The following is a 42,426-nucleotide window of genomic DNA, read 5'->3' as shown; positions in this document are numbered from 1 at the left end:
GAAGAAGAGAAGAATAGTATTGAATCTGGTCAAGTGATAGGTTTTTGCTGATTTCAACCCTTATTCCTTGCACCTGATTCACCTTTTTTACCTTCAAACTCTTGATATATCTCAGTTCTAGGTTTATTCAGCAGCCCCTAATTACTAATTCTTAATCAGAAATTATTTCTAGTTGTATATCCCTCACCAGAACTATTTTGTTAAATTATTATTTTCGTAGGCAACCACAGAGGTCAGGAAGAAATGGGTGTCGAGTCAACCGCTGATGAAATTGTGAAAATGCCGTCTAATGGGCATAAAGCTGAATTGAAACGCCAAAAACAGAAGCAACTACTAGTCCCTAGTCCAATTACGGGAGATTTACCTCTACCTTGGAAAATTGAGAATAGTGAAGACCTGTACCGGATTGAAGGTTGGGGAAAGCCTTATTTTTCGATTAATGCGGCTGGTCATGTGACTGTCTCCCCCAAGGGTGAACGTGGTGGGTCATTAGACTTGTTCGAGTTGGTAAATGCTTTAAAGCAGCGTAATTTGGGGCTACCCATGTTAATCCGGTTTTCCGATATTTTGGAAGACCGAATTGAGCGATTAAATGCTTGTTTTGCCAAAGCGATCGCTCGCTATAACTATCCTGGGGTATATCGGGGAGTATTTCCCGTTAAGTGCAATCAACAACGCCACCTGATCGAAGATTTAGTGAGATTTGGTAAACCCCATCAATTTGGTTTAGAAGCAGGTTCTAAGCCAGAATTAATGATTGCTCTAGCCTTGTTGGATACGCCAGGCGCATTGTTAATTTGCAACGGCTACAAAGACCAGGAATACATCGAAACAGCGATGTTAGCCCAGAAACTAGGACAAACACCAGTGATCGTCCTAGAGCAAATTGAAGAGGTGGATTTGGCCATTGCGGTCAGCCGTCAATTAGGCATTAAACCCATCTTGGGAGTAAGAGCGAAATTAAGTACCCAGGGAATGGGGCGTTGGGGAACTTCCACAGGCGATCGCGCTAAGTTTGGCTTGACAATTCCCGAAATTATGGAAGCTGTGGAAAAATTAGGTGCAGCCGACTTACTCGGTTCTTTGCAGTTATTACACTTTCACATTGGTTCTCAAATCTCTGCTATCAATGTCATTAAAGATGCCATCCAAGAAGCCAGCCGCATTTATGTGGAGTTGGCCATGCTGGGGGCAGATATGAAATATTTAGACGTTGGTGGTGGCTTGGGTGTAGATTACGACGGCTCTCAAACCAACTTCTACACCTCGAAAAACTACAATATGCAAAACTATGCTAACGACATCGTGGCAGAGTTAAAAGATACCTGTGATGAAAAGCATATTCCCGTACCAACATTAGTGAGTGAAAGTGGCCGGGCGATTTCTTCCCACCAATCGGTTTTAATCTTTGATGTTCTCAGCACCAGCGATGTCCCCCTTGATCCCCCTTCTCCTCACCAAGAGGGAGAATCCCCAATCATTAAATATCTCTGGGAAACCTACCAATCCATCAACAAAGAAAATTACCAAGAGTTCTATCACGATGCGGCTCAATTCAAAGAGGAAGCCATCAGTCGTTTTAACTTAGGAATTTTGCGCCTCAAGGAACGCGCTAAAGCCGAGCGTCTTTACTGGGCTTGTTGTCAAAAAGTTTTAACTCTCATCCGTCAGGAAGAATACGTACCTGATGAGTTGGAAGACCTAGAAAAAATCATGGCTTCCATTTACTATATCAATCTTTCCGTGTTTCAATCAGCACCGGACTGTTGGGCGATAGATCAACTATTTCCCATTATGCCTATACATCGTCTGGATGAAGAACCAACCCGGAGAGGAATTTTAGCGGATCTAACCTGTGATAGTGATGGGAAAATAGACCGCTTCATAGATTTGCGAGATGTCAAATCAGTGTTAGAACTGCACGAATTTGAGCCGGGGAAACCTTATTATCTGGGAATGTTCCTGAATGGAGCGTACCAGGAAATTATGGGGAATTTACATAATCTCTTTGGTGACACTAACGCTGTTCACATTAATTTAACACCCAAAGGTTATCAAATTGAACACGTTGTCAAGGGCGATACCATGAGTGAAGTTCTGAGCTACGTCCAGTATGATGCTGAGGACATGATAGAAAACATTCGCCAACGGTGTGAGCGAGCTTTAGAAGAACGGCACATTACTATAGCGGAATCTCAGCGACTACTACAAACTTACGAGCAAAGTTTACAACGGTATACTTACTTGAATAGTTAATAGTCAGTTGTCAGTTGTCAGTGGTCAGTGGTCAGTGGTAAAGAAAAACAACGGATAACGGACAACGGACAACTGACAACTGTACGGGCGAAGCATTTGGAGAACTATTTTTGGCAATGACCGATAATTTATCTTCCAAATGCTTCGCCCCTACTGACAACGAATAACTGACAACGAACAACTGACAACTAACTAATTAACATTTGCTCCCAATAATTCAGCGATCGCTTGGTGTTCTAAAGGTATTTCTGAAGGTCGAGTTTGGCGAGCATCAGTAATTAGCCAATCTAAAGCCGCAGCTTGCACATCAATAGATGCTCCCGTCTTATCTACACAGTAACGCCCAAACACCAGCTTATCTACTAAGCGGACTCCTGGAGCTAAACGCGACCATTCAAAAATTACACTGTTGTCTACAGTAGCCCCACTACAAATCCAGCAATTTGGACCAATCATTGCTGGTCCAATAATTTTTGCCCCATCTTCGATTTTGGTCATTCCCCCAATATAAACAGGTCCAGTGATATCAACTTTATCCCAATTTACAGATACATTTAAACCAGTAAAAATACCGGGAGCGACTTCATGTCCGGGGATTTGGACATTTTTAATTTCTCCTGATAAAACACCACGAATTGCTCGCCAATAATCGGGAACTTTACCAATATCTACCCATTCAAAATCCATGGGAATAGCATAAAAAGAGGCGTTATCTGCTACAAGTTGGGGGAATAACTGGCTACCAATGTCATATTCCACTCCAGAGGGTATATATTTAAACACTTCTGGCTCGAAAATATAAATACCTGTATTGATATTAGTGCTAAGGGCTTCTTCTGTTGAAGGTTTTTCTTGGAAAGCTTGAACGCGATTATTTTCGTCAGTAACCACCACACCGTAGCTAGAAACCTCTTCTTTGGGAACTGATTTGGTGATGATAGTAGCGATCGCCCCTTTGGATTTATGCCACTTTACCGCCGCAGTTAAATCTAAATCAATTAAGGCATCACCACATAACACTACAAATGTGTCATCAAAAAATGGTGAGAAGTCTTGAATCCGCCGCATACCTCCGGCCGAACCAATAGCTTCGCCGACGAGTTTACCATCATCATCAATTTTACCTTCAAAAGAATAGGCAATCTGCACTCCAAACCGCTGACCATCACGGAAATAACTTTCTATTTCTTCCGCCAAATGGCTGACATTGACCATAATTTCGTCAAATCCATGTTGGCGCAATAACTCCAGTAAAAATTCCATAACCGGCTTTTGCAGAATAGGAATCATGGGTTTGGGAATTGTATATGTGATGGGACGGATACGAGTACCCTTTCCCGCTGCAAGAATCATCGCTTTCATAAAATTTTATTCCTTAGTCAGTTGTTAGTTGTTAGTAGGGGCTAAGCATTTGGAAGATAAATTATCGGTCATTGCCAAAAATAGTTCTCCAAATGCTTCGCCCGTACAGTTGTCAGTGAACAGGTCAAGATAATTCATTAGGTTGTTGGTAACTGTTTTTATTCTCACTGCTAACTACTTAATTACTTCTCAAACAAAATCCTCCGGATTTCATAACAATAAATATGTAGAAAAATCTATAAGTAAGTCGGCACGATAAAATCAATATACATTTTTTTCGTAAAAACCCTTAAATAACCTATCTATAGGTATTTGTCGAATTTACATTTCGTTACATATGTTGATTGTTTAACGCCAACTTACTTAGTGTCGGATCTTTACTAACTTTGAGGTTAATTACTACCTGAAAATTAGCGAAGATACTGCACAATATTTTTCTGCCAAATTTGTGATGTTTTACCAGAAAATTTGATATTTTTACGATTACTTTTCAGAAAAATTTATCCACATTTAAATCTTACCAATTACCAATCACCAATTACCAATCACCAATTACCAATCACCAATTACCAATTACCAATTACCAATCACCAATTACCAATCACCAATTACCAATCATCAAGGAGTATAACTAAATATGAGTAATCTCAACCCATCTTACACTACTAAACAACTGTTGGCTGGTTATGCTGGAATTATTTTTGGTGGATTTGGGCTGCATAAATTTATTCTTGGTTACACATCAGAAGGTTTTATTATGTTAGCAATTTCTGTAATTGGTGGCTCTTTTACCTACGGATTTACATTGATAGTTATGCAAATCGTTGGTTTGATTGAAGCCATGATTTACTTCAATAAACCCCATGAAGAATTTGTTAATACTTATTTTGTGAATAAGCAAGGTTGGTTTTAGAAAGTTTATTAATTAATTGAAATTGATATGCAAATTATCAAACACAACCAAATTCACTTACTCATTTTACTAATAATGAGTATGGGATATTTCAGCATCGTATCAGATTGGGAAATTAATTATTTCTGCAAAAGCCTGATTTTGATGTTACCAATACAATTAACGGCTGTAATTTACACAGCTAAAAGCAAACTATGATTTTTGTGATTTAAATGATTTTTAGGATTTTGGTGAAAGTGGCAGATTTCGCTTAACCTCAAAAATAACATCTGAACTATGATTTTTGTGATTTTGAGGATTTTGAGGATTTTGGGGAGTTGGGGAAACTTAATATTGTTCACTTAGTCAAAGTGGCAGATTTGGCTTAAGAGACTTCCAATTTAAAAAATATCCCAAAATTTCTTGTAGTGCGGGCATCTTGCCCGCTAATAATACAAGGACGGGCAGGATGCCCATCCCACAAAATTGGATCATTTTTTTTGTGAAGTTCTCTAACCTCAAAGTAAAGACGCTAGTTATTAAGCGCTAAACTAACAAGAACGAACCTAAAAACTGGCCATGCAACTGATCCCCAAATCTGAAATAGTTATAGAATCTGCCCCTCCCACAAAAATACTTAACTCAGAGAAAATTATTTTAGATGTTGGAGGGATGAGGTGTGCTGGATGTGTTAATGCGGTAGAAAAACAGCTTATTCAGCATCCAGAAGTTAAAAGCGTTTATGTTAACCTCGCAACAGAAGTCGCAGTCGTAGAGGCGGAAATTGGTACTGTAGATGCAGAGGCGTTAGTTCAGGGATTAACGGCTACAGGATTTCCTAGCCAATTACGGACGGCTAAAGGTGCTGGTGATAAATCTGCAATCCCTAACCCAGAAGTAAGACAACGCCAAGAAATGCAGGGGATAGTTAGACAGTTAGGAATTGCTAGTTTACTACTGTTACTATCGGGAATTGGTCATTTTGGTAATATTGGATCTGTTATTTTTCCCTTTTTAAATGACATTTGGTTTCATTGTGGACTGGCTACTATCGCCATTATTATTCCTGGTAGACCAATTTTAGTGGAAGGTTGGCTAGGTTGGCGACGGGGTGCGCCGAATATGAATACCCTCATTGGTTTGGGAACTCTAACAGCCTATATTGCCAGTTTGGTGGCGTTATTGTTTCCCCAAATGGGTTGGGAATGCTTTTTTGATGAACCGGTGATGATGTTGGGTTTTATTCTTTTGGGGAGAACTTTAGAAAAACAGGCTAGAGTCCGTGCGGCTAAAGCGTTTCGCCAATTGTTAGCTTTAGTGCCGCAAACAGCCCGGTTAATTATTAATCCAGAATCGGAAAAATTGATTGCTGGGGCTAATATTATGGAAATTCCGGCGGAACAGGTGCGTGTGGGTGAATGGTTGCAGGTGTTACCGGGGGATAAAATTCCGGTAGATGGTGAAGTGCGCTTTGGACAAACTACCATAGATGAATCCATGCTGACAGGGGAATCTGTACCCGTGATGAAGCAAGCAGGAGATACTGTGACTGGAGGCACTTTAAATCAGTCAGGAGCGATCGCTATTCAAGCTACTCGCACTGGTGATGATACAATTCTAGCCCAAATTGTGGCTTTGGTAGAAGCTGCCCAAACTCGCAAAGCCCCAGTTCAAAAATTAGCAGATACGGTGGCTGGATATTTTACCTATGGTGTCTTAACAGCGGCTGGTTTAACCTTCCTATTTTGGTATTTGTTGGGAACTCACCTTTGGCCAGATGTGACGATGACTGGTGGCATGATCATGGCTCACAATATGGGACATAATCCCCAGCATTTAATCCCCCATACCCAATATTCTGCCCTGTTAATTAGTTTAAAATTAGCGATCGCTGTTATGGTAGTTGCTTGTCCCTGTGCTTTAGGATTAGCTACCCCTACAGCCATCTTAGTGGGAACAGGTATGGGTGCAGAACGGGGATTATTAATCAAAGGTGGCGACGTTTTAGAAAAAGTCCATAAACTAGACACGGTAGTTTTTGATAAAACCGGAACTCTCACCACAGGTAAACCCACCGTAACTGATTGTCTAGTTATTGCCGAATCAACTTTACCATTATCTCTCATTCAACTAGCCGCAGCCGTAGAAAGCGGTACTTATCATCCCCTCGCTACAGCCATTCAGCAAGAAGCCAAACGCCAAGATCTAGCTATTCCCCATGCTGTAGAATTCCATACTGAACCAGGTATGGGCGTATCCGCTGTCGTTGAGGGAAAAAAAGTTCTTTTAGGTAACTGGGAATGGTTTAATTACCACCAAGTCAATATTACTGAAACAGCAGAAAAACAGGGACAAAGACTAGCTACAGAGGGAAAAACTGTAATTGGTGTGGCTGTAGATGGAACATTAACCGGATTAATTGCTGTTAGTGATACCCTCAGACCAGATGCAAAAACCGCAGTAGACAAATTACGACAAATGGGTTTGCGAGTTATGCTCCTGAGTGGTGATAGATTAGAATCAGCCAATGCGATCGCTAAACAACTAGGAATTGCCAACACCGACATCATGGCAGGTATCCCCCCAGCCCAAAAAGCCGCCACCATTCAATCTCTTCAATGTGGGAAAATCAAAACTTATGTCGCTATGGTAGGAGATGGTATCAATGACGCTCCAGCCTTATCACAGGCAGATGTGGGCATCGCTTTACATTCAGGAACGGATGTCGCTATGGAAACTGCTGAAATTATTTTAATGCGAAATTCCCTAACCGATGTTGTCAAGGCGATTCAGTTAAGTCGAGCCACTTTTAATACCATTCGTCAGAATTTATTTTGGGCTTTTGCCTATAATACAATAGGTATTCCCCTCGCGGCTGGTGTATTATTACCTAGCTGGGGTTTTGTTCTCGGTCCTGCCAGTGCAGCGGCATTAATGGCCTTTAGCTCCGTTAGTGTTGTTACCAACTCAATTTTATTAAGGAGGTTTGCCCCATAGTTAATTATTTTACCAATTTTTCTGTAATCTCCAATAATTGCAAGAAAAGATTCCCCGGTAGTGCTGGCATATTGTCCGCTACATAAGTACCTCATAACACCGGAAAGTGCTGTAAATTAAGATTTGTCCTTTATTTAATTCCCATTCCTCAGTAGGTAATCAACAACCAGCAATATCAATGAAAATAGCAATTAGTGGTGCAACAGGATTTGTGGGTAGTCGGTTGGTAGAAAGACTACACACGGAAGGTCATAGAATTTTGGTATTAACCCGCAATCCTACCTTTGCTCAAAAAGTATTTCCCTCCCCAGCTTTTCCTAACTTAGAAATTATTGCCTATACCCCCAGTGTATCCGGCTCTTGGCAAGATGCTATATCTGGTTGTGACGGCGTAGTTAATTTAGCCGGAGAACCCATTGCTGAGGGACGTTGGACACCAGAACGCAAGCAGGAAATTCTCAACACTCGCAAACTAGGAACACAAAAAATTGTCGAAGCTATAGCTAAAGCTAATCCTCACCCCATTGTCCTAGTCAATACTTCGGCTATTGGTTATTACGGAACCAGTGAAACTGCCAGTTTTGATGAAGATAGCGCTTCTGGCAATGACTTTCTCGCTCAAGTCTGTCAAGAGTGGGAAGCGGAAGCGCGAAAGGTAAAAGATACCAATGTGCGGTTAGTAATTTTACGTTTTGGGATTGTTTTGGGTAATGGTGGCGCTTTAGGAAAAATGATTACCCCCTTTAAACTCTTTGCTGGTGGACCTATTGGCAGTGGTCAGCAGTGGTTTTCGTGGATTCACTTAGATGATATTGTCAGTTTAATTATCCAAGCTTTAACTAAACCAACAATGGAGGGAGTATATAATGCCACCGCTCCTCAACCAGTTCGCATGAATGATTTAAGTACCACAATGGGTAACGTCATGAATCGTCCCTCTTGGTTGCCTGTGCCGGGATTCGCTATAGAAGCTATATTAGGAGACGGGGCTAAGGTGGTTTTGGAAGGACAACAGGTTTTACCCAAACGCACTTTAGAGTCAGGTTTTGAATATCAATATCCGAATTTGCAATCAGCACTAACACAAATTCTTACCTAATTCTTAGTTAATAGATAGTTAAAAAATTCACAAATGCTATACAAACGTTTTGGCCGGACAGAAATACAAATGCCTGTGTTTTCCTGCGGAGGAATGCGATATCAATATAAATGGCAAGATGTTATCCCAGAAGAAATTCCTAGAGATAATCAAGAGAATTTAGAAGCTGTAATTCGTCGTTCTGTAGAATTGGGAATTAATCATATTGAAACTGCACGCGGTTATGGAACATCAGAAATGCAGTTGGGAAAAATCCTCCCCCAATTTCCTCGTGAAAAATTAATAGTCCAAACTAAAGTTTCTCCTGTTGCAGACCCTCAAGAATTTCGCCAAACCTTTGAAAAATCTTTGGCTTATCTTCAGTTAGATTATGTTGATTTGTTTAGTTTACATGGCATTAATAATGCAGAAACTTGGAATGATAGTATTCGTGAAGGTGGTTGTTTAGAAGTAGCAAAACAGTTACAATCTGAAGGTAAGATTAAATTTATTGGCTTTTCTACTCATGGTCACACAGATATAATTTTGCAAGCAATTAATAGTAATAAATTTGATTATGTGAATTTGCATTGGTACTATATTAATCGCCAGAACTGGGCTGCTGTTGAAGCTGCAACTAAATTAGATATGGGTGTATTTATTATTAGCCCTTCTAATAAAGGTGGGTTATTATATCAACCTCCCAAAAAGTTAGTTGATTTGTGTGCGCCTTTGAGTCCAATGGTGTTTAATGATTTATTTTGTTTGAGTCATCCTCAAGTGCATACTTTGAGTATAGGTGCAGCCAAATCAACTGATTTTGATGAGCATTTAAAGACTTTGGAATTATTAGATAATGCGGCAGAAATTCTACCACCAATTATTTCCAGATTAGAGTCAGAAGCAATCAAGATTTTAGGAGAAGATTGGGTAAAAACCTGGGAAACTAATTTACCAACTTGGGAAGAAACTCCAGGGGAAGTAAATATGCGGGTGATTTTGTGGCTGTTAAATTTGGCTTTGGCTTATGATATGATAGACTATGGCAAAATGCGTTATAATCTCTTAGGACAAGCTGATCATTGGTTTCCTGGTAATCGGGCTGATAGGTTAGATGAATTAGATTTACGAGAATGTCTTGTTAATAGTCCCCAAGCTGAAAAAATTCCCCAAATGTTGGCGAAAGCCCACGATATTTTAGGAAGTGCAGAGATAAAGCGTTTGTCTCAGAGTTGAAAATGGGATTATGGTACTGTGAAATAGGGGATTTGAGAAGTATCTCCTATCTTCCTAACAAAAGAATGTTTCTTTATCAATACTAACATCTTGAATCATTCCTGTTAAAGTACCTTGTTTGATATCTTTTCCCGAATGAATAGGAATAACAACCCTACGCCCATCATTATGCTTGTAAATGGCGTGACTGCCCTTTTGACGATCAAAATAAAAACCTAATTTTTCAACAACTTTAATAAACTCTTTAGCTATGACACTTGGAAAAATACTCATACTAAAACACTTAATGGCTTGACAATAAAATCTTCTTTAGGAATAGGTTGATTATCAGCCATGAGACTTTCAAGATATAATTCTACAGCTTCCGTGATATTGGCGATCGCTTCTTCAAAAGTATCTCCTTGAGAATGACAGCCCTTAAGAAGGGGACAAAAAGCATGATAGCCTCCATCTTCTTCCCTTTCGAGAATGACGGTGTAATTATAAACTTGTTTGCCCTGATTATTCATATACTTGTAAGTTACTCACTAATAACTATTTCATTATAAACTGTTTTGATAAATTTTAAAGTCAGATTTCAAGAATTATTGACCGCAGATAAACGCAGATAAACGCAGATAAAGACGGATGATTTTATGATTCTGTACAGTCTAACAAAAAATTGATATTAGAAATTTAAAATATCTAAAGATGCTTCTATTTCTAATTCTATTATTCTAGCTTGTGTATCTTTATATTCTGCTAATTTTCCTGCTTGCCAATATAAATCTGCTGCTTTATGGAAATCCTCAACTGCTCCCTGTTTATCTGCAATTTCTAATAGGGCATTTCCTCGGTTATAATAAGCATTAACATAGTGAAAATTCATTTTAATTACCTGAGTATAATCGGCAATTGCTGCTGCATATTTTCCCAAATCAAAATGAGCATTACCCCGACAATAATAAGCATCAATATCATCAGGATTAATTTGAATTACCTGATTATAATCAGTAATTGCTCCTTCATAATCTCCTAATTCAACCCGATCATGTCCACTATTTTTATAACCAATAGCGTCATTAGGAGCAATATTAATTATTTGCTTTAATTGCTGTTGTTCATCTAATAAATATCGAGATATTTGTCTATCTTTTTGCGTGGTAGCATAATCAGGATTGAGGTTAATTGCCTGATTATAATCTTCAATTGCTCCTTGAGTATCACCAATATGAGAACGAACATCAGCACGATTTTTATAATTAATCGCAATATGGGGATTAATTCTAATTGCTTGGGTGTAAGCTTCTATGGCTATGTGATAATTACCTATTTGATAATGTACTAAACCTATTTGATTGTAAGCTTGAGGATGATTTATATTAATATTTATTGCTTGACTATAATTAGTAATTGCTGTGTGATATTCACCTAATTGATAATTAACTAAACCGAGTTTATAATAAATATCAGCATCACTATTATTAAACTGTAAAGCTTGATTGTAACTATTAATTGCCGCTGCATATTCCCCTTTTTGGAAATATTCATCACCGAGATTTAAATAAAAAATAGTTAAATCAACAGGTGTAGATTGGGGTTTAATTATTTGACTTTGAAATAAATCAGATTTATGAGAATTTGCCGAAATTGAAAATTGTTCTAAATAGGAAAATAAACCACCACCATACAATAATTGATTAATTCCAAAGGAAATTTTCCCAGTTTTCAATTTAATCATTTGTGTGGGGAGAAATCCAGCTAAAAAAAGGTGATATGCAGATTGGGCTTCATTGACTTCTTCTTGAATCAAAATACAAACAATTACTGCATTTTTTTCCACTTCTTCTGCACTCACTGACCATCTAACTCTATCAATACTACCGTGACGAGATTTGACTTCAACGCCAATTACAGAATTAGCAGTGAGTGTAAAATCACTTTTACCATCACCACCAAAGCGTTTTTCATAATCTACTTCCGTAATAAAATCCGCTAATCTTTCTTTAACAACTTCCTCTCCTAATTTACCTTTAAGATTATTAATAAAAACGTCACGGACTGGAGAAGTGCGTTTATATTTTTCCGCCATTAACCAGCAAAATTCCCGTAATGCCTTTAATCTCTCACCAGAAATGATAGTTAATTCACTATGTTGACCTTCTATTTCACAATGAAGTAGACAACTAGATGTTAACCTTTTCAAAAAGTCAGATTGTAGCGATCGCAGGAGAGTAATCCAATCCATGTCTAATATTTCTGCGGTCTTTTTATGTAAAGCAAGAGATTCATTGGTGTCAACTTAACGCAAAACCCCATGCCGAACTCAAGTTCCTTGCTAATATCGAAAGTTCTCTTTTGATGACTAAACACTAGCAAAATTTATTAGTCCGTTTTAACGGACTTGAGCTATGAGACAGGGAATTTATTCCCTGGCGGTTCTTACGTTGACACCAATAAACACTGCTAAACCCTTACAAATATATAGAAATCCGGTTTGATTCTTCAAAAATACGTAAGGTGTGTTAACGATAACGTAACGCACCAGATCCTTGATCATGGTGCTAAGGATTTTTTCTTTCTTCCTTGATTTGGCGTAAAGTTTGGATAAGTTTTTGATTAGATTCAGTAGATACAGCCGGCGAATTACTACTGGATTTTTCAGAAGTGACAGAATTAGAAGTATTTACTGATGGAGTTTCGGGACGATTTTTAGTATTTTCAGGTTCGGGTAATTTTTGAGAATTTGGTGTGGCTGTTGGTTGGATTTGGAGTTCAGGTAATTTTTGAGAATTTGGTGTCGCTGTTGGTTGGATTTTAGATTCAAATACTTTTTCAGTATTTGAAGTGGCTGTTGGTTGAGTCTTAGAACTTACTCCCGCAGAATTGGGATTATTTTGGAACTTGAGTTGGAAAGGATAAGAGCTAATTAACTGCTTATCAGCTTGAGGTGGATTAGCACTGAAAAATTCCCTAGCCTTAGATTGTAACTTAGGCGATTCTGTTCCTGCTTGGAATTTAATATCTAAAACCTTACCATCTGGATCTACAACTAATCTACCCACAACTGTCCCTTCCATCTCCGGTGTATCTGTAGAGATGGTTTCACGAATTACCCCTTTCTCTTTAACATTGGGATATTCTTGACGAATATTTTGTCTAAGAGTATTGTAGGAGTTCAGTTTAGCCAGTAATTGTTCAGTTTTTTTACCTTTTGATTCAGATTCATTTGTGATGATTTCTGGCGATTGTCCCCTAGAATTATCTGTTAAAGCTAATTTTTCTCCATCTTGAGGAATCTTAACGGCATTATTTCCTGAGGCCACTGTTTGTGGTGGTGAAATACCTGCTGTTGTTGTACTGCCAATATCAATAGCTTCAGCAGACGGATTATTCAGTGGTTCTCCAGGTATTTCATTACTTTGTCGCACTTCTGGTAACCGATTAATACCGAGAGATCCGGTTTCTTTCATTCTCTGATCTAGATTATTGACAAAAGGAGAAGTCGAGGAAGTCGAGGGAGTATATGTACTTCTTGGTAATCTAGACATTGCTATCTGTAAATCATTGCGAGTCAATCTTTCAATAGATTGCTTGCTAGGCAGATAAGAAAGGTTCAAGTTAGTTGGCGAACTCGGAATAGCTGGTAATACCGACTGACTAGATAATTCCGGTTGTAAAGCGGGATAGTTAGTTAGTGGACTGCTTGAATTAGCACCTGGTAGTTGTTGCTGTAGCGGTAATTGTGGTTGCTGTAAAGCTACCGGGGATGTACTAGGGGGTTGTGGTAATCGGCTTTGATCAGCGGTACTCAGTTCCATCAATCCCACTGCTTTGGGTGAGTCAGTTTTAGAAGATTGACCAGAGTTAACTGGCATTAATGGCACAATTAAGGCAATAGCGCCGTGGATACCAAGGGAAGCTATAGCGGCTATTCCCGTTGGTTGGCTGAATATTTCTGGTATGTTTTTTAGGAGAGATACGTAAGACATACTGTTATGGTTGATTCTGATCAGTTAAACTTGAATAGAAATTTTATCAACAAAGAATTCAGGGGTTATCTTCTTGACACTCCCCGGTCTAAAGACGCGGGGATTCTTTAATCAAAGACATGACTTGCTCAGACAGGATCTCTCCAGCCTGAGTAGAGGACTCATCTCCTAAAGCGTTGCTCATGCTTGCACTGAGCTTAGTCGAAGTGTCTAGCATGAAAGTTCCCGTATGCCCTACGGTACTTCGACAGGCTCAGTAACCATACTCAATCCTCGACTAAGGATGTTTCTAGCTGCATTCTGGTAGAGTCGAGGGGGAATATTATTTCCCGCCCCTCTCTGTTAAATCTGGGCGTGCAGCTTTCACGCGGTGGCTTCCGATGTTCTTAGCTTTTGCTTTTGCTCATGTGAATATAATCGTGGCAGCTTTCGTGAATTGCTAGAAGGTTTTTAGGTTTCCAATTGTTATGGTTTTCATCAACATGATGTAAATGTACCTTCTCATCACTGAGCATTTTTAGCCCACAATGTCCACATTTATGGTTTTGCCGTTTGAGGGCTTTAGAGGTATGATTGTCATAGAGTTTGCTGTTACGCTCGCTCCAGTAACTCAAATCTCCGTCGTAGGGTGATTTCTCCCCTTTAACATTGATGTGTTTATTTTCGGAGTAAGGAACTGCGGGGAACGCTTTATCTAGTAATTGTTTGCTAGAATGGCGATTCTTTTTGGCTTCCTTATTGAATACCTTGAATGTTCTGTGTTGGATATGGTAAAGGGAATATCTAGACCCGTCCATCTTACAGAAGCGATGGTAATTCCTCCAACCTCTAACTACGGGAGCTAATTTCTCAGCCTTGGTAGTAGCACCATAATTCGAGCAGTTGACGATGGCTTTTACTTTCTTGCGAAAAGATTTAAAGTTGTCCACTGAAGGAACGCATCTAAACTTCCCGTTTTTCTGGACTTTGAAGTTCCAGCCGAGGAAATCGAACCCATCTGTCGCGGCGGTTAGCTTTGTCTTTTTCTCACTAACTTTCATTCCCCGCTCTGCTAGAAACTGGTTGATTTTGTCAAGTATTTCTTGGGCATCATCCTGTGGTCGTAATATTATTACCATGTCATCTGCGTAGCGGACTGATGGTTCAATAATATGTTTTGTTGAGGTATTGTCTGTGATTCTTCTATTAGACATCATGTGGTGTCTGTGAATACTTTCAATCCCATCTAAGGCGATGTTAGCTAAAAGTGGACTTACTACTCCACCTTGAGGTGTTCCTTGTACAGGAAACTCTGGATTGACCCCGGATTTTAAGCAGCGGAAGATTCCCTGCTTTATGCTCCTTGGAGCTATGAGTCTATCCATTATGGCGGTGTGGTTTATCCTGTCAAAGCATTTTTCGATATCGAGTTCTATAACTCGTTTATCTTTTCCGTTACTAGATGAGTTTAGATTATTAAACAAGATTTTCTGCGCGTCCTGCGCCGAGCGTCCCGTTCTAAAACCGTAGCTCTTAGCGTGGAAGGTTGCTTCATGTGCTGGTTCTAGAGCATATTTTGCCAGGCATTGCCAGGCTCGGTCTGCAATAGTGGGGATTTTTAGCATCCTGGTAGTACCGTCCTTTTTGGGGATGGGTATTTCTCTTAGCCCCTGGTGTTTCCAGTTGCTACCTGATGCTTTTAGCAGTTCATTAAGCTCGAAGCGTTCCTTAAAGTTAAGGGACTTTTTGCCGTCAATTCCTGCGGTCTTTTTCCCAGCGTTTAGCTGTGATACTTGACGGATAGCCAATAATCTTGCTGCGGTAGATTTCAGAATTAGCTTTTGAAGGAACTTTGCCTTACGCTTGTCTCCTGCAAGAATCGCTTTATACACTCGTTTTTGTAGGCGGAATAAGTCACGGCGGAATTTCTTCCACGGTAATGTCATCCAAGATTCACTAGCATTATTGCTGTGCCTAACCATGCTCTTCTCCAATTTGTGTATTCTGAACACCTCAAACCAATTACGGTCTGTCCTACCCGAATTGAAGGGGTTCCGCTGCTCGTCTAGCCTACTTAGGGTTCGACCTCCCTTAGACCTCCAATCCGTTTTTATTCGTTCCCTCGGTTGATTGATTGTTCCGTTAGATGTAGCCAATTCAACCACTGGATTCCCTGGACTCTTGCCGCTATTGAGACGGATATGCGGCGGGAATTAGCTCCAGTAAAGTCGGGTTTTTGAGTTGTGTCCCGCTTTGGATTAGGTCGCTTTTTTAGGCTCGGTTTCATCATAGGAACTCCCCGTTAGCGCCAAGTGTCACCTCACAACAGGTGTCTGATTGCGCCCTGTTCCCAGCTTTGACCTCCCGAAACCGAGTCGGGTCATCATGGGCAGATAGGGAGTCATACCTGAGTCTGGCAGATGGGGCTTTCACCCATATCAGACCGAGAGTTCAACCTTTTTCCATGATTGGATTGGGTTGGTTAGCTTATGTACGGACTGATTACCGTGATTCAGCTAACAACGAATCGCACCATCTCTATCCATCACACACCCACACTGACAAACGTGTGTTCTCGTAGATAGAGTTTTCTTAACAACTTCACCACAGCTAGAGCATTCAAGGCTTGTATATTGTGGATTTACTGCCACCGTGACTTTCTTGAACACTTTCCCAAAGTATTCAAGCCAGACACGAAACTGATACCAAGATGCGTCGTTTATTGACTTAGCTAAACAATGATTTTTCACCATGTTTTTAATTCTCAAATCTTCATAGGCTATCAAGTCGTTAGACTGAACTACGCACCGTGCTAATTTAATAGCATGGTCTTTACGTTTCCTACTTATTTTGAGGTGGCGTTTTCCTAAAACCTGTCTAGCTTTGCCCCGATTTTTTGAACCTTTGACTTTTCTGGAAACACGACGTTGTGAACGTTTAAGAACCTTTTCCCCTGCACGGAGAAATTTCGGATTCTCCACCATCACCCCATGAGAATCAGTGTAGTATTCTTTCAAACCTACATCTAAACCAATTGTATTTCCCGATGGTTCTATATTTTCTTGACGGTTGACATCAATACAAAATTGACAATAATAACCATCAGCCCGTTTTACCAATCTTACCCGTTTAATTTGGTTAATTTGGTAGAAATGGAGGTCACGAGTCCCTTTAAGTTTTAACCGCCCAATGCCTTTTTTATCAGTGAACGTGATAAACTTTCGGTCCGAAGCCAGTTTCCAACCACTTGTTTTGTATTCGACAGAACGACAATCTTTTTGGAATTGAGGATATCCCTTTAAACCAGGAATGCCTTTCTTGCAATTATTATAAAACCGAGTGATAGAAGCCCATGCTCGTTCAGCAGAAGATTGTCTAGCCATTGAATTGAGTTCATTAGCAAAAGGGAAATTGGCCGCCAGTACAGCACAATATTTCTGCAAGTCGTTTTTACCTGTACCTTGAACATCCATCCATAGCCGAATGCAGCTATTACGAATGAACTGAGCAGTCCGAATCGCGTCATCTATTGCTGTTAACTGAACTGATTTTCCGTAAGCTTTAAACTCAAAAACTAGCATCTCTTTACCTCCTGTCTTATACTACTATAGTTGGTTGAAGATGGCTAAATGTATTGCGCCTTGCAACATCTTGACGGTGGTTTTAACCACCTGAGTCGCTTTTCATCCCCTGTCTAAAAGCACATAAGGCATTGCTACGCAATGCTTACTCAGGGGCTTTCAAACTTCCCAGTCTTTCTTGTAAAATTGATTAACTCCTGAAATTTGTGTCTTCTCAATTATTTTTGATCTTTTAGGCTATTTTGTCATTGCCAAGAAGCACCTTACTCCCATACATAATAACTTCCCAAGGGGATAAGTTCAACAGGGGAATTAATGATATCTTCAGTTTTTATGTTCTCGTGATCTGAATATGACACATAACCTTAGCAACAGACTAAGCCTGAATGATATCTAAGACAAGCTACGCTGAAGCATCCTGGGAATAATGGGGTGCAATCAACATCAAAATTCTCCGAATGCTATACTTTTCCCTGTTCCCTGACTCCATGAATGAATTTAATTTTATTCAACTACTTATATGATAATAAATCAAGCAATTTGATACTTAGGAGTATTAAAATGGGACTGAATGAAGAATTAATGAATTCTGGTCATAAGGACTTAATTGTCCAAGACTGCTGCACTATGATAGACGCACAACTGGCATCTAAATCAGGCATAAGCGGTATGGCCATGAAAGCCGCCTTTGCTGCACTCAAGGGAATTCAACCGGGTTATATCACCAATGTGGTTGAGTCCCTCCTACCAGTTTGCTTAACTGCAATTGATCCCATTTGGAGTGAAGGAGTGCAACAGGGTGAACCGGTGGAATACCTCACAGCCCATAGTAATCAGACCGCAAATGCGCTGCTAGGTGTAACTGATGCCAGGGTTAAAAATACCAAACGCCAACTGGTGCGAGGAACTTACGAAAAATTCCGTAATTCCGCAGAAAAACACGTGCAAGAGGCAGTACCAGATTTTGCTCAGGTGATTGGTAAGTATGTTAATAACTAGCTGAAAAATAGAAGTTAGTTTTTAAGTCTTCAGATGCGCTTCCACATAAATAATGGGAGCGCATATCACCAAAAGCCGATTTGCTGATATATTCCTTCGTGATATAATCGGCTACTGAGGATATTGAGTTAAAAAGTCCCTAATTGAGCCGGAAACATGAGTTTTTCAAGACTCTAAAAGTTTCAATCTAACCGATGTGCCTGCGCTCAAAAATAAATCCAACTATGATATAAAGTTAAAGGAGAATTAGATTAATGACACTTACCTATGGAACAGAGGGATGTCTCCGGATTGGTCAGCAGGCTCCCGATTTTACAGCAACAACCGTAGTAGATCAGGAGTTTAAGTCAATTAAATTGTCTGACTATCGTGGTAGATATGTTGTTCTGATGTTCTACCCCTTAAATTTTACCTTTGTTTGTCCCACTGAAGTTACAGCATTTAGCGATCGCTACGCAGAATTTAGCCAACTAAATACAGAAATTTTGGGTATTTCCGTTGATAGTGAATTTTCTCACCTCGCTTGGATTCAAACAGATCGTAAATCTGGTGGAGTCGGTGACATAAATTATCCCCTAGTTTCTGACATCAAAAAAGAAATTAGTGCCGCTTATAACGTTCTCGATCCCACCGCTGGTATTGCTTTACGCGGTTTATTTATCATAGATAAAGATGGCATTCTACAACACTCCACTATTAATAATTTAGCCTTTGGTCGGAATGTAGATGAAACCCTGCGAACATTACAAGCAATTCAGCACGTTCAGTCCCATAGCGATGAAGTTTGTCCTGTTAATTGGCAACCTGGGGACAAAACCATGAATCCTGATCCCGTGAAGTCTAAAATTTACTTTGCTGATATTTAGAGAATTGGGAATTTGGTAATTAAACTTTTAATTTTGAATATCTTATGTTGACTTCAACTGATTTTACTGGCTTATTTAACGAGCGATTTTTCCATAATTTTCTCCCTATACCCGCGTTAGATAATTTCAGATTGGGTATAGGCACACCAGATTTTAAATTATCAGATATTACTAACAATACTGTTGTTAAGCTATCTGATTTTCGAGGTAAACAACCTGTAATAATTGCCTTTACCAGAATTTTTACCGAAAAGCAATATTGTCCATTTTGTTATCCCCATATTCAAGCCTTAAATGAAAATTATGAACAGTTTAAAAATCGGGGAATTGAAATTTTATTAATTACTAGCACCGACAAAAAGCAAAGTCAAATAATAGTTCAAGACTTGGGCTTAAAAATGCCATTATTGAGTGATTCCAGTTGCCATACATTTCGTACTTATAGAACTGGACAGGCATTAGGAGCGCCATTACCAGCACAATTTATCTTAGATAAAGATGGCAAAATGCTCTACAGACATTTATTTTCCTTCTTAGATCATAATGCCAGTGTAGAGACACTTCTAGAATCAGAATTTTATTTTAGATAATTACAAACCACCAGACTTATTTCTAATAGCAGGTTTTTTTCTGATTTGCCGAGGTACGCGATTATTCTTATTCTTTCTGGGTAGTAAATCGCTCAATGTTACCTGTACACGACCTTTTGTTTCCCGAATTACGCCAGCACTAGAACCCTCACGACTGATTTGCATCATTTGGGTAAGAATTTCCTCTGGCTTTTTGGCGTTGTCCGGGTTTAAAGTAAATAGAGTATTATTACCATCACAACCAGTGTCATTGACAGAAACCACGCAAATGACAGTTTTATTGCGGACTCTACCGCTCATCAACACGACATCTTTGAGGCTACCGCCACTTTCAGCTACAGCCGCATTTAATTTCGGTGTGACGATTTGGCAACGGCTTTGAGGAGTAAATTTCTCACCAAAGTATTTTAAAGATGCTGAAGTCCAAATAATTACAGGGATTGGTTCTCCACCAGGTCGCTGACCAACTGTAGCTACGTTACCATCACCTTGGGATACACAGGTAAATTGAGTTCCAGTGTTGGCTTCCTCCGATGGGTCTACATCCGGCATGGCAGTACTGTTACTATTATCATCTGTATTATCCACAGGTGGTAAGGCTTGAACCGTAGATCCCCAGGACAAAATACTGGATAGGGCTAAGGTGGCAATTGTGATAGCGAAGCCCGACCTCGGAATCGTTGTTTTCCATTGATGTTTCATAAAACCTCGTAAATGTTTAAAGTAAGAGGAGATTAGACTTTTCCGTTTTCTGACTAAAAAGGTGGAAATAATTGATAAAGAACAAAAACACAGATCCTATAAACCCTCTTTTTTCGGACGGGAAGCTCTGTTGGGGGAATTGACTAAAGCTTTGAGGTTGCCATTACTCTGATTATATTCGTAACTATTGGCTGTTAAGTCAGGATGGGGCATAACACAGTATTGTTTACCACCCATCATGATGGTAATTACTTGGCTGCCAGAGGCACAGGAAATGGGTGTTAATTCCCATTTTTGTAGCAATGCGATGTTGGGATCATTGGCTGATAAATCATCGCTTTGGGAGGAATACGGTGTTGATCTTTGGCTGTTACCTATTTCGACTGAACCAGCAATGCGTGAGGAATCAACATTGTTACCAACAGCAGAAATGGAGTTTTTGGTAGCATTGTAGAGGTTGTAACGACCATTATTGCTGATACTATTGCTACCAGGATTATTGTTAGTCCCCAGATCCGGTGAAGCATTTAGAATGAGGACAATACCATCCCGTTGATTATTCTGAATTACATTTTTACGCAGTAAAGGTTTGGCTGATTCAGAGATGACCATACCATCTTTATTTTGGACTATTTGGTTTTCTGTGATTAAGGGTGTGGAAGTATCACCAATAGCTAAACCAAAGCCATTATTCTGAAATAGATTATTGCGAATTTCGCCCCGGCTTGATTTTGTGATAGCAATGCCATTGGCACTGTTTTGCACAAATTGGTTATTTTCAACTCGAGGATTTCCCGTGCCTGTGACAAATACACCTTCCCTGAAGTTGTTAGTAAATGTATTGTTTATGATTATGGGGTTGCTTGATTCTACCCATAGACCCGTACCCCTTTCATTGGTATTGGTGACTGTGATACCAGCAATTGTGGTATCTTGATCTGCTAGGATGGTAATGTTCTGTTTAGCGAAGGTGCGACTGATATAAATACCACCACCGGAAATAACTACTCTTCTACCTTTGCTTGATTCGTCACCCCGTAATGTTATTCCTGGTTTGAGTAATATAGGGAATGTTTCGCTGCTATAGTTGCCGGGAGCTAACTGAATCACTGAACCCGGTTTAGTCTGACTCAGTGCGAAGGTAATGGTTTTGTAAGGAGTTGTTGCCGATGTGCCAGCCTCAGCAGTATTTACACCAGTAACTGGATCAACATAAATTACCTGTGCAACGGTCGGCAATTGCGCCTGGACTGGAAAAGTGAAGATTAAGGAACTAGATATAGCTAAGTTCGCCAATAAAACAGGGGTTTTTGATCTAAACTGGCTGCTCATAAGTACATCCTTGATTTGATGAGTGTATCCTTCCATGACTTAATACGAATTAAACCATAAATTCTCTGATAAGACAAGTAAAACTTATAACGAAATTGGGTGAAAACTCCGATAGTTTAGGATGACTTTAGCCATAGAGAACCCATCAAAAGCCAAAAAGTTTTGATGGGTAAGTGGAGAACCCCGTTAAAAAGCGAGATTAAAGCGTCAAGTCAGTTCAATTTGAGAATCATCACCAATTAAAAAGCGTAATGCTTTAGGACGACGGGGGGCAATACTTAACTGGGCGCGTTGTCCAATTAAACTATCAATAATTCGTTGCTGAATTCCAGTAATTTTAGCACCTTCTAAAACCACGCTGTGTTCTAAATCTGTTTCTATGAGTGTTGAATTATCGGCAATACTACTATATGGACCGATAAAACAGTTTTCTAAATAGCAATTATTACCAATTACCACGGGTCCGCGAATTGTACAGTTGATGATTTTAGATTCAGTCCCAATTTGCACTCTGCCAGTAATTTGAGTTTTCGGATCAATATCGCCTAAAATTGATTTTTTCAAATAGGTATCAAGAATGAGACGATTAGCTTCTAATAAATCATCTTTTTTACCTGTGTCTAACCACCAACCGTCAAGATTACAAGCTAAAACTTCTTTTTCTTGATCTATTAAACATTGAATTGCATCAGTAATTTCTAATTCTCCTCTAGCTGAAGGTTTAATCAGAGAAATCGCATCATGGATAACTGGTGAAAAAAAATAAACCCCTACCAATGCTAAATTTGACGGAGGAACTTTTGGCTTTTCAATTAACTGTAATACTTTGCCTTTTTCGTCTACCTTTGCCACACCAAAAGCACTAGGATTTGTGACTTCACGTAACAGAATCAAAGCATCTGGTTGTTGTTGAGTAAATTTATCTAAAAATGAACTTAAATCTCCTTGTTGAATCAGGTTATCTCCCAAATACATGGCAAATGGGGAATCTCCTAAAAAAGTCTGGGCAACTTGGACAGCTTGAGCTAATCCTGCTGGCTTTTCTTGTAAAATATAGGTGATATTAACACCGAATTTTTCGCCATTTCCAGTTTTATTCTTGACTTCTGCCCCTGTTTCTGGGCTGATAATAATACCAATGTCAGTAATCCCCGCAGCAGCCATTTCTTCAATGCCGTACCATAAAATTGGTTTGTTGGCAACTGGAACAAGTTGTTTTGCTCCTGTATAAGTTAAGGGGCGTAATCTTGTCCCTTTTCCACCGGATAAAATCAGTGCTTTCATAGAGATTTTCCTTGTAATTCTTTTAACATTAATCTTAGTTCTTGTCGCCAATGAGGAGGATAAGTTCCTAAGATTTGAGATATTTTCTCACAAGCTAAGACAGAATAAGCAGGACGTTTTGCGGGTGTGGGATATTCGGGGGTAGTAATGGGAATAATATTGGCAATTTTCAGGGGGAAACCAAGTTTTTCTGCTTCTTCAAAAATTGCTATGGCAAAGTCATACCAACTGGCTACACCACTATTTGTATAGTGATAAATTCCCGCATTTTCTGAGGTTAATTGGGGGATAATTTGGGTAATTGTTGAAGCTATATCTTGCGCCCAAGTAGGACTACCAATTTGATCGGCAACTACTCTAACTTCTGATCTTTCTTGACCAACTCGTAACATGGTTTTTACGAAGTTACTTTTTCCATAAGTTCCATAAACCCAAGCTGTCCGCAAAATTATATGGTGGGGACAATTTTGTTGAATTGCTATCTCTCCCGCTAATTTTGTTTGTCCATATACACTCAATGGATTGGTACTATCTGTTTCTCGATAGGGATAATGACTATTACCATTAAATACGTAATCGGTGGAAAGATGAATTAAGAAACTTCCTAATTTTTGACTTTCTTCAGCGATAATTTGCGGGGCTATAGTATTGATCAGGTGAGCATTTTCTGGTTCACTTTCGGCTTTATCTACTGCGGTATAAGCAGCGGCATTGATAATTATTTCGGGTTGGGTTTCTCTGATAATTTGGCGTAATTTTTCAGGGTGAGTTAAGTCTATTTCTGGACGGGCAAGGGCAATAACTTTGTAGTTGGATGCTAGGGTATGTTGTAGTTCTGTACCAACTTGTCCGTTACTACCTATTAGTAATATTGATTTACTCATAAACTTCGGCGTTTTTAAAGGTTGAAGCGTTACCATCTTTAGCTGATAAAATTGGGGGTGTTTCTAGAGGCCAATCTATAGCTAAATCTGGATCATTCCAAAGGATAGCGCGATCGCCTCCTGGTGTATAATAATCTGTAGCTTTATAGATAACTTCGGCAATTTCTGAAAGCACGAGAAAGCCATGGGCAAAACCTGCTGGTATCCACAATTGGCGTTTGTTTTCGGCACTGAGTTCGTAACCTACCCATTGTCCAAAGGTAGAGGAATTTTTTCTAATGTCTACTGCAACATCAAAAATTGTCCCGACAATGGCGCGGACTAATTTACCTTGAGGTTGGATGCTTTGATAATGCAATCCTCGTAGCACATTGTATTCAGATTTGGAGTGATTATCTTGGACGAAGTTGGCTGTGATTCCCAGTTTTTCTGTGAATGTTTTTTGATTGTAGGATTCCAAAAAAAAGCCCCGCGAGTCTTGGAATACTTTGGGTTCTAGGAGGAGGATATCAGGAATAGAGGTGGGGATAATATTCATTGAATGGTTGAATATTTTAAAGAACACTTAAAACAATATCACGATTTCAATTTGACTATATAATTTGTTTATGAATAAATGTAGTTGCTTTAATGCGAGGATTAAAACTAGCTCCAGTTCGATTAGTCACAATCCACAAAAAAGATCGCCCACAATCTCGCATGACTCGCAGCAGAGATTCTGATTTGTACACCGAAGAAGGTACAGCAATAGGTGTAACCACAATCCCTTGACTACCAAGGACAATAGTAGCGATAGCCCTTGATCTTCGGATATGATAATCCGATGTAATTAAATAAAGATGCTGTAACTTACTGTCAGCAAATTTGTTTACCAGTGTTGTGAAATTAGTTACTGTATCCGTCGCCCTGCCATCAAACCGTAATTGCCGATTAGGAACACCAAACTTTTCAAAAATCAGGCGATTATAATTTAAGTTTGATTCAAAATCAGAAACCCAAATATCTAAATTTCTGTGAGATTGCCAGAACTGGGCAGCAAATTCCATCCGACTACCATTACCACCCAATACAAGAATTGCTTGGGGTACAGGAACTTGGTGAAAGGCTATCGCTATCTTCACAGGAATTATGCTCACTAACACCAATATGATCCCGAAAACAAACCAAGCTAATTTAACCTTCCATTTCATAGGCTATCAAGTTCTACATAATTCTTCTTCCTCTTTCTTCCTCCTGACTCCTAGTATTCAAGCTAATTATTCATTCCGTCCTGCGGTACTAGTACACAACGGCGTAAATCAACCAACTATTAAAAATTACTAAAAAGCTTGTGTAATCTGCTTTTTTAATTTTTAATTGTTAATTTTTAATTCCGCCCTGCGGTACTAGCTTCCAAAACTGTTCCCCGCAAACACACCCGATCTAAATTTGCGCCATTTAACTTCACTGCATCTAATTCAGCACAGAGTAAATTAGCTCCGGTCAAATCAGCCCCTGCTAAATTTGCTGCTCTTAAATCTGCTTCTTCAAGACTCGCTTCAATTAGTACAGCACCTTGCAAATCTGCACCGCTTAAATCTGCACCTTTGAGATTAGCTCCAGTTAAATTTGCACCTCGTAAATCTGCACCTCGCAAGTCAACACCCTGCAAATTTACACCATGCAAATTAGCACCACTTAAAAAAGCACCCGCTAAAGACGCATCGTTGAGGATTGCTCCCATCAAGTTACTACCCCGTAAGTTGCTACCACGTAAATCCGCACTTGTCAAGTTAGCCTGCATCAAGTTTGCACCCATCAGGTTAGCCCGCAAGTCGGTTTCTTGCAGATTAGCCCCCATTAAATTTGCACCTTCAAAATGACCACCCTCTAATTTAGAACCAGTGAAGTCAGTCCCCACCAGTTTAGCCCCTGTTAAATTTATCTTCCTTAAATCTAGGTGAGATAGATCCTCATCTTCTAAATTTGCACCGGGGAGTTGTTTGTTTTGCCCTAATCTAATGGTTTCTATATTCATTTGCTGTACACTGAAATCTGCTCACTACTTTTGCTGTCGGCATCCCAACGGGAGTCAAGTAACCATAAACCGCTGCTGACCTTGGATGTCATTATCGGTAAATCAAGCCCCTGTTGTAAACCCATCACTAATAAACCTAATGTATCTACAAGTTTAGGATCAAAGCGGGTAGATTGTTGTTTTCGGCACTGATCTAAGGCTTGAGAAAATATCTCTGCTCCCCCTTTGCTAGAGTATTTATACTGGTTAACTTGTAGCTGAAATTCTGCAACCAATGATAAAATTCTTGATTCTAAAGGAATATCATCACCAGCTAAACCGGCGGGTTCGCCTGCACCATTCCACCATTCGCTTTGGTGGGTGATAATTTGAGCTATAGCCCGTAGTCTTGGCATGATTCGTAATGCTTGCGCTGCTGGGACGAGGGGACAAGCCAGAGGACAACTAGGAGATTGTTCTTGATAAGCTGTTGTTATATGACTGGGACTAATCAGGCTTTCGGCTTTTTGCAGTGGGTCTAAGCGATGCAACAAAGCAGCTAGGCGTAATCTTTTAATTTGCCATGCGGGTAAATCTAATAATTGCCCCATTGTTTCAACAATAGATGCTACTTCTGATGCGGCTACAGGATTGCGGCTATCTGCTAGATCAATCAACTGTGCCATCCGCAAAAATGCCTGAATTTCGTTAGATACCAAGTTACGATCTAGAAATTTTTGGTGAGATGCTGTGAGAATAGGTAAGTTACCTTGTCCGGTTTTGAGGTAATCAACAACACGAGAGACAACGGTAGCTACTTCTTCTCCTGGACAGATAGCTGGGTGAATTGCTTGTTTATATTGACTTAGTTTGAGTGCTAGTTCAGGATGATAGTCTTTGATATGAGCGATCGCTAACTCTGCGGTTTCTTCCACTAATTCCGGTTCAAATGTCCATAAACCGTAGAATTTACGCTCTAAATCGCAAGTTGGCAAACCATCCTTCCCATAGTCAGCTTCAGATAACTCTTGACAAATTACCATAGCTGTGTAGTCAGGAGCTAAAATCATCAAATGCCACTCCTGCGCCACAGGATCATCAGCAGCTAATCCCACTAAATCAATGTTAGGTAATTGACCAGTAGGATGTTCGGCAAAACCAGCATCAGCCGCCGCCATAATCACAATTGCCCGGCTGTGTTGCGCGATATCTGCGTATCTTTGAGCCTCTTCCAGATACCATTTACCCTGCTGGAAAGCCGTAATCACCAAAGGATCATTATCTTTCGTTAAAATATGATCTTCCAAGGCATGGCAGAGAGACACTAAGGTATTTTTATAGTACACGCCAAAATGAATAGGTCTAGCACTATGGCGGTGAGATGCTTCTAACTGTTGAAGAATTGAACCTTGTAACATGGAATTAATTGGGGATTTCGGATAATAGGGCGGTTAGAAACCGCGTCTACACAGGCAAAACCCACACTTCGGCAAGCTCAGTGACCGCCTTCGTGGGTTCAATATCTTAAGTTTTAATTAGTCCGCACAGGCGGACTTCGTTTGTGTAGCCGCGTATCCCTAACGGAAGCGAGAGGCATCTTTCTGATCACCTGGGCTTATGTTTTCTATAATACGCCAGCCAATTGTTTTTCTGGTTTTTCTATGGGTGCAGAAAGTGCATCTTCCAAATCAGCGCAACCCAATTTGACTTCCAAAATATTCATCACTTCCCGTCCGAAGTCATTGGGATTTTGTCGCCAAGCTTGTAAGCAAACTTCACCAAAGAAAGAACCTAATGGTTCAGGATTCCAAAGGAGTTTTTTTGCTGTCCAAGGCATTAAACTCATGGGATCATAACCAGGTTTGAGAATCCCCTCTTTAAAGGCATATTCTTCTAAATGGGTATGGGGTTGGAGTCCAATAAAGAAAATAGCAGGTTCAACTTTATCAGCCCCAAAAATCCGTTCGAGTTCGCGGTGATAAGCAATAGTTTGGCGAATAGTTTCAGGACGTTCATCTATTACATTAAAGGAGTAGTTAACAGAAACTACATCATTGAAACCGGCGGATTTTAAATCACGACAATTTTGTAAAACAGTTCGTAAGTTATAACCCATTCGCATTTTGCGAACCAGTTCTTGAGAACCGCTTGTAATGCCGATTTCAAAATAATTCATGCCTGTTTTTACCATCAACTCACACAATTCGGGTGTTAAGTTGTCGGCTCTAATGTATGCTGCCCAATGAATATCTGACATTCCCGAATCAACGATTTTCTGGAGAAGTTCTACAGCATCATCAATAAATTTACGGGCGGGAATAAATTGAGCATCTGTAAACCAAAAGTTACGAATTCCTCGATTGTATAATTCTCGAATTTCCGCAACAACTTCGTCACTAGGGTTAATGCGGACTTGTTTACCCTCGACTACTGTATAAACACAATAACAGCAATTATGAGGACAACCACGTTTGGTTTGGACACCAATATAAAAATCCTGTTCTTGCAGGTAATAATTAAATTCTGGCCAAATGGTTTCGATGTAATCGTAATTACAAACTGTTTTTTCTAGGGGTGTGGGTTGTTCGTGAATTAGGCGTTGACGCGGTTGATTTTCTCCCACTACATAACAGCGTTCATCCTGAAAATCTTCACCCTTGAGTAGTTTTGTGAGTAGGGTTTCTCCTTCACCGACGGAAATAATTGTTCCGGGCGGTAAGCTTTTACCCAACTGTTCATAAAAGACGCTAACTGCACCGCCACCTAAGACTACACGGGCTTGAGATTGATATTTTTGGGCGCGTTTTAAACCCCGTTTAACTAATCCTAAATTGCGCCATAATTCTACATAATAAGCAATAAAAATTCGTAATCCGCCAAAAGCACCACGCAATTTAATCAAGGGATTTTTTGCGTAGTAAAATTCAAAGGCGTTTTGGAGAGGATTACCGCCCCGTCCACCTACTGGCGCATAAATTTGAATATCCCGCCAAGAAAAGACGAGCAATGTGGGTTGAAACTCGTCAATACATCTGTCTAAGGCAGAAGTATAATCTAGTGGGGGGATTGTGCCTAAGTCAAAAATCCGCTGTTCTGCATGGGGAAATAGCTTGTGAACATGATCTGCAAGATAGACAACACCAATGGGAAAGATGGGGTTACAGGGAAGGCGAACGTAGAGGATTTTATTTGCGTTCATACGTATTTAAACTGTAATGCTTGCCGTAGTTGAGGAAAAGACTAAAGGAATTGTGAATTTGCTTCTGACTTGACTAGCATTATCTTTGACATTTCAGTTGTTTTGTGGTGTGCAAAAATTTTTGCCGTTAGCAATCAGATTGAAAGCGAAAACTGCACTGCATAAAATTTGCTTTTTATATTATGTGGATGGTGTTTATACCACGGGGATTAAAATCCCTCCTGTCGCGGCTGGTGAGCCATGTCGAACCATCCCTTTCAGGGAGCCAAGCCCCCGAGTTTCCCACTTACCGCGAGATATTATGAACAAAATTTTCATATACATTTACCATAACATCGAGTTTATAAATTTAGCGATGATTTTTAGTTGTAATTCTAGAGATAGAGTCAGAGATAATTCAACTTACCAGCGAGAATAAAGTTTGGGGATAAGAGGCTGAAATTCTTATCTACAAACTATTTACAGAGATTCTATCGAAAATAAACAGCCAGATTTTCGTTTATTAGCTATTTTGTAAAGTAAATATAAATTTATTTACAAAATTTTTAGAGAAACACTTGGTAAGTGAAAAACCCAGTGACTTCAGCCCTGAAAGTGTTAATCAACTTCGCTATTATTAGTTTCTGTGCTTTGCATAACCGTATCAAAACCCATTCTTTGTTCTGCATTTCGCAAAAAATAACCACTAATCATCGCAGATGCCAATAAGCGACCTAAATTTTCCCGATTAGTAGAAATAGTAATCCCGAACTGTTCAGAAGGTAAATTTCCTAAAAGTCCGATGATATTCCGTTCCATTACCTGCAAAACTTCCGTAGAAGTAGGTTTAGATAATTGGTTAACTGTTTCTGGACTTAATGATTTAACGTATTGCCATAATAAATTACTTGTTTCCGACTCACTATTAAAAAATTCTGATACTCGATTAGATTTGTTACTCACCTTTGACCTCCTGTACTGCCACTACTAACGACGGTGTTTGTGACTGGAATAACTGGTAGTTATTGCTGATTCTATTTAGTTAACTATTATATAATTCATGTCAACCAATCTAACAGTTTATTCCTTTTGAGGGAGTCGGTTTAACCGTACTAAAATGGGAGTGTTTTTCACCTATTTAGTGAGTATGGGTGGGGAAACTCCACCCACAAAGCAAAAAATAACTGACCATTGAGTAATAACAACCGACTAACTGGCAAGGTACTCATTCATAGTGGCTTTAGATTTGCGAAGTTTGTTTAAAGCTTCGCGTTCAATTTGGCGGACTCTTTCCCGGCTAATATTCAAGACTTCACCAATTTTAGCCAGAGTTAAAGATTGTCCATCTACTAACCCAAAACGCAGGGTAATGACTTCCTTTTGTTGGGGAGTGAGTTCTGACATGATCCGTTCTAAGTCATAGGAGAGGGAAGTTTGCATGACAAAATCTTCCGGTGTTGCCCCTGTGTCTTCTAACATTTCTCCCAGTTCAGTATCATAGTTATCTCCTAACCGCAAGTCTAGAGATAATGGCAGACGGGCTTTTTCCAAGTATTCTCGCACCTGTTTGGGTGTTAAATCTAACTCTTGGGATAATTCCGCTACTGTGGGCGCACGTCCTAGACCTTGGGATAGTTGCCGCTGGGCTTTTTTAATTTTGTTGAGTTTTTCCGTAATATGAATGGGCAAGCGAATAGTCCGGGCTTTTTCGGCGATCGCCCGAGTAATAGCTTGACGTATCCACCAATAGGCATAGGTAGAAAATCTGTACCCTTTGGTGGGGTCAAATTTTTCTACACCTCGTTGCATTCCGATGCTGCCTTCTTGAATGAGGTCAAGTAAATCAACATTGCGTTTAATGTACTTTTTGGCAACGGACACGACTAAACGGAGATTGGCTTCTACCATTTTCCGTTTGGCTATTTCACCAACAGCGATCGCCTGATTTAATTCTGATACTTCTATATCAGAGGCTGCTGCCCACTCTTCTACACTGGGTTCATGACCTAACCGGGTAGCAAGACCTTCCCGGATCTCATGCAAAGCAGTAGATCGTTGCACCTGTTTACCATAAAAAATTTCTTCTTCGTGGGTGAGGAGTGGCACACGGCCAATCTCACGCAGGTAAGTCCGCACGAGGTCGGTGGCTGATTGAGCGGTCTTCATGGCGCTACTCTTGGGTAATGGTGGGTTTGCTGATAGGGTCGTTAACGGAATAATGTTTTGAGTTGGTCACACCCGATCAACTCAGGTTACTCTTATTTGGGAAATTAGGTACTTTACTGCTAAAGGTTACACCTGTCTGCTTGTTTCCACAAGTATCTATAGTTAGATACACAGTAGCAAGTCAAACATTTTTTGTGTTTTCGGGAATATTAATAATTGTAACATTTATGAGAATAATTTGACTATAGGGAAACCCGCACTTTGGCCGTAATTTGAGATCACCTCAGACGCTGAAATTACTGAATAGCATACATTTACTGGGATAACGATCAATTCTCTAGAGCGGAAATAGCTTCCTCATATTTGTTAAAATATCTCAATGATAACCATAATTATTCTTTTGTAACAATTGCTTAATAATGTCGGACTATGATTTTTAGGATTATTTTGATGAAGATGAGGAAAACGTCTGAACTATGATTTTTCTGATTATTTTGATTAATATGAGGGATTTTCCCGATAAATCCGCAGGATTCATCATAAAAATCATCAAAGGTCTGAACTATGATTCTTGTGATTCTTTTAATTAAGATGATATATCTGTCGTAAAAATCATAGATTTCTGCGAAAAACTAGCCAAATAATCATAAAAATCATCAAAATCACAAAAATCATAGTTTAGACAATTAACTCATGGGACAGTATTCTTGGATTACCTTGACATCCAAAGTTGTGTTTTGCAGGGAATAGATAGCAGCGGCTGTGGCTCTAGCACCTGCAATAGTGGTAATAATGGGGATTTTGTAGCCTAAAGCCGTGCGACGAATTAGCTTAGAATCGGCATGAGCTTCTTCTCCAGAGGGTGTATTGATGATGAGTTGAATTTTTTGATTTTTAATCGCATCCAGGACGTGGGGACGACCTTCATGGAGTTTGAGGACAGATTGAATTTCTAACCCTTGTTCCTGAAGAACTTGACGCGTTCCTTGGGTAGCCATGATTGTAAAGCCTAACTTAATAAACTCCTTGACTACATCTGCTGCGAGAGGTTTGTCTCTGTCACTCATAGACACAAATACAGTCCCCTCAAGCGGTAATTTTTCTCCAGCACCTAATTCTGCTTTAGCAAAGGCGCGACCGAAATCGCTGTCAATACCCATTACTTCGCCAGTTGAGCGCATTTCTGGACCCAAAATGGTATCTGTACCAGGGAACTTACTAAATGGTAAAACCGCTTCTTTGACGGCAATATGAGAGGGAATGACTTCTTTTGTAAATTTCACTTCCTCTAAGGTTTTCCCCGACATAATTAAGGATGCGAGTTTGGCTAATTGTACGCCCGTAGCTTTAGATACAAAGGGAACTGTCCGTGATGCTCTGGGGTTAGCTTCCAAAATATACACTTGGGGAGAATAACCATTTGCACCAACTACAGCAAATTGAATATTCATTAATCCCACGACAGATAGAGCTTGTGCTAGTTGAACTGTCCATAACCGGATTTGGTTGAGGACTGCGGGAGAAAGGGAAATGGAAGGTAAGGAACAAGCTGAGTCACCGGAGTGAATTCCCGCCTGTTCAATGTGTTCCATGATGCCACCAATGACAACATTACCAGTATGATCGGCGATCGCATCTACATCCACTTCAATGGCGTTTTCTAAGAACTTATCAATTAAAATCGGGTGATCTGGTTCTACTTGCACAGCAAAGGTCATGTAGCGTTCTAATTCAGTATCAGAATAAACGATTTCCATTGCTCGTCCGCCTAATACATAACTAGGACGGACTACTACTGGATAACCAATCCGCTTGGCAACAATCAAAGCATCTTCATAACTTCTCGCCATACCATTAGGCGGTTGGGCGATATTTAATTCTTGCAGAATCTTTTCAAAGCGTTCCCGGTTTTCCGCCATATCTATAGAATCGGGTGATGTTCCCCAAATCTTGGTGATACTATTGGAGTTTTGTAAATATTCTTGCAGGGGAATGGCTAATTTTAATGGTGTTTGTCCACCGAATTGGACAATTATCCCCACGGGGTTTTCGGCTTCAATGATGTTAAGAACGTCTTCTTTCGTCAATGGTTCAAAATACAGGCGATCGCTGGTATCGTAATCTGTAGAAACTGTTTCTGGGTTAGAATTGACCATAATTGTTTCATACCCGGCATCATGTAGAGAATATGCAGCATGACAACAACAATAATCAAACTCAATTCCTTGACCAATGCGGTTTGGTCCACCACCCAAAATCATCACCTTGGGTTTATCTGTTGGTAATACTTCCGTTTCTTCTTCGTAGGTAGAATAGTAATATGGGGTCAGAGCCTCAAATTCAGCAGCACAGGTATCAACAGTTTTGTAAACGGGGATAACTTCTAACTGTTTGCGATAGGTGCGAACTTCATCTTCTTTGGTTTTTGTAGCATAGGCTATTTGGCGATCGCTAAAACCATTTCTTTTGACATCATACATTTGTGCTTTTGTCAACTGCTTCAGAGGAGTGCGCTTGAGAAATTTTTCTATTTCTAGCAGTTCTTGTAATTTATCTAAAAACCAAGGGTCAATTGCCGTTAGTTCATAAATTTCCTCATTTGTCATTCCCAACTGCATAGCATGACGCACAGAAAAGATTCTTTCTGGGTTAGGAGTCCGTAATTGAGCGCGAATTTGTTCCCCACTGGGCAATTTTTCGGCCTTATCACAACCCCAACCAGCGCGTCCGGTTTCTAGGGAACGCAAAGCTTTTTGGAAGGATTCATTAAATGTCCGGCCAATAGCCATGGCTTCGCCCACTGACTTCATTTGGGTAGTTAAAACCGCTTCTGAACCAGGGAATTTTTCAAACGCAAACCGGGGAATTTTCGTAACTACATAATCAATTGTCGGTTCAAAACAAGCGGGGGTTTTTTTGGTGATATCGTTTTGCAATTCATCCAAAGTGTAACCTACAGCTAACTTAGCCGCGATTTTCGCAATGGGGAAACCTGTAGCCTTGGAAGACAAAGCCGAACTGCGGGAGACGCGGGGGTTCATTTCAATTACCACCACATCACCATTCACGGGATTTACGGCAAACTGAATATTAGAACCGCCGGTTTCTACACCAATTTCGCGGATAATTTTAATGGCCATATCCCGTAACCGTTGATATTCTTTATCGGTCAGGGTTTGGGCAGGGGCAACGGTGATAGAATCTCCGGTATGAATCCCCATAGGGTCGAGATTTTCGATAGAACAGATAATCACGACGTTATCGGCTAAATCCCGCATGACTTCTAGTTCATACTCTTTCCAACCCAGTAAAGATTGGTCAATGAGAATTTGGGAAACGGGACTAGCGTCAATCCCTACTTGCGCCATTTCTTCAAACTCTTCTTGATTATAGGCGATACCCCCACCAGTCCCCCCCATTGTAAAGGCTGGACGGATAATTAAAGGATATGTGCCAATTTGCAGAGCGATCGCTTTTGATTCATCTAAAGTGGAAGCTGTACCACTGGGACATACTGCAACCCCAATTTTAGCCATAGCCTCATTAAACAGTTTCCTGTCTTCGGCTTTTTCAATTGCGGGTAATTTTGCACCAATTAACTCGACGTTGTATTTCTCCAAAACGCCATTTTTCGCTAACGCTACAGCCAAGTTAAGGGCAGTCTGTCCTCCCATTGTTGGCAACAAAGCATCTGGACGTTCTTTAGCAATAACTTTTTCGACTATTTCCGGTGTTAGCGGTTCAATATAGGTGCGGTCGGCTGTTTCCGGGTCGGTCATGATTGTCGCTGGGTTGGAGTTTACCAGCACGACTTCATAGCCTTCTTCTCGCAAGGCTTTACAGGCTTGAGTTCCAGAGTAGTCAAATTCACAGGCTTGGCCAATCACTATTGGTCCTGAACCTAACAGGAGTATTTTTTTGAGGTCTTGACGACGGGGCATAGTTTTTACCTTAGATGACAAAAATACAAATCTTGACTATTTTAAGGGTCTTTATGTCCTCATTATCAACTTTTCCGGGTAGCGGTTGCGTTAAGGGGAAGAATTTATGGGAATGGGGGATTTTTGGTAATGGTTTTTACGTTTTTTTTCTCACGCAGAGGCGCAGAAGCACAAAGAGAATTTAATTGTTTATTTATTCGTTATGGATTATGACAATAAAGCTGCACAGATAATTAATTTATCTTTCTTTATCTGCGTTTATCTGCGTTGATCTGCGTTCAATTATTTATTGTTAGATATATAAAATAGGCAATGAAAATAATTGGTTTTAAATGCCTGATATAGAAAATGGCAGAAATGGTAATTTACTCTTTTCTGCCAAAAGGATTAATTTTGTAAAATTCTCAATTACTAAAATTTTCTCTGTCTTGATTTTGTTAAATTGAGATTATGAGAAGTTTAATTTTGAGCAAGTTGCACAAAACCCAAGGTTAAGCTATCTTTCGCTAGGAAATGAGCTAAGTGATAAGCTCTTTCTTCAGTTTTTAAGAGGATTTTTTCGTATAAGTAGCGTGTGCCTCTATCACCTAAACTCTCTGCCTGTGCTGCTTGACGGCGAATTACTCCAATTAATGCTTGTTCGGCAATTAGGTTATTTTCTACCATCTTTCGAGCAGAAAATACGCCATCTGCTTCTGGTTCAAAACAGCATAATTCAGCTAATTTACTAAAACTTGCTGCGGGTATTCCGCCCAAACCATTCAAGCGCTCGCCAATTTCGTGGATGTGATCTTGTACTTCTTTATAACTGGCGTTAAAGAATTCATGCAGTGAATTGAATTCTGCACCTTCAACTACAAAATGATGTTTTTGGTATTGTAAGTACAATGCCTGAAAACTAGCTAATACGACATTAAATCCTTCAACAACTGGGGCGGTAACACTGTGATCTAGTAATACAGGATTGTCGTAAACCTGACCAAAATTGTGTAATATAGTTTGCGTATCAGACATGGTTTTTCTCTCTTTTTAACAGTTATGATTTTTAACTGCTTACCTCTCACATATTAGCATTTTCAAAATAAAATCAAGGCTACTAAATCTAAAAAATTTTGGCATTATTACCAATCATAAGTATTAATTTCTTGCCTATATCTGTGCTTAAAGATATATATTTGGTATTTATCTTGACTTCATTCTCAAAGTGTGCATATATCTCTATAAATAAAATATGAGATTTTTTCTCAAAATTAATGACAATATTTTGCAGTTAGTGTATTCTAAAGAAAGAAGCTAAACTCCGACTAACTCGCAAATTTAGGCTGTGGGTTTCTAGTTTTACTGCAATTTTATGGCATTTTGAGGGCTACTCGCTTGAAATCTTCTAGCTCGGACACAGATAAAAAGCACGTTATTGATATAGGTTGGGCAGATCGTTGGCAGGTTTATCAACGCTTACAAGAGTTAGATATAATTTGTGTTTGTGAGACTAACCAGCCTTTAACTGTAGAAATAAATAACCCCACCGCAGCTATACAACTTTGGAGTGTAATTCAACAATTCACTGCTTCTCGTCAAGACTTGATTGGAAATATTGAAAATTGTTGGTGGAAAACGTCGGAACTGTGATTTTTTTGATTCTTGTGATTTTTGTGATGATGATTTTTTACTTCTGACTCTTAACCATTATTTATAGTGAATGAGAAAACGTCGGAACTGTGATTTTTGTGATGATGATTTTTTTACTTCTGACTCTTAACCATTATTTATAGTGAGCGAAGTTGAACCATGAGTATATCTACTAATGCAGCAGTAACGGAATTTTGTTTTGAAGGCAGATTTTTGGATTTTGTGATTAAGGATGGATATAAGCTGAAGGGTTTGTTATTAGGAACTTCTGAGGGTGAATGTTATATAAAATTAGCCAAGCATTTACGGAGTGCTTTTGATTTACGTTTACCTCAAGGGACTTGGCTGCAAGTTGTGGGGACAAAACAATATAATGCGAAAAAAGATCAGGTAACTCTGGTAGCAGAACGAGTTATGGCTGCAAGTTCTAATATGGGAACAGTTGCAGCGCAAATTCCAGTTAAGACGAAACCAGCTAAAACACAAACAATTCTAGTTTGTCAAAAATCTGATTGTATGAAGCGTGGTGGGAAGGCTTTGTGTCAAGCTTTGGAGTCGGAGTTAATAAATAACGGTTTAGAAGATTCAGTCACTATTAAAGGGACTGGCTGTATGAAGAACTGTAAAGCCGGTCCTAATTTAGTGATGCCCGATAAAACTCGTTATAGTAAAATTCAAGCTACTCAAGTTCCAGCTTTGATAGATAAGCATTTTTCTGGGGAAATTCGGGAGAATGCAGAGGATATGGTGGTAAATATTCCCAGCTTTGTGGAAGTTTAGTTGCTGTTTATTGTTGGGTTTTCTTGCGTCAACCCAACCTACAAATATATGGTTAGTTAATTGCGACAAAAGACGGAGTAAGTGATGATAAAAATTCCATTATTTCTTGTATTAACGGATGTTCTTGTAATATCTTAATTTGTTCATCATTTATATTGCTAAATATTCTCTCACTAATTGATTGTTCTTTACCTAAGACTGTCTCTAAAAATTCTTTAGGTTTACTTTGAGCAAATTTCCATTCTAAATCATTAAATTGACGTTGTGCTATTTTTTCAATTAATGATTTATCTTGTATTAAAATAATTTCTATTTCTGGAACAGCTAGAGAAGCTTGAAAAGGGATACCGGCAGATGCTCGACGCAATAAATAATTAATTAAATCTTGCTTTTCAAATATTTGAGATTCATTATCTGTATCTGCATCTAGGATTAAGATAACAGGAGTATTTCTGGTAGCGAGTAGTGAACTTGCTAATGATCTTACTTCATACTGTCCGTTTCCTACAACGAATTTAACATCTTGCAAAAGATGTTTAGGAAGTAATTTCTGCAAGATTTCTTGATCTCGATTACCTTCTAACACTATATAAGCTAATGTCATAATACAGCCTCAGTTTTAATGTTGTAATTAGCTAGTCCTTGTTCAACACAAATACGATATTTTTTGATTAATGCTCTACGTATACACTCATTTTCTAAAGAATATTTAATTTCTTCTCCTTCCCACAATAGAATAGTTTGAGGTGCAACAAATCCCGCTAAGGTTTCCGATGCTTCTGTAAATCCACTACGACTAAATATACTCCCAATGGTTGCTGCTGGTCTGCGTAATAGTTGATTTCTTAGCTTGGCTATAGGTTCAATTTTAACAGGTTTTGCTGTGTCTTTACATTCTATTATACAAGATAAGCCATCTGCATGGGTATTATCGAGACTGGCAAAGGAAAGGGTAGTACTATTACTACTGGCTACAAAACCAAAGGTTTGGGACAACCATCCCATATTCGCGAAAGTTTTCCCCGTAACATCAAAGTTAAAATCCTGGGAACTTCCCCCAGCCGACACCTTTAATGTTTTAACTGTTGGATTACCACCCAGATTACCAGCCAAATCGAAGCTAACTGAATACTGATTTCCTGGCTGAGTCACAAAAGTTTGTGCGATACTCCCAGCTTGCAAATGATTTAAATCTAAACTAAAACTACCATTGGAATTCTGCCAAAATGTGTTGATATAATCAATAGCTCCACTGGTAACTGTCCAATCATTAATGGCAGTTGAATTAGTAGGTACGGCTACAAAAGGAAAACCACTACCTAATGATGAATTTTCAAAGCTACCATTTTTGATCAAATTGATGGCTGAGGCAGGATTGGTCGCTAATAAAAAAGAAGCAGAGAAACCAGCTAGAGTAACAATCTGAAACAGTTTAATGGGAAATGTTTTCATTGTAATTATGAAGATACAGCAAGTTCAGCTTGAGTGAGGTACACCTTATTCGTATGATAACTCATACTACGTATTTGTAGCAACTGCTGATGCTACACCAATTTGAGTGTTGAAGCGGTTTTTAACTAACCACTCCAGACACAGACAACACAGAAACCAGAATAGTCATCTATAACTAATTCTCAATTAGTCTTGTTTTATTTGATAGGATTTAAAATTGCTTATGCAGTAAAGATAGTTCTTCCTCGTCAAAACTATGATAACACGGTTTTCAGTTCGTGTCAATAGATTTCCTTCTTTTAAACGCGAAAAAATAATGTTTTTGAAATCTGATCATGTAGCGAAGCCATATTATCCTATTTATTTACTGCTAATAACTGGGAGTTTTCTAATCTTGACAGCCACTTTTCTAAATAAACTTGAATGGCTTTTTTTTCAGATGAATCTTGAGTATCCAATGGATAAGGTAAAAGTCCTAAAATCGCGGCTGTGGTTACACAAAACATCGACTTTTGGAAACTCATACAAATTTGTATTCGCAAATCATCTTCACTTCTGAGACTGCGACGATAAATATTATGTAAATATTCTGGCAAATAATGACGCATATCTTGCATTAATAATGTGGGAGGAATTCCTGCACCACCAATAGGTAAAGGATCTGCGTATAATGCACCATATTGGAATCGAGATTGATCTGGAGGAACTTGATATGCTTGAGCGTTTAAAGACACTGTTCCTAAAAATGGTGTACCTCTAAAAAATACGGCTTCTACATAGGGAACTGCGGTATCTGCAAGGAAGGTTAAACCAACTGATTTGGGAATCAGATCATAGACTTTATCGCCTATTTTGACACTGTATGTAATAGGTGTCATTGCATCTGCAACTAAAGCCAGTTTAATATGTTCTACAACTTGGGGAATTGATTTAATTTGTCCGTTGTCATAGCGATCTGATAGACTCAGAAACATATCCGCCATGACTCGCCAAAATTGACCTAATCCAGTGTAATAAGCGGAGACTCGTAACTGTTCTATTAAGAATTCGGGAAACAGTTCATTAAGTCCCAAAATCAGGGGATTATATTTAAATTTAGCAGTAATAACAGCTTTTGCTCTATCTTGAAATTCTTTAGTATCTAAATATGCGTCTAAACCACCACCACCATGCCACATCATGGTTTTCATGCAATATTCGGCATATTCAAAATTAATCCGATCATGCCATAAATGACGGATTAATTTAGCAAAAGAAACATCACCATCAAAATATTTAAAGAAGGGAAAAAATATTAAAAATTGATGTTCAGCAATGTAGATAAGATTTTTAGAATAAGCATCTAAAACCACTCCATAACTTTTAAGAATGCCAACAACTTCTAAAACGTTTTCGGGACTATCTTTGAGTAATGCTTCTCCAGTTTGTAAGCGGTGAATATATTCAGCTAGGGGGTTGTAAGGGGGATTTTTTTGAGTTTTCATGATGTCAATTCTCCTGGAATTCAACTGTCTTAACTATGATGTTTGGGATTTTTTTGATTTGTTTGATGATCTGGTTGTGGTGATTATCGGCCTCCACTGTCTTAACTATGATTTTTGGGATTTTTGGGATTTTTTTGATTTGTTTGATGATCTGGTTGTGGTGATTATCGGACTCCACTGTCTTAACTATGATGTTTGGGATTTTTTTGATTTGTTTGATGATCTGGTTGTGGTGATTATTTTTCTCGGAAAGTTAAGAATCCAATAGTTCCCGATTTGCTACTAGATGATGATTATTCGTTTTTACCATTGTGGTAATTGTGGCTTGGGTATAATGGACTAACCAATTAGGTTGAATGCCGAAAATAACGATCGCTACTGCTAGAATGATGGCAGGGATGCGATCGCTCCAATACACACGAGGTAAGTTCATCACTGCTGCTGATAACCGCCCAAAAAAGGCACGATTCAGGAGAATTAGGAAGTAAACCGCAGTTAAACCATTTCCGAGCATTGCTAACAATGTTTGTACCGGAAAAACTGCAAAACTGCCCCGAAAAATAATAAATTCGGAAATAAATCCCACCATTCCCGGTATACCTGCACTGGCCATAACGGCAAAAATCATTAAACTACCAATAACTGGTAAACCTCGTTCTGGGTTTAATAGTCCCCGAATGACATTTAAATCTCGACTACCAGCTTTTTTATAGACAACTCCCACCAACAGGAATAACATAGCGGATATTAATCCGTGACTAATCATTTGCATAACTGCCCCCAAGACGCTGAGGGGTGTGGATGCGGCTGCTGCTAACAAGACATAGCCCATGTGGCCGATAGAACTATAAGCCACCATTTTTTTCATGTCTGTTTGCGCGATCGCACAAGATGCCCCAAACAAAACGCTAACTACTGCCCATGTAGCTAACCAAGGTGCTGCATAAGCCCAAGCATCTGGTAATAAATTCATCCCAAATCGCAGTAAGCCATAAGTCCCTAATTTTAATAATATCCCAGCCAACAGCACAGATATGGGTGTGGAGGCTTCCACGTGGGCATCTGGTAGCCAAGTATGGAAGGGAACGAGGGGGATTTTAATACCAAATCCTACTAAAATGCCGACAAGGAGTAAAATTTGCGTTGCTAAGGGTAGAGATTGAGCGTTTAAGGTTGCTATGCCAAAACTAGGAGAACCACTCAACCAAACCATTCCTAAGAAACTGGCTAAAATAACGATTCCTGAAAAAGCTGTATAAATCAGAAATTTTGTGGCTGCATAACCTCGTTTTTCACCTCCCCAAATCGCAATTAGCAGATATAGAGGTATTAATTCCAATTCATAAAACAGGAAGAATAATAATAAATCCTGTGCTAAAAATGCTCCAGTTACTCCAGCACTTAATAGCAGAATTAGAGAGTAGTAAAATCTCGGACGTTGTTGGGATTCATCGCTGCTATAAATAGCAATACAAGTTAATAATCCATTGAGGATTAATAAAGGTAGTGATAAACCATCTATCCCCAGATTGTAGTTTAAGCCAATAGCATCTACCCAAGGTAAGGATTCAGCAAATTGTTGAGCAATTTCTCCAGGGTTAAACTGAGTTGCTAGGAAAATAGTCCATGCAAAAATAATCACGCTAAAGAAGAAAGCAATGATTCGGGATAGTTTACCAGAGATGGTAAAAGGATAGAAACCAATAAAAGCCGCACCAATTAACGGCAGTAAAATCAATGTACTCAGCATAGAGGTTGGAGAGGTTGGGGAGGTTGGGGAGGTTGGGGAGG

35 protein-coding genes and 1 pseudogene are annotated in these 42,426 nt (G+C 39.3%); 11 read left to right on the top strand and 25 right to left on the bottom strand.

Annotated elements, in window-relative coordinates:
* Nucleotides 1-243: 243 nt before the first annotated feature.
* Complete coding sequence (gene speA, locus PN450_RS18095) at nt 244-2,256, top strand: biosynthetic arginine decarboxylase (protein ID WP_271821265.1); 2,013 nt, start codon at nt 244-246, stop codon at nt 2,254-2,256.
* A 31-nt stretch (nt 2,257-2,287) separates the two neighbouring features.
* Here speA and PN450_RS18090 read toward each other — a convergent pair whose 3' ends face one another.
* Together PN450_RS18090 and PN450_RS18085 are read right to left on the bottom strand one after the other, a co-directional pair.
* The gene (locus tag PN450_RS18090; protein WP_271837120.1) at nt 2,288-2,416 is read right to left on the bottom strand and encodes a hypothetical protein; all 129 of its coding nucleotides are present in this window, start codon (nt 2,414-2,416) and stop codon (nt 2,288-2,290) included.
* A gap of 32 nt (nt 2,417-2,448) precedes the next feature.
* On the bottom strand, nt 2,449-3,618 hold the full coding sequence (locus PN450_RS18085; protein WP_015080121.1) for a sugar phosphate nucleotidyltransferase: 1,170 nt from the start codon (nt 3,616-3,618) through the stop codon (nt 2,449-2,451).
* Between the two features lie 637 nt (nt 3,619-4,255).
* Between PN450_RS18085 and PN450_RS18080 the strand changes: the two genes are divergently transcribed.
* From PN450_RS18080 to PN450_RS18065, 4 genes are all read left to right on the top strand, one after another.
* Entirely contained in the window at nt 4,256-4,531 is a 276-nt protein-coding gene (locus PN450_RS18080; RefSeq protein ID WP_015080393.1) for a TM2 domain-containing protein, read from the top strand.
* Between the two features lie 558 nt (nt 4,532-5,089).
* On the top strand, nt 5,090-7,507 hold the full coding sequence (locus PN450_RS18075; RefSeq protein ID WP_271837119.1) for a heavy metal translocating P-type ATPase: 2,418 nt from the start codon (nt 5,090-5,092) through the stop codon (nt 7,505-7,507).
* A gap of 178 nt (nt 7,508-7,685) precedes the next feature.
* The gene (thyD, locus tag PN450_RS18070) at nt 7,686-8,606 is read left to right on the top strand and encodes a thylakoid membrane protein ThyD (RefSeq protein ID WP_015080396.1); all 921 of its coding nucleotides are present in this window, start codon (nt 7,686-7,688) and stop codon (nt 8,604-8,606) included.
* Between the two features lie 33 nt (nt 8,607-8,639).
* Nucleotides 8,640-9,821, top strand: a complete 1,182-nt coding sequence (locus tag PN450_RS18065; RefSeq protein ID WP_271837118.1) for an aldo/keto reductase — start codon at nt 8,640-8,642, stop codon at nt 9,819-9,821.
* Between the two features lie 54 nt (nt 9,822-9,875).
* Here the strand turns inward: PN450_RS18065 and PN450_RS18060 are convergent, their stop codons facing one another.
* From PN450_RS18060 to PN450_RS18030, 6 genes are all read right to left on the bottom strand, one after another.
* The gene (locus PN450_RS18060; RefSeq protein WP_271837117.1) at nt 9,876-10,094 is read right to left on the bottom strand and encodes a type II toxin-antitoxin system HicA family toxin; all 219 of its coding nucleotides are present in this window, start codon (nt 10,092-10,094) and stop codon (nt 9,876-9,878) included.
* Entirely contained in the window at nt 10,091-10,330 is a 240-nt protein-coding gene (locus PN450_RS18055) for a type II toxin-antitoxin system HicB family antitoxin (RefSeq protein ID WP_213718379.1), read from the bottom strand. The genes PN450_RS18060 and PN450_RS18055 overlap by 4 nt, the downstream gene beginning before the upstream one ends.
* Before the next feature lie 158 nt (nt 10,331-10,488).
* The gene (locus tag PN450_RS18050; protein ID WP_271837116.1) at nt 10,489-12,048 is read right to left on the bottom strand and encodes a tetratricopeptide repeat protein; all 1,560 of its coding nucleotides are present in this window, start codon (nt 12,046-12,048) and stop codon (nt 10,489-10,491) included.
* Nucleotides 12,049-12,364: 316 nt separating this feature from the next.
* Nucleotides 12,365-13,792, bottom strand: a complete 1,428-nt coding sequence (locus tag PN450_RS18045; protein ID WP_271837115.1) for a hypothetical protein — start codon at nt 13,790-13,792, stop codon at nt 12,365-12,367.
* Between the two features lie 386 nt (nt 13,793-14,178).
* Nucleotides 14,179-15,753 carry a group II intron reverse transcriptase/maturase gene (locus PN450_RS18035; RefSeq protein ID WP_271837114.1) on the bottom strand — a complete coding sequence of 525 codons (1,575 nt, stop codon included), beginning with the start codon at nt 15,751-15,753 and terminating at the stop codon, nt 14,179-14,181.
* A 534-nt stretch (nt 15,754-16,287) separates the two neighbouring features.
* Entirely contained in the window at nt 16,288-17,352 is a 1,065-nt protein-coding gene (locus tag PN450_RS18030) for an RNA-guided endonuclease InsQ/TnpB family protein (RefSeq protein ID WP_271837113.1), read from the bottom strand.
* Between the two features lie 561 nt (nt 17,353-17,913).
* Between PN450_RS18030 and PN450_RS18025 the strand changes: the two genes are divergently transcribed.
* The 3 genes from PN450_RS18025 to PN450_RS18015 all read left to right on the top strand — a co-directional run bounded on the left by PN450_RS18025 (nt 17,914) and on the right by PN450_RS18015 (nt 19,807).
* Nucleotides 17,914-18,351 (top strand): DUF6918 family protein, encoded by a 438-nt coding sequence (locus PN450_RS18025; protein ID WP_271824028.1) that lies wholly within the window; start codon nt 17,914-17,916, stop codon nt 18,349-18,351.
* A 254-nt stretch (nt 18,352-18,605) separates the two neighbouring features.
* Nucleotides 18,606-19,217, top strand: coding sequence for a peroxiredoxin (locus PN450_RS18020; RefSeq protein WP_015080406.1), 612 nt, complete (start codon nt 18,606-18,608; stop codon nt 19,215-19,217).
* A 44-nt stretch (nt 19,218-19,261) separates the two neighbouring features.
* Nucleotides 19,262-19,807 carry a peroxiredoxin family protein gene (locus PN450_RS18015; RefSeq protein WP_148764279.1) on the top strand — a complete coding sequence of 182 codons (546 nt, stop codon included), beginning with the start codon at nt 19,262-19,264 and terminating at the stop codon, nt 19,805-19,807.
* Here the strand turns inward: PN450_RS18015 and PN450_RS18010 are convergent, their stop codons facing one another.
* From PN450_RS18010 to dpsA, 13 genes and pseudogenes are all read right to left on the bottom strand, one after another.
* The gene (locus PN450_RS18010; RefSeq protein ID WP_148764277.1) at nt 19,808-20,509 is read right to left on the bottom strand and encodes a COP23 domain-containing protein; all 702 of its coding nucleotides are present in this window, start codon (nt 20,507-20,509) and stop codon (nt 19,808-19,810) included.
* 378 nt (nt 20,510-20,887) lie between these two features.
* A pseudogene (locus PN450_RS18005) lies at nt 20,888-21,754 on the bottom strand (DUF1565 domain-containing protein); the annotation flags it as partial.
* 294 nt (nt 21,755-22,048) lie between these two features.
* Complete coding sequence (locus PN450_RS18000; RefSeq protein WP_168695447.1) at nt 22,049-23,125, bottom strand: glucose-1-phosphate thymidylyltransferase; 1,077 nt, start codon at nt 23,123-23,125, stop codon at nt 22,049-22,051.
* The gene (gene rfbD / locus PN450_RS17995; protein ID WP_271837111.1) at nt 23,122-24,009 is read right to left on the bottom strand and encodes a dTDP-4-dehydrorhamnose reductase; all 888 of its coding nucleotides are present in this window, start codon (nt 24,007-24,009) and stop codon (nt 23,122-23,124) included. The genes PN450_RS18000 and rfbD overlap by 4 nt, the downstream gene beginning before the upstream one ends.
* Nucleotides 24,002-24,547 (bottom strand): dTDP-4-dehydrorhamnose 3,5-epimerase, encoded by a 546-nt coding sequence (rfbC, locus tag PN450_RS17990; protein WP_271837110.1) that lies wholly within the window; start codon nt 24,545-24,547, stop codon nt 24,002-24,004. The genes rfbD and rfbC overlap by 8 nt, the downstream gene beginning before the upstream one ends.
* A 55-nt stretch (nt 24,548-24,602) precedes the next feature.
* A complete protein-coding gene (locus PN450_RS17985; protein ID WP_271837109.1) occupies nt 24,603-25,199 on the bottom strand; it encodes a YdcF family protein in 597 nt (198 codons plus the stop codon).
* A 176-nt stretch (nt 25,200-25,375) separates the two neighbouring features.
* Complete coding sequence (locus tag PN450_RS17980; protein WP_271837108.1) at nt 25,376-26,026, bottom strand: pentapeptide repeat-containing protein; 651 nt, start codon at nt 26,024-26,026, stop codon at nt 25,376-25,378.
* The gene (locus PN450_RS17975; protein WP_271837107.1) at nt 26,023-27,423 is read right to left on the bottom strand and encodes a DICT sensory domain-containing protein; all 1,401 of its coding nucleotides are present in this window, start codon (nt 27,421-27,423) and stop codon (nt 26,023-26,025) included. Before PN450_RS17975 ends, PN450_RS17980 begins: the two co-directional genes overlap by 4 nt.
* Before the next feature lie 206 nt (nt 27,424-27,629).
* Nucleotides 27,630-29,204: a photosystem II high light acclimation radical SAM protein gene (locus tag PN450_RS17970; protein ID WP_271837106.1), complete on the bottom strand. Its 1,575-nt coding sequence runs from the start codon at nt 29,202-29,204 to the stop codon at nt 27,630-27,632.
* A 597-nt stretch (nt 29,205-29,801) separates the two neighbouring features.
* Complete coding sequence (locus tag PN450_RS17965) at nt 29,802-30,146, bottom strand: DUF760 domain-containing protein (protein ID WP_015080421.1); 345 nt, start codon at nt 30,144-30,146, stop codon at nt 29,802-29,804.
* 246 nt (nt 30,147-30,392) lie between these two features.
* The gene (locus PN450_RS17960) at nt 30,393-31,349 is read right to left on the bottom strand and encodes an RNA polymerase sigma factor, RpoD/SigA family (protein WP_148764259.1); all 957 of its coding nucleotides are present in this window, start codon (nt 31,347-31,349) and stop codon (nt 30,393-30,395) included.
* A gap of 686 nt (nt 31,350-32,035) precedes the next feature.
* On the bottom strand, nt 32,036-35,290 hold the full coding sequence (gene carB, locus PN450_RS17955) for a carbamoyl-phosphate synthase large subunit (protein WP_271837105.1): 3,255 nt from the start codon (nt 35,288-35,290) through the stop codon (nt 32,036-32,038).
* Between the two features lie 459 nt (nt 35,291-35,749).
* The gene (gene dpsA, locus PN450_RS17950; protein ID WP_015080424.1) at nt 35,750-36,304 is read right to left on the bottom strand and encodes a DNA starvation/stress protection protein DpsA; all 555 of its coding nucleotides are present in this window, start codon (nt 36,302-36,304) and stop codon (nt 35,750-35,752) included.
* Between the two features lie 360 nt (nt 36,305-36,664).
* On the opposite strand from dpsA, the gene PN450_RS17945 reads away from it, so the two are divergent.
* A complete protein-coding gene (locus PN450_RS17945) occupies nt 36,665-36,919 on the top strand; it encodes an Asr1405/Asl0597 family protein (protein ID WP_271837104.1) in 255 nt (84 codons plus the stop codon).
* A gap of 159 nt (nt 36,920-37,078) precedes the next feature.
* On the top strand, nt 37,079-37,699 hold the full coding sequence (locus PN450_RS17940) for a (2Fe-2S) ferredoxin domain-containing protein (protein WP_271837103.1): 621 nt from the start codon (nt 37,079-37,081) through the stop codon (nt 37,697-37,699).
* Nucleotides 37,700-37,751: 52 nt separating this feature from the next.
* Here PN450_RS17940 and PN450_RS17935 read toward each other — a convergent pair whose 3' ends face one another.
* The 3 genes from PN450_RS17935 to PN450_RS17925 all read right to left on the bottom strand — a co-directional run bounded on the left by PN450_RS17935 (nt 37,752) and on the right by PN450_RS17925 (nt 40,635).
* Nucleotides 37,752-38,303, bottom strand: coding sequence for a hypothetical protein (locus PN450_RS17935; protein ID WP_271837102.1), 552 nt, complete (start codon nt 38,301-38,303; stop codon nt 37,752-37,754).
* Nucleotides 38,300-39,151, bottom strand: coding sequence for a choice-of-anchor C family protein (locus PN450_RS17930; protein WP_271837101.1), 852 nt, complete (start codon nt 39,149-39,151; stop codon nt 38,300-38,302). Before PN450_RS17930 ends, PN450_RS17935 begins: the two co-directional genes overlap by 4 nt.
* Before the next feature lie 356 nt (nt 39,152-39,507).
* Nucleotides 39,508-40,635, bottom strand: a complete 1,128-nt coding sequence (locus PN450_RS17925; protein WP_271837100.1) for a CO2 hydration protein — start codon at nt 40,633-40,635, stop codon at nt 39,508-39,510.
* Here PN450_RS17925 and PN450_RS17920 point away from each other — a divergent pair.
* Nucleotides 40,634-40,903 (top strand): hypothetical protein, encoded by a 270-nt coding sequence (locus PN450_RS17920; RefSeq protein ID WP_271837099.1) that lies wholly within the window; start codon nt 40,634-40,636, stop codon nt 40,901-40,903. The two genes, PN450_RS17925 and PN450_RS17920, sit on opposite strands and share 2 nt — an antisense overlap.
* On the opposite strand, the gene PN450_RS17915 is transcribed toward PN450_RS17920, so the two are convergent.
* Nucleotides 40,889-42,385 (bottom strand): NADH-quinone oxidoreductase subunit M, encoded by a 1,497-nt coding sequence (locus PN450_RS17915; RefSeq protein WP_271837121.1) that lies wholly within the window; start codon nt 42,383-42,385, stop codon nt 40,889-40,891. The two genes, PN450_RS17920 and PN450_RS17915, sit on opposite strands and share 15 nt — an antisense overlap.
* Nucleotides 42,386-42,426: the final 41 nt, after the last annotated feature.

The organism is Dolichospermum lemmermannii CS-548 (assembly GCF_028330815.1).
GTDB classification, from domain to species: Bacteria; Cyanobacteriota; Cyanobacteriia; order Cyanobacteriales; family Nostocaceae; genus Dolichospermum; species Dolichospermum lemmermannii.
This window is presented reverse-complemented; position numbering and strand designations above follow the sequence as displayed.

Bases quoted from the DNA above. Each gene is read 5' to 3' on its own strand.
- speA (WP_271821265.1), top strand. From the start codon at position 244: ATGGGTGTCGAGTCAACCGCTGATGAAATTGTGAAAATGCCGTCTAAT.
- PN450_RS18085 (WP_015080121.1), bottom strand. From the start codon at position 3,618: ATGAAAGCGATGATTCTTGCAGCGGGAAAGGGTACTCGTATCCGTCCC.
- PN450_RS18080 (WP_015080393.1), top strand. From the start codon at position 4,256: ATGAGTAATCTCAACCCATCTTACACTACTAAACAACTGTTGGCTGGT.
- PN450_RS18075 (WP_271837119.1), top strand. From the start codon at position 5,090: ATGCAACTGATCCCCAAATCTGAAATAGTTATAGAATCTGCCCCTCCC.
- thyD (WP_015080396.1), top strand. From the start codon at position 7,686: ATGAAAATAGCAATTAGTGGTGCAACAGGATTTGTGGGTAGTCGGTTG.
- PN450_RS18065 (WP_271837118.1), top strand. From the start codon at position 8,640: ATGCTATACAAACGTTTTGGCCGGACAGAAATACAAATGCCTGTGTTT.
- PN450_RS18060 (WP_271837117.1), bottom strand. From the start codon at position 10,094: ATGAGTATTTTTCCAAGTGTCATAGCTAAAGAGTTTATTAAAGTTGTT.
- PN450_RS18055 (WP_213718379.1), bottom strand. From the start codon at position 10,330: ATGAATAATCAGGGCAAACAAGTTTATAATTACACCGTCATTCTCGAA.
- PN450_RS18050 (WP_271837116.1), bottom strand. From the start codon at position 12,048: ATGGATTGGATTACTCTCCTGCGATCGCTACAATCTGACTTTTTGAAA.
- PN450_RS18045 (WP_271837115.1), bottom strand. From the start codon at position 13,792: ATGTCTTACGTATCTCTCCTAAAAAACATACCAGAAATATTCAGCCAA.
- PN450_RS18035 (WP_271837114.1), bottom strand. From the start codon at position 15,753: ATGGTTAGGCACAGCAATAATGCTAGTGAATCTTGGATGACATTACCG.
- PN450_RS18030 (WP_271837113.1), bottom strand. From the start codon at position 17,352: ATGCTAGTTTTTGAGTTTAAAGCTTACGGAAAATCAGTTCAGTTAACA.
- PN450_RS18025 (WP_271824028.1), top strand. From the start codon at position 17,914: ATGGGACTGAATGAAGAATTAATGAATTCTGGTCATAAGGACTTAATT.
- PN450_RS18020 (WP_015080406.1), top strand. From the start codon at position 18,606: ATGACACTTACCTATGGAACAGAGGGATGTCTCCGGATTGGTCAGCAG.
- PN450_RS18015 (WP_148764279.1), top strand. From the start codon at position 19,262: ATGTTGACTTCAACTGATTTTACTGGCTTATTTAACGAGCGATTTTTC.
- PN450_RS18010 (WP_148764277.1), bottom strand. From the start codon at position 20,509: ATGAAACATCAATGGAAAACAACGATTCCGAGGTCGGGCTTCGCTATC.
- PN450_RS18000 (WP_168695447.1), bottom strand. From the start codon at position 23,125: ATGAAAGCACTGATTTTATCCGGTGGAAAAGGGACAAGATTACGCCCC.
- rfbD (WP_271837111.1), bottom strand. From the start codon at position 24,009: ATGAGTAAATCAATATTACTAATAGGTAGTAACGGACAAGTTGGTACA.
- rfbC (WP_271837110.1), bottom strand. From the start codon at position 24,547: ATGAATATTATCCCCACCTCTATTCCTGATATCCTCCTCCTAGAACCC.
- PN450_RS17985 (WP_271837109.1), bottom strand. From the start codon at position 25,199: ATGAAATGGAAGGTTAAATTAGCTTGGTTTGTTTTCGGGATCATATTG.
- PN450_RS17980 (WP_271837108.1), bottom strand. From the start codon at position 26,026: ATGAATATAGAAACCATTAGATTAGGGCAAAACAAACAACTCCCCGGT.
- PN450_RS17975 (WP_271837107.1), bottom strand. From the start codon at position 27,423: ATGTTACAAGGTTCAATTCTTCAACAGTTAGAAGCATCTCACCGCCAT.
- PN450_RS17970 (WP_271837106.1), bottom strand. From the start codon at position 29,204: ATGAACGCAAATAAAATCCTCTACGTTCGCCTTCCCTGTAACCCCATC.
- PN450_RS17960 (WP_148764259.1), bottom strand. From the start codon at position 31,349: ATGAAGACCGCTCAATCAGCCACCGACCTCGTGCGGACTTACCTGCGT.
- carB (WP_271837105.1), bottom strand. From the start codon at position 35,290: ATGCCCCGTCGTCAAGACCTCAAAAAAATACTCCTGTTAGGTTCAGGA.
- dpsA (WP_015080424.1), bottom strand. From the start codon at position 36,304: ATGTCTGATACGCAAACTATATTACACAATTTTGGTCAGGTTTACGAC.
- PN450_RS17940 (WP_271837103.1), top strand. From the start codon at position 37,079: ATGAGTATATCTACTAATGCAGCAGTAACGGAATTTTGTTTTGAAGGC.
- PN450_RS17935 (WP_271837102.1), bottom strand. From the start codon at position 38,303: ATGACATTAGCTTATATAGTGTTAGAAGGTAATCGAGATCAAGAAATC.
- PN450_RS17930 (WP_271837101.1), bottom strand. From the start codon at position 39,151: ATGAAAACATTTCCCATTAAACTGTTTCAGATTGTTACTCTAGCTGGT.
- PN450_RS17920 (WP_271837099.1), top strand. From the start codon at position 40,634: ATGATGTCAATTCTCCTGGAATTCAACTGTCTTAACTATGATGTTTGG.
- PN450_RS17925 (WP_271837100.1), bottom strand. From the start codon at position 40,635: ATGAAAACTCAAAAAAATCCCCCTTACAACCCCCTAGCTGAATATATT.
- PN450_RS17915 (WP_271837121.1), bottom strand. From the start codon at position 42,385: ATGCTGAGTACATTGATTTTACTGCCGTTAATTGGTGCGGCTTTTATT.